Genomic DNA, 42,409 nt, shown 5'->3' on the forward strand with positions numbered 1-42,409 from the left:
GTGGCCACGTTGCCCAGGCTGTCAAACGCCTTAAATGTTAAATTAAAAGGAACCCCAGCCGTTTGAATCGGGATGCTATCGGCGACGATAGAACCCGAATTGGGTGTAACCAAAAATCGCGTCACATTTCCCGGGGTGACTTCAATGGTTTGGTTCACACTTTTCGGGGCGGGGCTCGTGTCCACCACCCGCAGGATATTCGCCCCCAGCGTCCCCAACCCTAATTGGTTGGAAAAAGTCCCGCTGGTCATGGGAAACGGGTTCGCGAAGGGAAAAGTGACCACTCCGCCAGAGGGGGAGGTCAAAGAAAAGGTTAAGGAAGGCCAAAGACTCCCAGCCAGGGGGGGGTTAATAATGGGATTGAAATAGGAGTCCGTGAGGTAAACCCCAACAGGGAAATTGACGTTGACCACCTGAGTGGTGGGCAAGCCCGTTTTTCCATCCGGTTCTATCCCGGTTTGAATGCCTGAAGCCAAGGTCTCCCCGGGGGAAACGAAAACGACTTGAGTGTAGGCCCCGGGGTTCACCGTCAGAAGGTTGCTCCGGCCTGTGAGACCCGACATGCGGGCCACCAAGCGACCATTCCCCGCGGGATACGCCGTACGAAGAAGGACGTTGGTCACATTGGCAAAGGCCCCCGAGGCCGGCATATTGGGTGTGCCACCGTTCAGATCCACGTAACCCGGCACCCCCGCATCACTTTCCAAACTGAGGACCACGGGGCCAACGGTCCATCCTCCCGTCACGTTGTCGATGACGTTCCACCCTTGATCCACCACAAAAACCTGGGCTGCAATAGAAGTCCCCGCCGGCTGGGTGGTGGGTACCGCGGGAGCGTTACCGGGGTACTGACCCGGGGTGAACGCTTGTCCCGGCAACACCACATGCAAACTAATCACACTTCCATAAATAATTTGGAAGGGAGCGGACTCGCCAAACCGACCGACCCCATCATCAAATTTAATACACACGGGATTAGCTCGGGGAAAGGCCACCACGGCCCCGTTGAAGAGCCCGGAAGCGAACGCCACCGTGGATTGGGCTCCCACCGTCACAGGATCCCCATCAAGAGTCCCGGGCAACAGATTGGTGCCAGAACAGTTGGTTAACGCAATGGAGACGGCACCGTTGTAGGACGTCACCGTGTTCGCCGCCGGGGTCCCATCCACCACCCGGGCAGACACCAAGAACGATTGTCCGGGAACCTGAGGGCTAGGCACGGCCGACACTTCAATCAAATTCGCGGCACCGCTATTCACCAACACACTGGTCACACTATTTTTCCCTGGATCCGCAAAATCATAGACACGAACCTGATGCGTTTGATTGGCAATGTAAAAAACAAATTCTCCATTTGCCACCACATTGTTTCCCGTGTTAATAATTTTGAGGCCTGGCACGGAATCGTTGGGCGGACGGGGTGCGTTTGGATAACTCAACGACTCGAAAGCCAGGGTCACGGCGGAGGGAGGGGTGATAATGGGGTTGTTGAATTGGTCAACTAAAAAAACCGTCACGTTGGGAACCGCCAAGTTTGCGGTGGCCGCGTTGGCAGATCCACTTTTCCCGCTGGGAATCAATATTTTCCCCGGTGTCAAGGTTTCTCCCGGGAAGAGCATGGTCACATGGTCATAGGCCCCGGGATTGATGTTGACATCAACAAAACCAGACGCCAACCCCAAACTGAAGTAATTTATTGTGGCGGTCACAAAAATCCGGTTGGTCCGCGTATTGGGATCGGTTCCACGCAACATCACGTTCACCACCGCTTCCCCGTTCACGAAATCACCACCACTCACGATGTTGCTTGCGCCGTTCACCACCACATCCCCAGTGGAAGCCGAAACGATAATATTGTCGTTGAACCCGGTAACCACGGCTCCCCCCCCGTTTAATCCGTCCTTGGCCCGGACCGTCATTTGGAACTGAACCCCCGCTGTCCCCGTAAAACCAGAGGGAGGTACGATTTCAAAACTTTTGACAGTGTTTTGGAGATTAAAATTCTTTTGGGATGTCACGGGCGAGGCCGCAAAAGATTCCGTGACAATGATGGGGGTATTTCCTGGGCTCACGGCGTTGCCCGCGAAAAGCCCCCAGGTGGCTACGGAGGACCAATCCACCCCCCCCGGAGGATCCGCCAAGGGACTTTCTGAAAGACCCGTGGGAAGCGTGATATACACATTGTGAGGAGTAAAATCGGGGGCGGCTCCGGAATAGGGGGTCACCGTGAACGTCACATCGGGATCCCCTTTCATAACATTGGTGGGGATATTAATTAGGTAGGAATCATAGGCTAAAACAGATGCCGCTATTCCAACAATTCCTACGGCGAGGGAAAAGCCTTTCCGGAACCTTTGGAAAATCATTGTGCCTTCGCTCCAACGGTCAATTCAACAATCCCCGTCGCCTTTTCCCGCTGGCCTGGGTAAAGCCGTGCGGCCGACACTTTCAATTGATTTAATCGACCGGGAGGATCCGCCTCGCTAAAGAGGACCTCGGCCAAGGCCACCCCATCGTTAAATAGGTCTCCCGACAGGAAAGGCTCCTGGACGGATCCAAAAAGCGCCACCAATTCCACCGGGCTTTTGTAAGACCGAACGATGGCCCCCGCCGAATCCATGGCCACAATCTGAAAAGGGAAGGGGACCCCCACCTGGGGGGCGGTCATTCCCGCGGGAGTCATCTGGAAGTGGTCCACCCTGTTTTCAATAATAAAAAACCCAGTCCCCCGAACGTCAGGGTCCCCAACCTTCTGAACACGACAAACAATACGTGTTGGGGAGAGAGTGGAATCCAGGGAAACTCGGAATCGCGTAGCCCCAGTGGCAAAGAGGGGGGAAGAGGCCCCTGACAGGGACTCAATTCGAACCCCGCTGGGCAACCCCAGGAAAGAAATGGCGTGAGGGGAAAGATCCACTTCCCCTTCTGACAACGGGGTCACGGTGACAAAGATTTCCGAGTCCCCCACCATAACAAACCGTGGAACATCCAAAACATACCGATCCACCGCTAAGCCTTTGCCCACCAGGCCAAGGAAAAGGGATAGACAGAGGATCCCATTCTGAAAAAAGGATTTATTCATGGGAAAGGTCACACCCACCTTCATGCACCACTATGGCCAAACCAAAGTTGATCGAGCGTCCAAGCTGTCGATAAGAATTCAATTACGCCCTCCACCGGCAAAGTGTGTGAAATTCCGCAACTGTAGCAAGCCTAACCCCTGAATCACTGTTTTGCAAGGTTTTTTTAGGAAATATTTTAGGGTTTAGGTTTAGGGGACGTAGTTTAGGGGATGTTGCTTATAGTGTGTACAGATGGATTCCCCTCTGATGGGGATCCTGTTCAAAAATTTAAAGTTTAATTTTCCTCAACCTCAGGGCATTGGTGATGACGGAGACGGAGCTAAAACTCATGGCCGCGGCCGCGATCATGGGGGACAACATCCAACCAAAGAATGGATAGAGAATCCCCGCCGCAAGGGGCACTCCCAAAACATTGTAAAAAAATGCGAAGAATAGATTCTGCCGTATGTTCCGCATCACCGACTGAGAAAGAGAGCGCGCCTTCGCCAATCCGCGTAAATCGCCTTTCACCAACGTCACCCCGGCCGATTCCATGGCCACGTCCGTTCCGGTCCCCATGGCCACTCCCACGTGGGCCAAAGCCAAGGCGGGGGCGTCATTCACACCGTCTCCCGCCATGGCCACGATCGCCCCTTCGCCTTTCAATTCTTTAATAATTTCCGCTTTCTCCTCGGGCAAAACACCCGCTCGGACGTCGTCGATCCCCAATTCCTTTGCCACGGCTTGGGCCGTGATCTCGTTATCGCCCGTGGCTAGAATGACCCTCACCCTCATCCCACGAAGAAGGACCAGGGCTTCGGCCGTTGATGCTTTGATCGGGTCGGCCACCCCGATCATTCCCACCAACGCCTTTCTTTCCGAGAGGAACATGACGGTTTGACCCTTTCCACGGAGAGGTTGAACCTGATCCCTCCACCTCTCAAGGGAAACACCCTGACTGTCCATCAAGGCCTCGTTTCCCAGGGATACCTCAATACCATCCACTTTTCCCCGCACCCCTTTCCCCGTGAGGGAAGAAAAATCTTTCACCCCCACAGGGGACAATCCCTTTCCCTTAGACGCTTTCAGAATCGCCGCCGCCAAGGGATGTTCACTCCCCACCTCCAGCCCCGCCGCCAAGGAAAGGAGTGAGTCCTCATTCCGTCCCTCCATCGGGAGGAGGGAGACCACGCGGGGTTTCCCTTCCGTTAACGTTCCTGTTTTGTCCACCACCACCACATTCACTTTCTCCAACAGTTCAAGGGCTTCCGCGCTCCGAATCAAAACCCCATCCAGGGCGCCCCGGCCGACACCCACCATGATGGACATGGGCGTGGCCAATCCCAAGGCACAGGGGCAAGCAATAATTAATACCGCCACCGCCGAGATCAACGCGTAAGCCAGCCGAGGTTCAGGTCCGAAAAGTGACCAAACTACAAAGGAAATCAAAGCCACCCCGACCACGCTGGGCACAAAGACAGCGGACACTTTATCCGCCAGCCCTTGAATGGGAGCGCGCGTCCGTTGGGCGTCGGACACCCTCTTGACAATGCGGGACAGTAACGTCTCCGCACCCACTTTTTCGGCGCGTACCACCAGCCCACCCGTTCCGTTCACGGTGCCCCCCGTAACCGGATCCCCCGGTCCCTTCTCGATGGGAATAGGCTCCCCTGAAATCATGGACTCATCCACAGAACTTCGTCCCTCTTCCACGACCCCATCCACCGGAACACTCTCCCCCGGCCTCACCCGAAGCCGGTCCCCTTTCTGCACCGACGCCAGGGACACATCTTCTTCCCGCCCGTCTGACCCAATTCGTCGGGCTGTTCGGGGAGACAGATTCATTAATTTCTTAATGGCATCGGACGTTCGATCTCGAGCCCTCAATTCCATGACCTGTCCCAGAAGCACCAAGGTCACGATCACCGCGGCGGCTTCGAAGTAGAGTCCCACACGCCCGGCCTCGTCCCGAAACACCGCTGGGAACACATTCGGGAATAATGTCGCCACCATACTGTAGAGGTAAGCCACCCCCGTTCCCAAGCCAATGAGCGTAAACATGTTGGGGCTCCGTCGAACGAGGGACGCCCATCCCCGGACAAAAAACGGACCGCCCCCCCAAAGGACAACCGGGGTGGCCAAAAGGAATTGAGCCCACCCCGTCAACCCACCGTGCCGCCCGACCACTGCACCCGACATTTCCAGGAGAAAGAGCGGCAAGGAAAGCCCTGCGCTCCACCAAAACCGGCGCGTCATGTCCTCCAATTCCCGGTTTGGTTTTTCCGCGACGGAAATGGTTTTGGGTTCCAGGGCCATCCCACATTTGGGACAGATCCCAGGCCCCACCTGGACAACCTCGGGGTCCATGGGACAGGTGTATTCCCCGTCCCGATGATCCTCCGGAACGATCGCCTTATTCCCCTTCCCTCCGCTGTAGGGCTCGGGATCGGAGAGGAATTTCTCCCGGCATTTCGGATTGCAAAAACCGAATTGTTTTCCGTTCCACTCCGTCGCAATCGTGGGCGGTTCAAGAACCGTCATTCCACAAACGGGATCGATCATGACGCTTTCCCCCTTATCGCCCAACAAGGTCCAATCCAAAATACCGCGACGGGAAACATCGCGTTCCTTATTTGGACCCTTTTTTAATTTTTTTTATGTCGGTCAATTTGTAATCGGCCCCCATCCCCATCTGATCGGCAGAAACCTTTAACGCCTCTTGCAGTTGGGCCACCTGAACTTCTTTGTTCACCAATACCGCAAAGCGAACCGTTCCCTCCTTCGGGTCCACCTGGGCCGCTCCGATCCCCGGAACCTGGCGCATTGTCTTTTCGATCGTCGGGCCACATCCGCCGCACGTGATCGCCCCGATTTTAGCCGTGTAATAACCCGGGGAGAGGGTTGGGACACCCGGCAAAACGGGGTCATTCCCATGGGCGGGGTGGGTTTGGGATGATCCCGCCCACAACGTACCCACCATCATTCCCACGGTCAGAACTATACTTACTTTTTTTGTCCACATAGGTTCAATCCTCCTCTTGTTTTTTAAAATCATGCCCCGTGCCCCCGTGTTTCTGAGCGGGCCAATTTCGACACATCCACCGTGCCGTGTTTCATTTCATAGCGCCACTTCCAAATGGAATAGAGCGGGGGATAAACCAAAAGTTCCAGGATGAAACTGGTCACGAGTCCACCAATCATAGGCGCGGCCACACGTTTCATCATATCCGCCCCTGTCCCCGCCGACCACATGATGGGGACCAATCCCATCATGGAAGCCATCACGGTCATGGCTTTGGGCCGGATCCGTTTCACCGCCCCATGAAGGATCGCCTCTTCCAAATCTTTATAGGTTTTCATGGCCCCCTTTTTCACCGCGTCCGCGTAGGACAGGTCCAGAAAGAGGAGCATGAAGACCCCCATTTCCGCGTCCAAACCCATCAACGCGATCATACCGACCCAAACGGCGATGGACACGTTGTATCCCAAAATCCAGAGATACCAGACGGCGCCCACCAGGGAAAAGGGGACCGCCAACATCACCAGACCGGCTTTCACCGTGGATTGGGTGTTGATGAACAGCAAAAGGAAAATCAAGAACACCGTGACGGGGATGACCACTTTCAACCGTTCCCGCACCCGCAACATGTTTTCATACTGCCCGCTCCAAACCAAGGAATACCCCGTGGGAAGGTTCAACTTTTCGCGCACCACTTTTTTGGCTTCCTCCACATACCCCCCCACATCCCGGCCCGCCAAGTCCACATAGACATAACCGGAAAGCATTCCATTTTCATCACGGATCATCCCCGGTCCCGAAACCAATTCGATATCCGCCAACTGGGCCAAGGGGACCTGGGCCCCGTCCATCAGGGGAACCAAAACACGTTTCAGATCGCTCAAACGATCTCGGAGTTCCCGGGCGTAACGCACGTTAACGGAATACCGCTCCCGCCCTTCCACCGTGGTGGTCACGTTCTCCCCACCAATGGCCGTCAAGATCACCTGATTGGCCTCGTCAATGGAAATCCCGTAACGGGCCAACTGTTCCCGTTTCAGCTTAAAATCCAGAAAATATCCACCCGCGGTCCTTTCCGCGAAAATGCTTCGCGTCCCCGGAAGATCCTTAAGAATCCCCTCAATGTGAACACCAATTTTCTCTATCTCTTTGACATCCCCGCCAAAGATTTTAATGCCGATAGGTGTCCGGACCCCGGTGGTTAACATGTCGATTCGTCCCTTAATCGGCATGGTCCACGCGTTGGTCACTCCCGGAAACCGCATGGCACGGTCCATATCATCGATCAATTCTTCTTTGCTCAGTCGGTCGGGCCAAACGTGCCGAAAGGGCGTCTTCAGAAATTCAGGGAAATCGGAATACCAGCGCTCTTTGGCGCGCCATTGATTCATTGGTTTCAGCATGACCGTTGTTTCCATCATGGAGAAGGGCGCGGGGTCCGTGGAGGTTTCCGCTCGACCCGCCTTGCCAAAAACACGTTCCACTTCAGGAAAACTTTTAAGGATTTTGTCCTGAGCCTGCAAAAGTTTTTGCGCTTCCGTCACAGAGATCCCAGGCAGGGTGGTGGGCATATAAAGGAGCGTTTCTTCAAAGAGAGGCGGCATAAACTCCGACCCTAATTTCAAATAGACCGGAACCGTGCTCAACATCAAAAGGGCCGCCCCCCCGATCGTCACGGCCCGATGCCGAAGAACCCACCGACACACAGGTTCGTAGATTTTAAAGAGGACCCGGCTGATGGGGTGCTTTTCTTCCCGATAATACCGTCCCACAGTGATGGCGTTCCATACGTTCGATATCCACCGGGGTTTGAAATGGGAATAATCCATTCGCGTGAACATCATCCGGAGGGCCGGGTCCAAAGTGATGGCCAATACAGCGGCAATTCCCATGGCCAGGTTCTTGGTATACGCCAACGGTTTAAAAAGTCTTCCCTCCTGATCCACCAAGGTGAAGACCGGCAAGAAGGCAATGGCAATCACCAACAGGGAAAAGAAAACAGAAGGCCCCACCTCTTTAAGAGCGTTTAAGCGCACCTCATGATAGTCGCCAATCCTTCCCCCGGAAATCCATTCTTCCAAACGTTTGTAGGCGTTTTCCACCTCCACAATGGCCCCGTCCACCAATACCCCAATCGAAATAGCGATCCCCGCCAAGGACATGATGTTCGTGGTCAGTCCCATGAAATACATGGGGATAAAAGCCAAGACAACAGAGATGGGGATGGTCAGGATGGGAATAATTGCCGAAGGAATATGCCACAGAAAGAGAAGGATCACCAAACTCACGATGATCATTTCAAGGGTTAATTCTTCTTTCAACGTTTGAATCGCCCGGAGGATGAGATCCGATCGATCGTAAGTGATCACCACCTCAACACCCTTCGGCAAAGAAGGGTTCACTTCTTCTAATTTGGCTTTCACGCGTTTAATAACGTTCAGAGCGTTCTCCCCATAACGCATGACCACGATCCCGCCCACCGTGTCCCCTTCCCCATCCAGGTCCGATACCCCGCGTCGCATTTCCGGCCCGACTTCAACCCGGGCAATCTGTTTGATCAAAACGGGTGTGCCATTCCGGTCACGACCCACCACAATTTGTTCAAGATCTTCCTTGTTTTTGGCGTATCCCCGTCCGCGCACCATATACTCGGTACCAGAAAACTCCACCACGCGCCCCCCCACGTCGTTGTTCCCCGAACGAACGGCATCCACCACTTTCATGAGCGGAACGTTGTAGGCCTGAAGCGCGTTCGGATCCACGTTCACTTGATACTGTTTCTGAAACCCGCCGATCGAAGCCACTTCCGCCACACCAGGGACCGCTTGCAGCCAATAGCGCAAATACCAATCCTGGAAACTTCGAAGTTCGGCCAGATCGTTTTGACCGGTCTTGTCCACCAACGCGTATTGAAACACCCACCCCACGCCCGTGGCGTCCGGCCCTAACTCGGTTTTGACTCCCTCGGGGAGACCTGACGTGATTTTGGAGAGATATTCCAAAACCCGACTTCGTGCCCAATAAACATCCGTCCCATCTTCAAAGATGACGTAAACATAAGAATAGCCGAAATCGGAGAACCCCCGTACCGACTTGACTTTCGGCGCTCCCAAGAGCGCGGTCACAATGGGGTAAGTCACCTGGTCTTCCAGGATATCAGGACTTCTGTCCCACCGAGAATAAACAATGACTTGGGTGTCCGACAGGTCTGGGATGGCATCCAGGGGAACATTCTTCATGGCATACGTGGCCCCAAGAACCCCCACCAAGGTGAAGATTAAAACCAAATATTTATTTCGTGCCGAAAATTCAATGATTTTTTCAATCATGGGAGGGCCTCAATGGGAAGGACCGCTGGACAAAGACAAGGCGGATTTTATTTTTGATTCCGAATCGATGAGGAAATTGGCCGAGGTCACCACCGCTTCCCCTTCCTCTATCCCCGATAGAATTTCCACGGCATCTTTCCCCTCTTGGCCTACCACGACTTCCCGCGGTTCAAATCGGCCGGGCCCGGTTTGCACAAAAACAATACTGCGGGTTCCCGTGCGCATCACCGCTTCTTCCGGGACCGTCAAACGTTGGCCTAAGGGTATCGGAATCTTGACGTCCACATACATTTCCGGTTTCAATAACCCGGCCGAGGGGACTTCGCCCCGAGCCCGCAAGGTTCGCGTTTCACGGTTTAGAATTGTGTCCACCGCCACGATCTTTCCGTGAAACGTTCGCCCCGGGAAAGCCACGCTCGTGATTTCCATTTCCTGGCCGCTTTTCACCAAACCCGATTCATATTCAAATACGTCCGCGTAAACCCAAACAGAGCCCCCCTCCGTGGCGAGCAGCAAGTTCGTTGGGTCCCGCTTGGCCCGGCCCAGACGATCGATCTGTGAATCCGACAAACCCATTTGACGCAGTCTCAAGACAGAAGCGGAAATCAATCCATCTGTCCTTTCCCGCACCTCCGCCCAGGGACTTTTTTGAACGTTCACCTTGGATTTCAAGGCTTCCCGGTATTCCACCACCGCGCTGTAGAGGTCCGGATCGTAAGCAATTCGACCACTGGCCCGAATCACTTTTGATATTTTCCGGCGCACCACTGCGGACGTTTTCACCCCAATCAACTGTTCCCGTTCCGCTGGAAACCGAATGGGGGCGAGGCCAGGGACAGTCGATTCCCGCATTTCCGCCGCATCCTCTTCATAAACAGGGACGTAATCCATCCCCATGCCGTCCTGCATGGGAACGGGTGAGGTGATACGGGGATCCATGGGGTTCCTGTAATAAAGAAGTCTTTTCTCTTGAACACCGGTCGGGTTCCCAGGAATCGAAGCCGCGTGATTTTCCTCCGATTCGATGGGGACCAAACGCATCCCGCAAATCGGACAGTCCCCGGCCCGTTCCGAAACATAGGTGGGATGCATCGGGCAATGGTATTTCGCGGCGTGGGAAGATCCCGCCGTGTTTGTTCCTTTTTCGGTACCTCGCCCACAGGCCGTAAAAAATACCGCCCCCCCCAACAAAAGGATTCCCGAAAGCGAAATCAAAATGTGCTTTTTCATCATCTTGCCTCCTTCGTCACCACACGAACGCCGACCACACGCTCCAGTTCGGCCTTAAACTGTTCGAATTGGGCTAAATGCTCGTAATGTTCTAAACGAAATTGAAGAAGCGACCGAACCGCGTCCAACAGTTCCAAGAAACCCATTCGATCGGCGCGGTAAGAGGCTTCCGTGATCTTTAAGGCATGCTCGGCCTGGGGCAGCACACTCGTTTGGTACAAATCCACCAGTCGTTGAGCGGTCTGAGCTTTCACCAAAAAAGATTTCACATCAAACAGTGTCTGGTTTTTGAGAGTCTGATATTCAGCCTGTGCCATGTCTCGTTCGGCGCGAGCCTCCCGCACCAGGGCCCCTTGCTTCCAAAACCATAGGGGAACCGTGACCCCCACCATGGCGTCGTGACTGTCGGTTCCGTTCACTCTATTTCGTTGCCGGTATTGGAGCATCAGGTCAGGCAGGTAATCCGATCGACTCAAAGTCACTTGGGTACGGCTTTTGTCGACGATAAAAGCCGCCTCCCGTAAGTCCGGCCGGGCTATTACCGCCTCAGCCTCCAGTTCGGACAGGGAAACCGCGAGGGGCCTCGGATCCGGATCAATGGGTCTTCCCAAAAGGGATCCGGGGGGGCGGTTCAGTAATGTATTCAATAGGGCTTCGTTGATTTCTTTTTCCTGTTGAAGTGTGACCAGTTCATTCAACATTTTGGATAGTTCGACCTGGGCTTTAAGCGCGTCAATCTGAGACGCTTTCCCCGCCGCGTATTTGGCTTCGGCCACCTTTGAAAACTGTCCCATTAAATTCACGTATTCTTTAAAGATCTCGATGGCGTGGTGAGAGAGAAACAGCCGAGCGTAGGCTTGCTTGGCCCGGGAAAGGACATCGTGTTCCTTCGAATGAAAGGCCGACTCCGCCGCCTTGGCCTCCTGGCGAGCCCGCTGGCCCATGAAGTAGAGTGTCGTGGGGAAGGGGAGTTCCTGGGAAATCACCAGATTTCTTTCGCCCGCGTCGGTCCACACATGGTCGCCCCGCGGCGCGTCCATCCGTTCAAAATCCACCCGGGGCTTCGTCGGCGTGGCCGCCTGGGAAACCCGGGCGGCAAAAGCCCGCCAGCGTTCGCGCGCGGCCTTAATCTCCGGATTGTCCCTTTGAACCACGACCAGAACATGCTCCAAACTCAAGGGGGAGGAAGAAAGCCCAACCTCCCCCTCGGTTCCCCTAACCGATGAAGGACCGACGACCGAAAAACTGAACAGGGCAAAAAGTGTGATTCGAACAGAATATTTCATGGATATCCCCTCTCATAAACAAACAAGTTCCGCCCTCGCTTGCGCGAGGCGGGTCGGAATGAGACGGGAAGGGAATGGTAAAAGAGTTCCCGCCCGCCTAAGCGAGGGGAGGACCGCGAGGAGAAGCGTTGAGAGAGAAACGACCCGGAGGCCCCGGCGGGGCCTGAGCTTCAAAAACAGTGCGATTGGAAAGAGGTGGGGAAACGTCAAGAGAAGAGCGAACCGGCAAACTCACAACACCCGAAAGTTCTGGTCCGGGCACGAGAACCGCGGACAGGGCCCCCCGGGTAAAGTCAGGGACAAGACAACAGACCATCGTTTCGCAAGGCGTCCCCTCGTCCGCGGTGTTCCCCGGCATGGCGCGGTGACAATCGGGTACACCCGCCGTCTCGACGGGATCGCGCACCACCCGATCGTGAGCGTTCGGGCAAACCTTTCCCGGCAACGCAAATACACCGAACAGGAAAAACCCGAGTAAAAACATTACACCCTTCTTCATATTTAGATTGTGACTCCGATTTGGATTTCCCGCAAGGGGAATATTTTTAGAAAAACCCATCCGCCCCACACTGGACGTTGACGACCCCGTCGATAAAGAGCCATAATGTCATCCCAAGCCGGGGTGGCGAAATGGCAGACGCGTGAGACTCAAAATCTCAAGTCGCTTAGGCGGCGTGGGGGTTCAAGTCCCCCCTCCGGCAAATTTGATCTTTTTTCCTTCCTGACAAAGGAGGGGTGACTTGAACGCCCGGTCACGCCGACCTAGATGGGAGGAAAAGGGCCCACCTTGTGGGCCCGTCAGTGATCGGGCAGGCCTGGAGGGTTCGCGGCGGGGGTAGGAAAGCCGCGAATCCGGAAGGCAAGTCCCCCCTCCGGCAAATTTGATTTTCTTTCCTTCCCCGCACACCGGCACGTCCCTCTACGCTTCCAAAGACAACCGCTCTTTCCCATCCTTTGAAAAAAGGTTTATTTTTTCCAGGTCAAAGATTAATTCCATGGGCTGGTTCATTTCCAAAGGATTGTCCGGACGAACGCGTGCGATAAACCGAGTTCCCCCGGCTTCCAAATGAACATGGGTTTCGGCGCCCACCGGTTCAATCAGTTGCACCATGGCGATGACGGTGTTCCCTTCCGTGACGGCGCCCGTTTGAAAAAGTCGGTCGTGAATATCTTCCGGGCGAACCCCCAGGAGCAACTCCACCCCATCCTTTAAAAACCCCACCCGTTGATAACGGGGCGGGAGTTTCAATTGAAAGTGCCCTTGGTCCAACCACACACTGTCCCCCCGATCCAACACCGTGACGTTGAAGAAATTCATGGGAGGACTGCCAATAAATTCCGCCACAAATCGATTTTTTGGTCGCCGGTAGAGATCGATGGGTTTGCCCACCTGTTGAACCGCCCCGTCTTTTAAAACAGCGATCCGGTCCCCCAAGGTCATGGCCTCCACTTGGTCGTGGGTCACATACACCATGGTGGTCTGGAGCCGTTGATGAAGACGAAGCAATTCCCCCCGGGTTTCTCCTCGCATTTTCGCGTCGAGATTCGAAAAAGGTTCATCGAAAAGAAACACCTTCGGTTTTCTTACGATGGCCCGCCCCACGGCCACCCGCTGACGTTGCCCCCCTGAGATTTCGTTGGGCTTCCGATGCAAGAGCGGGAGTAAATCCAATACTTCCGCCGCTTGACGCACCCGAGACTGGATTTCCTCATCCGAATAACCCCGAATGCGCAAACCGAACGACATGTTCTCCATCACCGTCATATGGGGGTAGAGCGCGTAGTTCTGAAACACCATGGAAATATTTCTTGATTTGGGGAGGTCGTGGTTCACAACCCTCTTGTCGATCAGAATTTTCCCATCGGACACATCTTCCAACCCCGCGATCAGACGAAGGAGACTCGTTTTTCCACATCCGGAGGGGCCCACCAGAACGAAAAGTTCCCGATCCTCCACGTCAAGCGAGACGTTTTGGACAGCGGGGATCAATCCATACCACTTCGAAACGTTTTGCAGAGACAATCGCGCCATGAATTATTTTTTCCCTTGGACAGCCGTCGTTCCTGGAGCCTGCCAAAACATCACACGGTCACGACCCGCACGTTTCGCCTGATACAAGGCATGATCTGCCTGGGCCATCAATTCCGAGACCGGCGGACGTTCGGGTAAATACGCGCTGACACCCACGCTTATTGTAAAAGGAAGGACAGTCTCTCGATCCCATGGGGGATTTTCAGAGAAAAACTGTCGCAGTCGTTCAAACCAGGCAACCACCTCTTGGGAGGAGTCCATTTCAAAGATTAAAGCAAACTCGTCGCCCCCAAAACGGCCCAAGGTAATCCCCGGATGTGCCAATTTTCGGACGCCGTTCGCCAAAGAGACCAAAATCTTGTCTCCCGTCAAATGACCCCATCGATCGTTCATTGATTTAAAACTGTCTATGTCCAGTAAAGCAAAAAAGAGGGGCGTGTTGTAGCGGTGCGACTTTCGCAACCCATCTTCCAAGCGCTCCATCAAACTCCGGCGCAGAAACGCCCCCGTCAGAGCGTCAAACCGGCTCCGTTCGGTCATCAGATCATAGAGATCGGCCCGGCGAAGGCCAATGGACACCAATTTTCTTTCGATATTGTAGCCGTCCAGACTTTCTTCCAGGTGAACGGGATCCACTTCCAGTAGGCCCAAAGCCAATATATCTTTATCCCACGTGAAAGGGATCAGAAGACAGGTCGATCCAAAAGGCTGACCCGGCAAACTCAATTGCCGGCTGGGGGCGGAATAGCGACGGATGTTCCGGGATCGAGCCAGGGAAGGGTGGGACGCCAAGACGCGAACCCAGTCTTGAACGTTAAAATGGCCATCGGTAAACGAAGTCCCCCAGTTCCCATTCAATTGACGTCGCAAAATCAAACATCCTTTCACACCGGGCCGCTTCTTCCACATATGACCCAACGTCTGAAGAATTTCCCCGGCCTCAAGTTTCGTCGCCATGACTTGGACGAGCGCAAACCGATTTTGTAATCGTTCCAATCGATCCTGACACTCTCCCTTTTCTTTTAATACCGTTTCATGAACACGCAACACCTTCGCTTTCTGCTCCAGGAGAGTTGATTGTCGACGGTTAAATTCTCGGGAAAGAGCCCTTTGCGCGCGGCGAAAGAAAACAGGGACCAGGATGGCTGCCCCGTAAACACCCCAGTGAAAAACCAAATCGACGCCGCCACGGGACTGCGTGGCGGCGTGCGCCAGGGCCAGGCCCGCTAACAGGACAGCGGTGAGATAGCATTTGCCATTCTGAATAAGGAGGCATCCCCACAAAACCGGGACCACTCCCCAGAACAATAAGGCGTGAGCCAGACTGATGTCAAACCGAATAGGCTCGAACACGATTGCGTCCACCCCTTTTGGCGGCGTAGAGGGCTTCGTCGGAGCGACGGATCATTTCTTCCTCGTTGGTCACGTCGTTGGATAAGGTGGCCACCCCCGCGGAGAGGGTGACTTTGATGCTTTTTTGTCCCCACCGGAACGGGGTCGCCGCAATGGTTTTGACCAATCGCTGCGTAAATCGAAGGGCATCGGCACCACGCGTGGAAGGCATGATCACCACAAATTCCTCTCCGCCGTAACGGGCCACAAAATCGGTTTCCCGTGCCTGGGCCATCACCAGCCGGGACAACCACCGCAACACCTCATCCCCGATGTGATGCCCGTGGGCGTCGTTCACTTTTTTAAAATGATCGATGTCCAGGATCACCAGGGAAAAAGGGCGTCCGTTGTGGCGTGCCTTTCGAAATTCCTCCAACAATCGCTCATTAAAATAACCGCGCGTAAAGACACCGGTTAACTCATCTGAAATGGCCAGAGCTTCTGTCTGACTGAATCGCTCTGTGTTCCCCAACGCCAATGAAATCAAGTCGGATCCAATGGAAGCCAGGCGAAGGTCATGAATATGAAAAGGGTGGCGGGGCTGCTTGGATTCCATAGAGATCCATCCCAGAAAACTTTCCCGCCCTTTCACAGGAAGGCAAATAAAAAGGCCGGGTTCCCAGGTGGGGACTGTTGACGTTCGGGAAGAGAGAAGGCGTGGTTGTCCCCATTGAAGCACCTTCATTCCCCATTCATCGGTGGGATCGGGGACATCCGGTTTAGGAAAAAGATGGAGCCCCACACGCGCTTTAGGAAACATGGCCCCCAAACCGGCCTGCACACGTTGAAGCAGCTCGTCCCGATGGTAAGGTCCCACCAAATCATCGGTAAAGAGCTGCAGGCGGTCAAACGCATTGATTCGGGCGTGACTGTCCTCAATAACCGTTTTCGCGTTTTCCACATTGGATTGGAGTCGTGACAAATCCAGTTCGAGTCCATCCCATTCTTCTTGGAATCGGTTCCAAGTGACTTCCCGCTGACGGTCAAACGCCCCGAGAACCCAGAAAACGACCCACACCAAGAGTCCATGCATGGGGTAAAGAACGCGGGCCCACGGAGTTAAAGAAAAAAAGAATCCCCCCAGAGCCACCGAACTGGCCAAGAGCGCTCCGCCAAAAGCCCAACCCAAGCCCCCCCCCAAATAGAGAAAAAACTCCAGCGCGAGGAATAGAGGAAACAATTCAGTGGCGGCGTAGGGACCTTTGATCATGGCCCAAAGAATGGCCCCGCCAAAAAGAGGAAGCCCCACCGGGCCCATCAGGAGGGAAACCAACTGAACCCGAGACGATCGTGCCCCCGGGAAAAAAAACAACAGGGGTTGTGGTTCCGTTAAGGACATGCGGCAGCCTCTGACTCCAAAAAAATTTCACACAAGGGGACTCTCCTCAACAACAAAAGAGCGCGGCCCTCCAGTGAATGCGGAGGGCTGGGGAACCCTGCTCTTAGGAATACACCGTTCCCCGGACAGCTTTCGTGCCGTATTAGTATAAGCCAATAGGAAAATAATTCAAGGGATTTTTTGAGCGAACTTAGAAAATAGGTATTACTTACAGCGGGACATAAAAAAGATGGGGCAATCTTCCCTCCTGACCAGCCCACAGGGCTGATCAGGAGGGAACGGTCGCATGGGCCCTCAGCGGCTAACGAGCACAAAAACTACGGTGTTCCGATTTTAGTACCCGCCCATTCCTGGGCCTTGCGGAGAAGTTGGGCGGTGGTCACCGGGTCCGGAGTCTCCGCGTAGGTCCGAAGCAGGGGTTCTGTCCCGCTGGGCCGCAGTAACAACCAGGACCCATCCTCAAGGATAATTTTCAAACCATCTCCGCTTTTCTTTTGGCGGACAACTTTCCCAGTCAGTTTTTCCGGGACCCGTTGGGCCACGGCTTTTTCCCAGGCGGCCCGATCGGGAATGGGGGTCCGAAGGGGAAGATCCACCCGCTGGTAATCCGAAACACCAAACTCCTTGTACATTTCTTGTCGTAGGACCGATAAGGGTTTCCCTTCAGCCAATACCAATTCCATCAGCAGTAGCCCCGAAAGAATTCCGTCCCGCTCTAACCCCCACACACCGACCCCATAGCCCCCGGATTCTTCCCCCCCCAACAATGTTTTACATCGAGCCATTTCATCCGCCACATGCTTATACCCCACGGGCACGTGGGTCACAGGAACCCCCCACGTTTTCGCCATCCGTTCCGAAAGATACCCCATTGAAGTGGCCTGAACCAGTGGTCCCTTCAGCCGACGGTTTTGAACCAAATGTCTAAAAAGAAGCGGAAAGACCGTGTGGGGAGGAAGATAGGCTCCCGTGTCATCGATCACACCCAATCGATCGGCGTCGCCATCCACACCCACCCCGATAACGGCTTTGGTGCGTCGAACAGCCTCCACCAAGGGCGCCAAATGGGGTTCAATCGGTTCCGGGGGAATCCCACCGAAAAGAGGGTCCCGTTGTCCACGAACGATTTCTCCCTTGAGTTTCAGATGGCGAAAGATTTCCTCCCAAACGGGTCCACCCGATCCATGCATGGCGTCCACGGCAAGAGGTGTCTTTTTTTCCCGCCACCACTTGAGTTCCAAGCGGGACAGAAGAGCTTTCACATACCCCTCGTTGGGCGAAAATGAATCCACTTTGGCCCCAAGGTTTGACGGAGGGATCTCCGCTTCAATCATCCCTTCCACCTGGGCCGTGAAGGTGGGATCGGCGGAACGACCCGGGGGAACTTTTATTTTAAATCCGTTATAGGAGGGCGGGTTGTGGCTCGCGGTGATCATAACCCCCGCCGCCGCGGAGAGGCGTTTAAGGGAAAAGGATAACGCCGGGCTCGTGGTGGCTTCTTTCACCACCCACACGCGATGGCCGTGGGCGGCCAAAACCCCGGCCGCTTCGCGAGCAAATTCTTCCGAAAGAAATCGGAAATCGAATCCTACCGCAACAGTCGAACGGGGCTTGAGAACCCGCGCCAACGCCAAAGACACTCGCCGAACATTCTGAAAGGTGAAATCATGAGCGATCTCCCCTCTCCACCCATCTGTTCCAAACACAAGCGGGTTCTCCATATGGATTACTCTCCTTTAAATCCTCGACCCGGCCGGATCACCAGGGTTTGCCCCGGGCGAAGACGGTTGGGATTAGGAATCTTGTTTTCACGCTGAATGGCCGACGCGGTGGTTCGATAACGTTTCGCGATCCGGCCCAAAAAATCTCCGCGCTGAACCTTGTAGCGCACAAACCCAGGGGAGGGGGTCCAATCTTTTACTTGAGCCAAGGCGGCCCTAAACTTCTTTTCCGTCCCCGCCGGAATTCGCAGTTTAAAGTTTGGTTCATTGTTCGGCGTCACCCATAAGCGAACCGAGGGGTTTAGTTCTCGTATCACACTTTCGGAAACACCTGCACAAGCCGCAGCCACTTTCAAATCCAGGGGACGTTCCAACAGAACCACATCGGGCGGGGGAAGGCGCGTGGGACGAGGCGGCCGAAGGCCATACTTCTCCGCGTTATCCCCGATAAGAACAAGGGCCATCAATTTGGGAACGTATTGTTCCGTTTCCCGGGGGATGCCTTGGCGTTTTGATAATAAAGAAAAATCTGTGGAGCGAGTAAATTCCAGATCCCGCTGAATTCCATACATTCCCCGGTTGTAGGCCGCCAACGCCAAATGCCAATCGTCAAACCAGTCGTACAAGCTTTTCAACGTCCGAAGCGCGGCCCGGGTGGATTTTTCTGGGTCACGCCGTTCGTCCACCCAATAGTTTATTTTAAGTCCCGCGTATTTCGCGGTCCCACTCATGAACTGCCACATGCCCACCGCCCCCGCCCGGGAAACAGCGAAAGGGAGGTATTCGCTTTCCACAACAGGAAGATAGATCAACGATCGGGGCATTTTTTCTTCCGTGATGGCCTGCGAAATAAAATCATGGTAAAGTCCCATCCGATCGAAAGCCGCCTGGGTCCGATCACGCAAGCGACCGGTGTAAAGCGCCACATACTTCTCCACCAAGGGATCTTCAGGGTCGATGGTCATGGCGTAGGTTCGCGTGGACACGATCGGAGACAATTCGACAGAAGAATCCGCTTCGGAAACCATCGATTGAACCTCCTCCCCATCGGAGAGGAAATCCCCAGAGGGGAGAAGGGAATCTCCCCCAGCGGGAAACAACAGACTGGCAATTTCAGGACGAAGAGAAACGAGCGTCTCATCGTCTACGCCACCCGAAATAAGTTTCAACACCTTGCCATATTTTTTACGGGCCAAGCGGGTCTTCCCGGCCGATTCGGCCTCAATCCCTTCTTCGAACAACCGCTCCGCCCGAACACGCCACACCGGTTTCTCCCCCGTGGTGGCCGGTCCAGGAGATACACCGACGTCTCCCTCACCGGATTCCGCAGAGAGGGACACCATCGGGGCGGAAAGCCCCTCGGCCGGATCTTGGGCACGAAGGGAAAACCCATTTCCCCAAGAAATCATTGAGACCAGAACGCCTCCCAAGAGGAGAGACCCTGTTTTGTATTTTTCCATTATTGAGGGACCCGCCGAATGTCCGCGCCTAAGGCGCGAAGTTTACATTCAAGTTTTTCGTATCCCCGATCCAAATGATACACCCGGAGAATCTTGGTCGTTCCTCGGGCCACCAGACCCGCCAAAACCAACGCCGCACCCGCCCGCAAATCCGACACCATCAAGGGACACCCGGAAAGGCGGGCCACGCCTTCCACCTGAGCGCGGTGGCCCCGGGTTTCGATTCGCGCGCTCATTCGCAAGAGTTCCTGCGCGTGAAGAAACCGGTTTTCAAAAATGTCTTCTTCAATCACGCTTCGCCCGGCCGTCACGGCCATGAGCGCCATCCATTGGGCCTGCATGTCGGTCGGGAACCCGGGGTAAACCCGGGTTTTAACCGAAACAGGTTTGAGCGGTCGCACCCAAACCGCCTCCACCGTTCCATCCCCCACGGTCAAACGGAGGCCCGTCCGGCGTAGGGCGTCCAGCACCGTCTTCAAATGGGCCGGCTCCACCTCCGTCAAGAGAATCTTCCCCCGCGTCATGGCGGCGGCCACAAGAAAAGTCCCCGCCTCGATCCGATCGGGAATCACCCGGTGGTGCGCCCCGTGAAGAACACGCACCCCCTCCACCACCACGCGGTTCGATCCCGCTCCTGTTATCTTCGCTCCCATGGAGGACAAGAGGTTCGCGAGGTCCACAATCTCGGGTTCACGCGCGGCGTTTTCAATCACCGTTCGCCCCGTGGCGAGGGACGCCGCCATGAGAACGTTCTCGGTGGCCCCCACACTGGCCATGGGAAATTTGATCCGTCCCCCTTTTAAGCGGCCCACCGCGGAAATGTATCCTTCGTGAACCGAAATACGAGCGCCCATTCGTTCAAAAGCTTTGAGATGAAAATTAATCGGACGGGCCCCAATGGCGCAACCGCCAGGAAGAGAGACATCGGCTTTCCCCAACCGAGCCAACAGAGGCCCCATCACCACGGCGCTGGCCCTCATCCGCCGGACCAAATCGTAAGGCGCTTGGGCACGAAGCGCGCCACGCTTGTGAACCGTCACCCGCCCGGATCGAAAGACCACTTTTTTCCCCAACCGTTCCAACAATCGCACCGCGGTCTGAATATCCTGGAGATCGGGCACGTTGTCCAACACACATTCTTCGTCCGTCAAAAGGGTTGCGAATAAACAGGGAAGGGCCGCGTTTTTTGACCCCGAGATACGGACGCTCCCGGCGAGCCGCCGCCCCCCTTTGATGACAAAGGCATCCAATCGAATCATCGCTCGCCCCTCACAAAACGGTCTTTCCCGGCAAAATCTTGAAAGATGGCCACATTTGAAAAACCTGTCCCGCTCAGAAGGCGGGCCACCACAGCCGCTTGGCCGATGCCCACTTCCAGATAAAGACGCCCCCCAGGCCGTAACGCCCGAACCGATTGTGGAACCAACCGCCGAATTAATGTCAAACCGTCGGGGCCTCCGTCCAAGGCCAACCGAGGTTCTTTTCGAACTTCAGGAGATAAATCCTCCAAATCCGGCGTCGGGATATAGGGCAAATTGGCAACGATCCGGTCCACGGGTGTATCAGCGATGCCCTCCAAGAGATCGGATCGTCGGAATTCAATCTTCGCTTCCAACCCATACCGACGGGCGTTCCAACGCGCCACCGCTAACGCCGCCGGGGAAAGATCGAGGGCGGTCACACGAACCTCGGGCCAATACCGGGCCATGGCCAAAGCCAACCCGCCGGAACCGGTTCCCACATCGACAACGGAACGGGGAGCCTCCCCGGTTTCCCGGACAAGGTCAAAAAGCTCCTCCGTTTCCGGCCGAGGAATCAACACATCCCTTGTGAGCGTTAACGTAAAATCAAGGAAATCCCACTCCCCCAAGAGATAGGCAAGAGGGAAACCCGAACACCGGCGGAGGAGAAGGGAACTCAATAAGAGTTGAGCCGAGGGTTCCCACCTCCGGTCTCTTTCCCACTCAATGCTTTTTGGGGAAAGACCCAAGGCACGGGCCACCATTTCTTTTCCTTCCATCGCGGCGTTGGAAACCCCCGCTTGTTCCAGCGTTTCTTGGGCGACCGCCAAAGCCTCGGCCACACCAACAGGGAGAGTCCGAGTCCCCGTGATCACGCCTGGGCCTGGGCGAGCCGATCCGATTTTTCAGCGGCCGCGAGAGCCGCGTGAATCGCGTTCATGTTCCCTTCCAAAATCCCGGGCAAGTTGTGAAAGTTTTGGTTGATTCGATGATCCGTCACACGGTCTTGGGGAAAATTGTACGTGCGGATTTTCTCGGTACGTTCCCCGGTCCCCACTTGACTCCGACGAAGATCCCGACGTTCGTTGTCCAATCGATCTTGAGCCGCTTGTTGAATTTTAGCCCGCAACATGGAAAACGCCCGGGCCCGGTTTTTGACTTGGCTCCGCTCTTCTTGGCACGCCACCACGATCCCGGTCGGAAGATGAGTCAATCGAATCGCCGATTCGGTTTTGTTCACGTGCTGGCCCCCGGCGCCGGACGCCCGGTACGTGTCAATGCGAAGGTCCGCGGGATTGATGGACACTTCCACTTCGTCGGCTTCCGGCAAAACCGCCACAGTGGCCGTTGAGGTGTGGATGCGGCCGGAAGCTTCCGTCGCCGGAACCCGCTGGACACGGTGCACCCCGCTCTCATGTTTAAAACGAAAGTAAGCGCCCAAGCCCTTCACGCTGAAAACAATTTCCTTAAACCCGCCCAAACCCGAGGGAGATGAGGTGTAGGGTTCCACCGTAAACCCGAGTTCAACACCGTAACGGGAGTACATTCGGAACAAATCCCCGGCAAAAAGAGCCGCCTCATCCCCACCTGTCCCTGCCCGAATTTCGATGATCACGTCCCGGTCGTCTCGCGGATCCTTGGGGATTAAAAACTCCTCCAGTTCCTGGGACAAACCATCCGACTGTTCCCGAAGAACTCGAACTTCTTCCTCCGCCAGGGCACGAAGATCTGGTTCTGATGAAACCAAGAGCCCTTCCGCTTGGAGAAGTTCGGCACGGGTTTGCCGAAGTTTTTGAACTTTGAGAACCGCGGGAGCCAACCGCTTGTATTCCCGCGCAAGCTCATGAAACTCCGACGTCCCTTGAAGAGACGGGTCCGCCAACCGATTCTGAACGAATTGGTGACGTGTTTCGATTTCTTCGAATTTAGGATTCATGGGAGCCTATAAAACGAACGCCCCCGTTGCCGGGGGCGTTCGAGAGGAAAGCGAAGCGCTAAGCTTTCGCGGGCGCTTTTTCAGTTTTGGCACCTCGGGCGGGTTTGTCCGTTTTGAGTTTGGTGCCAGGCTTAGGAGTGCTGGTCAACACCTTCGCGGCTTTTTTGGCCGCGGACTTGACCGGGGGTGCCGCTTTTCGAATAACGGGTTTGCGGGCTACCGTTTTTCCACCGGTCTCCGCAAAACGTTTTTCAAATCGTTCCACACGACCCGCGGTGTCCATCAGTTTTTGACGACCCGTGTAAAAGGGGTGACAATTTGAACAAATTTCCAGGCGGATTTCTTTCGCCGTTGATCCCGTCACCCAGGTGCTCCCGCAGGCGCAGGTCACTGGAACCTGTTGATACGTGGGGTGTATGCCTTCTTTCATATGAACCTCGCTTGAGCAATAAAAAACCGGATTGGGCGAGACGCCCATCCGGGGCCTCAGATTTTGATGACCATTCTACCTTAAAATAAGAACTTTTTGGGGTTCAACGCGTTCCCAAACCGATCTCGAACTTCAAAATGGAGGTGGGGCCCGGTCGCCAAACCGGAACTTCCCACGCGTCCGATGAAAGCCCCTTTGGCCACGCGCTGCCCGGGTTCCACATGGATAGAGGACAAATGGCCGTACCACGTCCGCAGGCCTCCTTCATGCTTAATAATGACCAGCCGCCCGAACGCTCCACGCCACCCCGCAAAAATCACGGTTCCATCCCGCGCGGCGCGAACGGGAGACCCCGCGGGGCGAGGCATATCGAGCCCCTGGTGAAACCGTCGAACCCGCAACACGGGATGGCGCCGATACCCATACCCCGATGAAATCATCCGTTGTCCCCGGGCCCAGGCCACCGGCATCAAGTAATCGGTGAAACGCAACCGGACCGTTGGCAAAAACAGGACGCGGCCCGCCTCCAACCATTCGGGGGAAGACAACGCGACGCCAGGAAGTCGATTGGCTTGGGCCAAACCGACAGGGGAAAGATTGTATTTCTTTGCGATTTCTTGGATGGATTCCGACCGGCCGCTCCGTTCACGAACCTGATAAAGCATCCCGCGCCCGTTGTGAACAACAAGCGTTTTACCGGGGACCAATTGGACAGAACTTAACCGATTGGTGCTTCGGATGTAATCCGGAGCCGAACCAAAAGTGGATGAAACAGAAAGCAAGGTGTCTTTGGGGCGAATGGCGTAACGCCCCACCACCACCCGATTAATTTTCCCTAACTCGTGAAACAGTTCCGGCGATGGTCCTGGGGCATCGCCCCCAACCGTCAGGAGGAGCGACTCCGAAAAACGTGGCATCCCCCCCCCGACACCGAATTGAAATGAGGCCCCCCCGACCGGGGCCAGCGTCCCCACCAGCACCGTCGCCAAGAGGATCACCAGGAACAAGAGATCTGTCGGCCTTTTCACACGATCCAGGATAAGCGGGATGGGACGAAATTTCAATGGGATTATTTTTTGCTGATACTGGAAACTTCCATGGCGCGCAGGAAATCCTTGTTGGACTTCGTGGCCGAAACCTTTTCGATCAACAGTTCCATGGCGTCCACAGGGGTCATGGTCGAAAGAACTTTGCGAAGGATCCACACTTTATTCAGTTCGTCCTGAGTCAACAACAATTCCTCTTTCCGCGTCCCCGACCGGTGCATATCGATCGCGGGGAATACCCGCCGGTCCGCCAGTTTCCGGTCCAAATAAACTTCCATATTTCCGGTCCCTTTGAACTCTTCAAAAATCACGTCGTCCATCCGGCTTCCCGTCTCCACCAGCGCCGTGGCCACGATGGTCAAACTGCCTCCCTCTTCGATGTTGCGGGCGGCACCGAAAAACCGTTTGGGCCGTTGAAGGGCGTTGGAATCCAAGCCGCCCGATAAAACACGCCCCGAAGAAGGCGTCACCGTGTTGTAGGCGCGCGCCAAGCGAGTGATCGAGTCCAGCAAGATAACCACGTCTTTCCCGCATTCGGTTTGGCGTTTGGCCTTTTCGATCACCATTTCGGCCACCTGCACATGCCGGTCCGCGGGCTCATCGAACGTGGAACTAATGACTTCTCCCTTCACCGATCGTTGCATATCGGTCACTTCTTCGGGCCGCTCATCGATCAACAACACGATGAGGTCGGCTTCCGGATGATTTTCAGAAATAGCGTTCGCTATTTTTTGAAGGAAGATTGTTTTCCCGGTTCGGGGGGCCGCCACGATCAAGCCGCGCTGCCCTTTACCGATCGGGGCCACCAAGTTCAAAACACGCGTGTTGATTTCATCTTTCTTCGTTTCCAGGTTCAATCGACTTTGAGGATAGAGCGGGGTTAAATTATCAAACAGATCCCGACGCATGGCTTTGTCCACCGGATCCCCGTTGATGGTGTGCACTTGGAGCAAAGCAAAGAAGCGTTCTTGATCTTTCGGTGGGCGGACTTGCCCCGCCACCGTGTCGCCCTTCCTCAGCGCGAACCGTTTGATTTGCGACGGACTGATGTAGATGTCATCCGGGCCTGACAGATAATTGTAATCGGGGCTTCGTAGAAAACCGAATCCGTCTTGCAAAATCTCCAACACCCCTTGCCGCACCAGTTCCCCGGATTCGCGAGCCTGCGCTTCCAACACCCGCGCAATAATTTCCTGGCGTCGCATTCCCGCAACGGAAACCTTCAGGTCCGAGGCCAACTTCATCAACTCCCCCATGGGAGCGCGGGACAACAGAGCCGCCTTTGAAATTTTCGCGTGCGTCGATGTTGCGCCATTCGCTACCGGAGGGGCGGGCGGCGTGGGTTGGGGTGCGGGGTTTGGAATGTGAGGCGGGTGGGGATGCTGGTCCATGGAGGACTCCTTCAGGGGATTAAACGCTTCTGAACGGAACAGGATTTCGCCCGGCGTTCCCGTTCAGGGATCGTTTGCCGATTTCGAAACAAATCAGAATGGGTCTTGAATGGACTCAAAGGGTTTTAGGCCGGCGTTCCGGAACGGTGATCCCAGCGCGTTCTTGAAAAAAAAGCACCGGGAAGTCCCCCCTCCATCCTCTTTTTAAACATCACATGGGGAGACGAACAAACACAAGAGCCCCGGAACGGAGCGGACGTCATTATACATGCACAACGCGCTCTGTCAAGAGAAAAATTTATTTTGTGCCACCTCAATCCATGTCAGGAGCGGATCATCATCAGAAGCATTTTAAACGGACGAACCGCCTTGACCGCGTGGGGAACGTTCGCGGGAAGAAGAATTATTTCTCCAGTTTTCACAGAAAGAGGCTTCCGGGAAATCGAAATTTCCGCGTCTCCATCAACGACATAAATCAGCGCGTTGAAGGGAGACGTGTGTTCGGTCAGTTCTTGCCCCTGGTCAAAAGCAAACAACGTGATGTTCCCTGTTTCCCGATGAATCACCCGGCGGCTCACGATTGAGCCCGACTGATACGCCACCAAACCACTCAACAGTTCCGGCTTCCCAACCAAATCTTCCAACACGCCCGACTCGGATTCGCTCATGACACCCTCCTTTATTGTGAAGCGGAACACCTGTGATGACGCCCCCCCGCCAGGAACATGGACGGCCGGGTTCCCCATTGGTATAATGAAGACTGATTTTCAAGGAGGAACCCATGGTTAAAGTGATCGAAGTTCAAGGCACACCCAATCCGGACGCCGTAAAGTTTATTACCGATGGAAGACTGGTCGAACGGGGCGCGAAATCCTTTGAAAACGCCACAGACGCCACGAACGACGATCTCGGCAAAGCCCTTTTCGCTTCCGGCCCCGTCGCCTCGGTGTTCGTTTTGGACCGTTTCGTCACCGTCACGAAGTTTCCCAACGTCGGATGGACCGAATTAGAACCCAAACTCCGAGCCGCCATCGAACTCCACGGAAAAGCCGTTGAAGTGGTCGCCCCTCCTCCGGTCAACGATCCCACCAACAATGACGAAATGCTTTCCAAAATAGAACAAATTATTGATGAAAACGTTCGTCCCGCGCTCGCGGGCGATGGGGGTGGCCTTGAAGTCTTGGCGTACCAAGATGGGGTCCTCTCGGTTCACTACCAGGGGGCCTGTGGCAGTTGCCCCAGCGCCTCGGCGGGGACTCTCCACGCCATCCAAAACCTTTTGCAACGAATGCTTGACCCAAAAATTCAAGTGGTTTCCGTCTGATCCTCAACCCCATCGACCCGAGCCTCCCGGTTAAGTCGGAACGGGAGGAGCGTATTCCGAGCCGGACCACCGGTTGGGATCGTAGGGCGCTAGTTCTTCAGGCGTAAAGAAGAAGGCAGTTTCCCGTTCCCCCGACGCTGGGGAATCCGAAGCGTGAACAAGGTTCCGACGGTTGTCTGTGCCCCATTGGGCACGAAACGTTCCTAAAGCGGCGTCTTTCGGGTTGGTGGAACCGATCAGCGCGCGAACCCGTGGAATCACGGCGTCCCCTTCCCACGCGGTCACCACCACTGGCCCCGACGTCATAAACTGAAGGAGGCCTGAGTAAAACGGTTTCCCTTTATGTTCCGCGTAAAATTCCCCCATTTTTTCAGCCGAGGGGCGAATCAGGCGGGCCGCCAACAGACGAAACCCCTCCCCTTCCAACCGATCCAAAATCTTCCCGACCACCGACTTGCCCACCCCATCCGGCTTAACGATCACACAGGACAATTCTCTTTTCACCGGGCACTCCTCATTTTTTTGATAATGGCGTCGCCCATCTCTTTCGTCCCCACCGCTGAGGGGTCATCGGGGCGTGGTTTCAAGTCGTAGGTCACATCCTTCCCTTCCGCAATCACAGAAGAAATCGCCGCTTCTAACTTTTCAGAGGCCTCTTTTTCCCCGATGTATTCCAACATCAGGACGGACGAAAGGAGCACCGCGGTCGGGTTCACTTTATTCAACCCTTTATACTTCGGGGCGGACCCATGCACCGCTTCAAAAAGAGCAATGCCTTTCCCCATATTCGCCCCCGGAGCAATCCCCAACCCACCGATGAGCCCCGCGCATAAATCCGAAAGGATATCCCCATACAGGTTGGGCAAAGCGATCACATCGTATAACTCCGGCTTTTGAACCAACTGCATGCACATGTTATCGATCAAGCGTTCCTCATAAACAATTTTTCCCTCATACCGTTTGGCCACTTCCCGGGCCACGTCAAAGAAAAGACCGTCCGTGAACTTCATGATATTCGCCTTTGTAACGGCGGTCACTTTTCGGCGCTTGTTTTTGACCGCGTAATCAAAAGCGTATTCCATGATTCGTTCGGATCCGGTACGGGAAATGGGTTTGATCGAAATCGCGGCGTCTGGAAAAATTTTTCCCTTAGCCCACCCGATAATTTCCAGGGCTTCTTTGGATTGGGCCGCGTATTCCACCCCCGCGTAGAGATCCTCGGTGTTCTCCCGAACCACCACCAGGTCAATGTTCTGAAATCGTGAGCGCACCCCCGCATACGACTTGCACGGCCGCAAACAGGCAAAGAGGTCCAACTCTTTGCGAAGGGCCACGTTGACAGACCGAAACCCCGTTCCAATCGGCGTCGTCAGGGGCCCTTTCAGGGCGATCTTGTTTTTGCGGATGGACGTCAACACGTTTTCCGGCAGGGGCGTCCCGTATTTTTCCACCACATCAGCGCCCGCCTCCACCACGTCCCAGGCGATTTTAACCCCTGTGGCTTCCAAAACCTTTTGAACCGTAGTGGAAATTTCAGGTCCCGTTCCATCCCCCGGGATCAAACTAATAGTGTATGTGGTCATGGGGCTCCTTCCTTCAAAGTTTTATCTATTGTAGCGAATTAGGCGTTCCGCTGGATAAACTCTTGGATTCGACGTTTGGCTATTTCAGCTTCCATCCACTGGGAAACCAGAACGCTGTTTTCGTAAAGAGCCCAGGCAAGAGATTCTTCCCCATCCAGACGAAAATCGTTCGCGTTTTGGGTAAAAACATCCACCCAGCCCGTTGAGGTCCATTGGGTCTTGACCCATTGGAGAACTCCGTTCAGACTGATGACACCCTCCGACCGGAATTTCCGAGCCTCCACCACTTCAAGAAACCCAGGGGCTTGAATGGCCCGAAAGGCGACGTCTTTTCCCGCAGCGTCCGGAAAATCCTTCTGAAGACGAGCCGCAAGGGAATCCGCAAAAGCCATCTCCGACTGCCCTTCATCGTCTCGAAGAACGAGGACAGAAAAAGGCACTGGATTTTCTCGGCTCACCCGTTCCAAAATGTTCTCCAAAAGAGCTCGCACGGCCGGCGAGGTCGAACTGTCCTCGGACAAGTGGACCACCAAAACCGCCGGCGCATCCGCTTTCTTCTGCGCAGCATCAATCCCTTGGGTTCTGGCGGCAAGAGAACCGCCCATCCGACGAACCCCGTGGTAGAAGTGGGTGACGTAAATCCTGAACATATCGTTGACCAACTTCTCCACCGCAGGGTCCCCAGCGGATCCCACGCGAACTCCGGTGGAAGAAAGAAAACTAAGGAGGGTTTTGGCCAGGGGGAAAAAACCATTTAACAGGTGTTTGTTGAAATCGGCTGGGGACAGATTCGCCGGATCCAAAGCCGCCCGTTCTCCTTGTTCAGCGGCCACAAACGTCAACCGATTTAAAACAAGTTTTTCCAAAGAAGTCACTCTCCCTTTCCGGCTCTCATCCCAAGGGAAAAAGTTACGCTTATCCTGAGAAGCCTTCACGAAATCTTCCAACAGAGTTAATCCCGCCACCTTCGCTCTTAAATGGTCCTCACACCTTCCTTCAGCCAATCGCGTGGCCTCCACGGGGGAATACCCACGTTTACGAAATGAAGCGGCCAAGAGATCGGGGTTCTCCAAAAGATCCGTTTGAGGGTCAGCCCCGGAAAGAAGAGGAGACAGTCCCACCTCACTGTTGACATTGGAGCCAAACCACGGTTCCCCTCCTTGCGTGAAGGCCCATTGTTTTTCAGGATCCCCATTCAGGAGATCGCCCGGGTTAATCCCGGTCGGAACCATCAATGGCACCACAGAATCCATGGCTAAAATCAAACGATTATCAATGTCCGCCATCTGGGATCGAAGATTGTATAGCAACAGATCCCGCCTATTCATCAGTTCATCCAAAGGACGAATGGCCCGTCTTTCCGCCAAAGAGGCGTCCATGCCGGTCATCCGAAATCCAATTTCCCTCATCATTCGTCCAAGAACCCGGTCAGGGATAGCCTCCGCCCGAGACAGGGCCGCCATTTGCAAGGACACGATAAAGGAGTTGGGGTCAGCGGTCTGAACCATTTGAAAAAGTGAATAAGTATCGGGGTTCTCAATCAACGCACGAGAATCGGAAACCCGAAACTGAACGGTCACGGGATTTTGACTTGAATTCGAAGACAGGGTTAATACGGATCCGGTGTTGGAAACCGTTAACCCGGTATAGGTCAGGTTCGAGATACCGCCAATCATTCGTTTTACCGAACCATCAATAATTTCTTCCCATGGATTCAGAAACGGGCGCAAATGCTGTTCCGCCAACCGGGAGAGCATGACCGCGCGCAACCCGGGGGCAGCGCCCAGGGCCAAATCCCGGGTCGCGCGATCTTCCCGTAAACGAACATAAAGGGTCCACTCTTTCCCCATTCGCGCCAACCAGGAGAAACCAGGAACAAGGGCCATCCAGCGGAGGGGCGTCATCAGGGCGACCGCCGTGCTCCGGGTGGCACGACCCAAATCGAAGGCCACCCGCGAACCTGTCGTGGCCATGGAGTCCCAAAGACGTGGGCCCCATTGGGACAGGGCCAACCATCCTTCCACCACCCGAACCCCAGCCACCCAATCGCGCACGATTCCCGAAGGACGAACGTCGACCACCAAAGACGGAGCTCGCAACGGTCCCTTCAGCGTGACGGCAACGGAAGCCACGAAATTTTTTGGAGATCCTGAATGTGGAACTCGCAAATCCTGCACATAAAAAGAAAGGTTCACCCGCTGTTGTCCTTCCCCATCCGGACTTAAGGGTTCGGCTTTCTCAAACCGCATCCCCAACCCCAAGGATCTGGCGGCCGTAGCGATTCGTTGAATTTCACGGCTCAACTGTCGAAAAAGAGGCCCCTCCTGGGGTAATCCGCTTTCAAGGACTGTCGCCGCTTGATCTCCCGCCACCGCCGTGACGAAAGCCGTGGCGTCCCGCGTTGCCCTTTGGCTCGCCACGGAGACAGGATCCGTTGCCGTCATGAGCTGGGCATGAAGTCCCGATTGATCCCCTTTGAAAATCCACTCAGCCGGGCCCTCCTGGGAACGAAAGGACCCGAGCGAGGAAGGAAAATCTTTCGTTGAAGAAATCCGTGGCGTGAGGGAAATATAGCCCAACCCTTTCGCCCGGGCGGCCAGGCGAATCCCTTCCGCGTGGTATCCCCCAGCCACCAACACCGCGGGAGCCTCCTCGGTCCAGGGACGAAGCAGGTTTTCAACGAGAGGAATGTTTCGTTTCTCCGCCCATTGATAAAAAGGTTCATGCCTTTCCAAGACAGACATCGGACTGGGCCAAAGCCCCGAGGGGTGCCCGAGAGAGCGATGGAGTGCCGCCATCCGTTGGGGCCACGACACCATAGCCTCTCGGCGGGAAACAAGTTTCTTGTAATCCTCCGAGGTCAAAACAAAACGGTTGAGTTTGTCCAGCAAACGGGCGTCCTCATCCAACCTGGCCAACGCCGCGAGCCGAGGGATCGAAAGATGCAATTCCATTTGCTGATCGAAAACAGCGTCCATTTCTTTCAGTAAATCCGATGGGTTGATTCCCTCCACCTCCGCCGCGTAATCCGCGTAGGCGTTTAACCCTGGGAAGTCCATCAGGTTCAATCCATGGGTGGCGCACATCTTTTTTAATAATTGGTGGAAGTGTGAATAGGGAACCCGACCGACCCGAGACGCCAATCCCACATCCATTAAATCGTCGACCTCACCCCGAGTCATTTCGGGAGCGAGTTGAGCCAAAAGACGTTTTTGGTCTTCCGCAACACGCGAAAGAACAAGGCCACCCTCTAACGATACGGCTTTCAAAAAAAGTCGGAGGTTCGGGCCCAATCGTTCCAATGGAATTCCTTCGGTCAGGTGGCCGGCGTAAAGAGCGAAACTTATTTTTCCCCCATCGTATTCCCCACGAAATCGGTCCAGTTTTCGGGGGATCGGCGGGTAGAACTTTTCTTTCAGATTCGCAATGTTCAACAAAATCTTTTGCATCACCGCGTCATCCCGAGACTGGCCCGAGAAGGTGCTCGTTAACGCCCGGATGTTTGATTCGTAGGGGAGGGGGTCCTCGGTCCCCCACAGGCGAACCGGATTTTCCGTGGTTAAACTGAAAAATTCGGAACCAGAAAGTGTTCCCGCTTTCAAAAAACGGTTGGCGGTCCGGCGAAGAACGGCAGGCGGGGCCAGCGACCTAAAATCGTTGGTTCGAAACGCGCCCGCGGCCCCTTCCAATCCCACCAAAAGCCCGTTCCGGTCTCCCAGGCCTGCGGCCAACTGTTCCAAAACAGCGGCGATGTTCCGCTGGGCTTCCTCCACTTCGTGGAGATCTTGGATATGAATCAGTACCCGTTGTTCCCCGGAAGAAGGGGGGTAAAACTCCCCCACGTCGGCGTAGAGGCCCACCGCCGAGCTCAACCAGGAAGGAAGTGCGTCGTGGGAATGAAGGGCTGAAGGCGGAAGGGAGGACACTTTTTCCATGGAGGGAAAGGCGGCGGCCAGCGGATCCCATCCCGTGGATGTCCTTGAGGCGTAAGGGGGGCCGGATCGGGTGGAACGGATCGCCTGCCGCCGCTCGGACCAAAGATCCCGTGCGGCGCGAAGGCTCGTGCCGTCTGAGACAAACAACGCCGCGGCTAAAAAAACGCGCGCAAACCGGTTACCCCAATAAAGAGGCCTTCTTCGTCTTTTCATACCCTCCCATTATAGCCAGAGGGGACAGAAGAAACGCCTAAGAAATTGTAACGTTATTGTAAACGTCCGGCAGGGTCTCGGCCCGACGTCGAGGTCCAAAAAGACGGGTTAACCCTTGCACCAAGTCCGCCCGGGTCCCTCTATTGTCCAATAGGAAATCGGCCCGGCGACGTTTATCTTTTAAGGACATTTGAGCCGCCATGCGTTGCAGCGCCTGGGCGCGCGTAAAGCGGCCGCGGGCCATAATTCGGGCCAAAGAAATTTTTTTTGGGGCCCAAACTAAAACGGTTCGGTCCACCAATCGATCCATCCCCGTCTCAAACAACAGCGGGACATCCAAAACCAAAAGCCCCCGATCATGGGCAGCGATACGGCGTTTAAGCTCCCGTTCAACCAAGGGATGAAGAAGCCCTTCCCATTTTTTCTTCAAAGCCTTCTTTCGAAAAATTCGGTCGGCCACGCGCGCCCGATCCAAACGGCCGTCCGGACCAAGAACCGAAGGGCCCATCAAGGCTAACGCGGGAGAAAACCCCTCCCCCTCCGGACGCAAAAGTCTGTGGACGATTTGGTCCGCGTCGACCACCGGAATTCCACGCTTTTTGAGAAGCGCCACCACCGTCGATTTTCCCGCGCCCATTCCCCCCGTGAGTCCCACCAGAAGCCGAGGCCAATTCCGATTTCTTTTTGATTTTTTCATTTTTGACACTGCGGACAGAACACCGCTCCCCTTCCGCTCACTTTAGTCCCCCGCAAAATCGTTCGACAACAGGGGCAGGATTTCCCGGCTTTCCCATACACCCGCAACCGTTCCCCCGCTTGACCGCGCTCACCCCGAGCGTCCCGGTAATCCCGAAACGAAACCCCCCGATGGGCCAGCCCCTCCCCTAAGACATCCCGAACATGACCCAGGAGCGCGGGAATTTCCGAGGGATGAACCGCGCTGGCCCGCCGCGTGGGCCGAATTCCCGAACGGAAAAGGGCCTCCGTCACGTAAATCGTGCCCAGACCCGCGATTCGCTTTTGATCCAAGAGCACCGCCTGGATTTTGGCGGACGACCGACGAACCTGGCGTCCCCAAGGCCCCGGATCGATGCCCTCCCCTAAAGGTTCCGGCCCAAGGGCCGCGATGGCGGGATCTTTATGCCAAGTGTCGGCCAACCAGAGTTCCCCAAACCGCCGGGTATCGATAAAATTGAGAACAGGGGCCCCCTCCGTAAAGATCACCCGGGCGCGCGCCCGAGGATCCGGCGGTCCCAAAACCAAACGGCCGGTCATCCGCAAGTGGGCCAACAGGGAGGGCCCCGACCCCAAATCAAAGATAAGATATTTTCCCCGTCGATGAAGGTCCTTCACCGTTCGCCCCACCAACGTCCGGACGAAATCCGCCACCCGCACCCGCCGCCGCGGCCGCCCGCCCGGACCAAACCCTTCCACCACGCGGCGGTCGATCACCTGAACATCCGAAATCATCTTCCCCACAAGAAAAGCAACCAAATCCCGCCGAATCGTCTCCACTTCTGGAAGTTCAGGCATACGGTTTCATTTCCGCCCAATTTCGGCCCGTCTTCAGATCCACCCGAACCGGCACATCCAAGGCCAAAGCCCCTTCCATGGTCTTTTGAATGGGGACCGCCACCTGGGCCAGTTCCCCCTCGGGAACCTCAAAAAGGAGATCATCGTGAACCTGCAAAAGCACCCGAGTTTTCCACCGCTTTTCCTCCACGAGTCGCGCCACGTCCCGCATGGCGACCTTGATGATATCGGCGCTCGTCCCTTGAATAGGCGTGTTCATGGCCGTCCGTTCCGCGAACCCCCGCACGGCGGCGTTCGCGGCCGTGATCTCCGGTAAATAGCGACGGCGGTTCAGGAGCGTGGTGACAAACCCTGCCTGACGGGCCTCATCGATGATCCGCCCGATCCAGTCTTTTACTCCCGCGTATTTCTCGAGATAAGCGTTGATGTACGCCTGCGCTTGCCCCAACGGAAGGCCCAACTGTTGAGCCAGCCCAAACCCGGTCTGTCCGTAAACGATTCCAAAGTTGACGGATTTCGCCACACGCCGTTGATCTTCGGTCACCGCATCGCTAGAACCCAAATGAAAAATATCCCGGGCGGTCGCCGCGTGAATATCCTCCCCCCGCTGAAAAGCCGCGACGAGGGCGGGATCCCGGGAAACATGGGCCAGAACACGGAGGTCTATCTGGGAATAATCCGCGGAGAGAAAAACACACCCCTCCGCCGGCACAAACGCCCGTCGGATTTGCCGTCCGTACTCCGTGCGGATGGGAATGTTCTGGAGGTTGGGATCGGAAGACGACAATCGTCCCGTGGCCGCCACCGCCTGATTGAACCGCGTGTGCACCCGGCCCGAGTCCCGTACTTGAGCCAAAAGACCGTCGATGTAGGTGCTCTTGAGTTTGGCCAGTTCACGGTAAGCCAACATTTTGGCGGGAAGGGGGTGTTGGTTTGATAATTTCTGAAGTACCTCTTCATCCGTTGAGAAACCCGTTTTTGTTTTCCGCACCACGGGAAGTTTAAGTTTTTCAAAAAGGATCACGGCCAATTGTTTGGGCGAATTCACGTTGATCGGTTCACCCGCCAACCCATGAATCTCTTTTTCCAGTCCCGCGATGTCCCGCTCAAAAGATTCTGACAACGCGGTTAAATAGGGTACGTCCAGCCCGATCCCCACCTTTTCCATGGCGCCCAAGATCGGAACAAGGGGCATCTCCACTTCATAAAAAAGACGCTCCATTCCTTTCGACTTGAGTTGCTCTTCCATGACCGCCTTCAGCCGAAGAGGGACCTCGGCGTCTGCCCCCGCGTAGGCGGCCACGTCCTCAATTTTCACCTGGTCCATGGTAATCCTTTTGGCGCCCGACCCGATCAAAACATCGATGTTCGTCATGCTTTCGCCAAGGAAATCCAACGCCAGGGATTTTAATCCATGGGTTTGACGGCCTGGGTTTAAACAGTAAGAGGCCACCAGCGTATCAAAGGAAATAGGGGAAACGGGCATCCCCATCCGGGTGAGGACATGGTTGTCGAATTTCAAATTCTGACCGATTTTGGGAAGGAGAGCAGAGGAAAAAAATGGCGCCAAGACCGTTCGGATTTTTTCCAAAGGAAGTTGAACCGGCATTCCCAAATACGAATGGCCCACGGGAAGATACCAGGCTTCGCCTGGTTTGACCGCTAAGGAAAGACCCACCAACGTGCAATCAAAAACCTCCAACCCCGTGGTCTCCACATCCACGGACAACACGTCCGCCTGGGCGAGCGCGTTTTTCAGAAGAGCAAGATCCTCCTCCGTTAAAACGGTGTGAACCACGCGAACCCCCGGGCGTCCGACTGGGGGGAGGGCCGCTGGGGCTTCGTTCGAAACAGGACGCGCTGGGCTCTTGCGGCCCTTAGCGGGGGGAGATTCCTCTCGTTCCGGATTCCGGGTCGGTTGAGATTCCAATTCAGGAAGGAGACTGTTAAATTCAACCCGGCTCAAAAACGCCACCAACTGTGCTGAAGGTTTTTCCGGCACGGTGCAATCGGCCAAATTCAGCGGGAGGGAAACATGTCGGTCAAGAACCACCAGGTCCCGGCTCAACCGAGCCTCTTTTTCCTGGGCGCGAAGTTTTTCTTGCACCGGTCCTTTCACTTCGTCCAAATGGGCGTAGAGACCATCTAAGGATCCGAAATCTTTCAGTAACCCCGTGGCCGTCTTTTCCCCCACACCACGGACGCCGGGAACATTATCGGAACTGTCCCCCAGCAACGCAAAATAATCCACCAGCTGGTCGGGGCGGAGACCATATTTTTTCTCCACCGCCGCCGCGTCATAGAGGACACCCCTTTGCTCGTTGAGAACCGTCGTCGTCTCCCCCACCAGCTGAAGGGCGTCCTTGTCAGCGGTAACCACCACGACCGAATAGCCTTCCCGCCCGCCCGTTTCCGCCAACGTGGCCAGAAGATCGTCGGCCTCAAACCCCGGCTGAACCGCCAGAGGCAACCCCCAATCTTCCACCATTTTGCGAGCCAGAGGTAACTGAAATTTCAATTCGCTGTCGATTTCTTTACGGTGAGCTTTATAGGCGGTATACGTTTTGTGTCGAAAAGTAGGGGCGGGGTCATCGAAACAGACCACCAAACGATCCGGCCGGTTTTGACGAATGATTTTGCTCAACATGCGGGCGAAGCCGAAAAGCGCGCCCACGGGTTCCCCTTTTGAATTCGTCAAGGGAGGAAGAGCGTGATAAGCCCGGTGCAAATACCCGTGGGCATCGATCAGATAAAGAGATTTTTTTATGTCTGTCACGGGGCACCCCAGAGGGGGAAGGAAAAACCTTAGGCCCCTAAGAGTTGGTTAATCAGGGCGCGCCAATTCCCGGCGAATTCCGGGGCGTAACCGGACCAATCGTTCACAAGACGTCCGTCCTGGTCGATTAACACAAAATGCGGAATTCCGCCCACCCCGTAAGAACGAGCCACATCGGAATCCCCCGCTAAGAGAACCGGGTAGGGGATTTTTTTCTGTTCGACAAACCGTTTTACCTTTTCAGGGTTTTCGTCCAGATTCAACCCCAAAACTTGAACCGGTTTCCCTTGGAAATGGCGGTGGAGCTTTTCCACATCCGGCATGGAAATCCGACAGGGAGGGCACCAGGTGGCCCAAAAATCCAAGAAGACCACCTTCCCCTTAAAATCCGCCAGGGACACCGTTTTTCCATTCGTGTCCTGAAGGGAAAACCCTGGCGCCGGGTTTTTCCCAAAATCGCCCGCAACAGGTGCCGCGGTCTGGGAAAAAGAGTCCGACGATTGGCCCCCCGAATTCGAACCGCAGGCCGTCCACACAACAGCCCCGAGCGCTAAGGGGAATACCCAAAGGGAACGCCGGGCGGACGGAGGAATCACAAACCGCCTTATTTCAGCAACCCGTCAATTTTGGCGATGATGTCTTTCTTTGAATGCACACCCACCATTTGTTCAACCACCTTGCCGTCTTTGAAGAACAGCATGGAGGGGATCGCGGAGATATTGAATTTAGACGCCACGTTCGGGTTATCGTCCGTGTTCATTTTTCCAACAACGACCTTCCCGGCGTATTCCTTGGCAATTTCTTCAACGATCGGACCCAACATGCGGCAGGGACCGCACCAGGGTGCCCAAAAATCCACGAGCACGGGCTGGGTGGCTTTTAACACATCTTTTTCAAAAGTCGCATCGGTTAATTGCAGTTCCATGGAAGGCTCCTTTCTGTTGCGGCAGGTTCATTAACGAAACGTCCAAATCCGCGAAAAGTTCCACGGACCAGAAGGCAACGCGAGGAGATTCTAACACACCCGGGGGCCCCCGTCAAAACCGCGAGGGGGTTACCTACGGCGAGAGTGAATAAAAAAAAGCGGTAAGACCAGGAACCCCAGGGCATTGTGGGTGGTGCTCAATGTTCGGCGCAACACTTCTCCGCCCGCGTAATAGAGCCCCCACCCGGTGAGAACCAAAATCACCGTCACCAACGCTAAGGACAAACTGGACAGCCGTTTGGTCCCGGTCTCCCAGCCCGTTCGAAAATGAAAAGGGACCAGGGATCCCACCGCCACAAGGAACAAGAGGGCCGTGAACCCGTGGGCCGCCCGGGCCGAAAATTCGCCCCAATGGCTCTCTAACCCAAAAGGTCCTTCCCGCCTCCCAAAATACCGGGCCCAAAACCACAGGACACCCGTCACCCATACCCCCCCCACCGCACTGAGAAGGCCCACCCGTTGCCACAAAGGCAATCGAGCGTTGGGTTGAGCCGAGTGACCCTTCAGGTGTCGAAGGGGGATAGGATTATTGACCATTGGATTTCTCCTTTGATGAAAAAACGAATGCCTCGGCCCGAAATCGACGCAACAGGGGTCCCGCTTGATCCGGGGCCAAGAGGACCACTTTCGTAAGAGCATCTGCCCACAGGGCCCGCCGCGCGACCACCGTTACACTTTTTTGAGACGTGACCGATTGCCCGCGAAACACATAGGGGGAAGAAACCCGACCGCCCCCGACACCCCGTGCAGAATACGTGGGAGCGGAACTGGCCACGGCCCCCGCCCGGCCCTGCCCCAGGGAAATCATTTTACTGATTTGGCACGGGTGACGAACCCAAAATTTTTCCGGTCGATCCGAAAAAAAAGCCAAATCTCCTCCCGCGTTGACGCCCCCCCTTTTGACCCCGGATCGACGAAGGGCCGACAGTGCCTGATCCACCGCAAACCCCTTGGCGATGCCTCCTAAATCGATCCAAAGGGGCCGTCGAAACCGAACGCGGAACCCCGGCCCCATCCGGACATCCCCAAAGGAATGTCTCCCCCTAGGAATCGCGCCGACAAGAGGTGGAAGGAACCCCTCCCGTGCCAAAACCTGTCCGACCGTCACATCAAAAACGCCCTGGGACAAACGGAACAACCGTTGCGCCTCACGGAGGACCTTAAACGTTTGGGGGTGAACCAGAACGGAACACCGATGGGCCTCCCGATTGAGACGGGACACATCGCTCTCCGGGTCAAAATAACTCATCCGCTTCTCCACCCGTTCCACCGCCGCTAACGCGCGCGAAATCCCTGCCGTCACCGCTGAAGTCTCCCCTTCCGCCCACACCGCCACCAAGGTCCCCATCAGAGGTCGCGCGCGGGACCTTTTAACTTGCACGGTTCTCCATCAAGGCCAGAACGCGGCGAACCCCGTCCGTCACATGCCGACAGGAGAGGGTGGCTCCCGAGATATTTTTTATGTCCAAGGGAAACCGCAGGGCGTCCCCCGTTTTCTTCCCGACGAATTGACGACGCCAGCGCGGGGTGCGCACTTCGCCTCCATAGACTTCTCGGTAACTCAATATTTCCACGCCGAGAACCTCGCCCCCGGAAGAAATTCCCACCCCAAAAGTAATGAAGTCGTGTTTCCCGATCACCTGGTCGATCACCACATGACCCACCAGCTCTTCACCTTTTTTTACGGTCCAAATTTTTGGAGCAACAGCCCACGATCCTCCCCCCGCGGCGGCCGATGCCGCCGCCAGGGAAGAAACCGCAGGGGAGGGAAGACGATCAAAGGATTCTCCTTCGGGGAAAAGGGCCTTTTGAGCGTCACTCTCTGTTAGGAAATCCGCCGCAACAACAGGGGAAAACGACGCCACCAAAGCCGGCACCGCCGCCCAAAAACTCTTGTTGCTGAAGGACCTCATAGAACCTCCACCCCTCTCTTGAATTCCAGAACAAATTCCGGTTTAGAACATATACCCCAACCCGAGGTTCCACTGATCAACGGCTGAGTCGGCTCGGTTGCGATTGTTTTGATATTCCCCTTTCAAAACGACGGTCGCAATGGGCTTAAAGGTCAACCCGTAAACCATTTCCGTTCGATCGTTGGCGGGATCCGAAACAAACCCGTCCGGCACACGGGCCTGGGTGTTGTAACGTTCGTATCGGAAGAAAGGGGCAAGATAGAGACCCTTTTCCCCGCGGGACAATACATTATACGCCACTTGGCCGTATCCGCCCCACATCCGTTCCCCCACCGATTTATTGCCGGTGAACCCCTGGGCCGTATTGATCAACGAAACTTGCCCCACGGTTACCCGAGAATAGAGACCCCTCAGCTCGACTCCTTCCCACTGGTAATCCCCGTGAGCTTCCCATAACGCGGTCCGAGCGGACAACTTCTCAGAGGAAACGGTCACGCTTTGTCCCGATTCTCCTGAATAATACGATCCACCCACAAGCAGTCCGGGAACCCCCGAATAGTCCACACGTCCCACAACCCCAAAATCTTCGGCGTAGGTGTTGGACCCTTTTTGACGGCCATCCCGCAATCCGCCAGACGCGGAATACCCTTTGACATTTCCTGACGAACCACCGACAAGAAAATCATTTACCGCTTGAAATCCATTGATTATGTAGGCCCGATAAGAAACGGATCCCGTTTGACCAAAGACGCCCACCCCGTTTTCCCGCCAGGTGCTCGGAATGATGTTCCGTTCAACGTTGGGCCGGTTGACCCCATGATACACCGCGGGCTCGTGAAGTTCGTTCAAAAAACCCATGGGGACAAGCAACAATCCACCCCGGGCATTGAAGGAAGGGGTCATAAGGTAATCCAAGGAAACCATTTCAACAGAGATCTCCCCCCTTTTGTCTTCCGCCGCGTGTTCAAACTCTATTTCCGAGTTCAGCACAAATTTTTCAGAAAACCGGAACCCCGCATACAAAACGAACCGGAGATAATCCAGGCGGTTCTTCTTGTCGGAGCCCGCACCCGAATCTTTTTGGGCATCAAAATCCTGGTAAACCATCTCCCCATACCCTCCCAGAGAAACACCTTCTTTGAGGTGATACACTTTGGACGCCGCGGGCGCCAATCCGAACACCGGTTGGTAAACGGCGTTAGGTTTGTTCGCGGCCTTGAGCGTTGAGACTTCTTCGCTCAACGAAGTCACCCGCCGTTCCAAGTCGGCCAAATCCACCGACTCTCCCGCCCACATCATCCCTCCCGACAACACGAGAACACCCGAAACCATCCATTTCCTAAACCGCATTGCGACACCTCCGTTTGATATGAAATTTCATTTCAATATAAAATGAAAAAAATGCGCTGTGTCTCTTGATTAAGTCGGTATCACTACCCCTCCGAAGCGGGACGGTCCCGGGTCCGGCTAAGCCCGCCTAGCGGAAGGGGGCCCCTGCGACGAAGTCGCAGGGGGGAACCGACGGGACTGGTTCCCCAGCGGGCGTGCCGGATCCGGGACCGTCCCGCGTAACTTCCGTCAAATATTTCAGGGAGCGAAAGAGACAAAAAAAATCAGCCTTCCCTTTTCTTGACACATTTTTCGCACCGACCAAAAACCTCATGACGGTGATAGACCGGCTCAAACTTCCGTTCACGGCAGGCCTTTTCTTGGAATCGTTCAATCTCGGGCCATTGAACTTCCTGAATGCGGCCACAGGAAAGACAAACCAAATGGTCGTGATGGGGCCGATCCAACTTGACTTCGTACCAAACCCCTCCCTGGGGTCCATACACCTTTTCCGTAAGCCCCGCTTCTTCCAACAATTTGAGAGTGCGAAAAACCGTCACTTTCCCAATCCCCCGCCCCCGCACCGCGGCGTAAATTTCGTCCTGGGTCAAATGCCGATCAGTGCCCAAGAGGTGGTTGAGGATGTCCTCTCTCTGATGGGTATACACCAGCCCTTTCTTCTGAACATGCTCGCGAAACACTTCCAAGATCCGGACAGCATACCCCGCCCGCCCCGCCGCCCAAGATGGGAAAAACACCAGTTCATCACTCATACAAGTTGAAATCATATTTCATTTGATAATTCATGTCAACTTTTTTGAAACTCCCGTGAGTTCAAAGTGCCATTGCACCAAGCAGATATGAAGACCTGCGCTAAAATAGGCAGGTATGAAACCCTACAAAC

At 55.2% G+C, this 42,409-nt stretch carries 34 protein-coding genes and 1 tRNA gene (1 of these 35 running past the window's edge); 2 read left to right on the top strand and 33 right to left on the bottom strand.

Features of this window, described 5'->3' with window-relative positions:
• The 8 genes from JNK54_05850 to JNK54_05885 all read right to left on the bottom strand — a co-directional run.
• Nucleotides 1–2,366: the beginning of an Ig-like domain-containing protein gene (locus JNK54_05850; protein MBL8023790.1), read on the bottom strand. Its footprint begins 3,568 nt before the window's first position; 2,366 of the gene's 5,934 nt are visible here — the first part of the coding sequence; the start codon lies at nucleotides 2,364–2,366; its stop codon lies off the left edge, out of view.
• Complete coding sequence (locus tag JNK54_05855) at nucleotides 2,363–3,082, bottom strand: hypothetical protein (GenBank protein ID MBL8023791.1); 720 nt, start codon at nucleotides 3,080–3,082, stop codon at nucleotides 2,363–2,365. The genes JNK54_05850 and JNK54_05855 overlap by 4 nt, the downstream gene beginning before the upstream one ends.
• A gap of 268 nt (nucleotides 3,083–3,350) precedes the next feature.
• Nucleotides 3,351–5,624 (bottom strand): heavy metal translocating P-type ATPase, encoded by a 2,274-nt coding sequence (locus JNK54_05860; protein ID MBL8023792.1) that lies wholly within the window; start codon nucleotides 5,622–5,624, stop codon nucleotides 3,351–3,353.
• A 67-nt stretch (nucleotides 5,625–5,691) separates the two neighbouring features.
• The gene (locus JNK54_05865; GenBank protein ID MBL8023793.1) at nucleotides 5,692–6,084 is read right to left on the bottom strand and encodes a heavy-metal-associated domain-containing protein; all 393 of its coding nucleotides are present in this window, start codon (nucleotides 6,082–6,084) and stop codon (nucleotides 5,692–5,694) included.
• A 29-nt stretch (nucleotides 6,085–6,113) separates the two neighbouring features.
• Nucleotides 6,114–9,410 carry an efflux RND transporter permease subunit gene (locus JNK54_05870; protein ID MBL8023794.1) on the bottom strand — a complete coding sequence of 1,099 codons (3,297 nt, stop codon included), beginning with the start codon at nucleotides 9,408–9,410 and terminating at the stop codon, nucleotides 6,114–6,116.
• 9 nt (nucleotides 9,411–9,419) lie between these two features.
• On the bottom strand, nucleotides 9,420–10,640 hold the full coding sequence (locus JNK54_05875; GenBank protein ID MBL8023795.1) for an efflux RND transporter periplasmic adaptor subunit: 1,221 nt from the start codon (nucleotides 10,638–10,640) through the stop codon (nucleotides 9,420–9,422).
• Complete coding sequence (locus tag JNK54_05880) at nucleotides 10,640–11,926, bottom strand: TolC family protein (GenBank protein MBL8023796.1); 1,287 nt, start codon at nucleotides 11,924–11,926, stop codon at nucleotides 10,640–10,642. The genes JNK54_05875 and JNK54_05880 overlap by 1 nt, the downstream gene beginning before the upstream one ends.
• A 97-nt stretch (nucleotides 11,927–12,023) precedes the next feature.
• Nucleotides 12,024–12,425 carry a hypothetical protein gene (locus JNK54_05885; protein ID MBL8023797.1) on the bottom strand — a complete coding sequence of 134 codons (402 nt, stop codon included), beginning with the start codon at nucleotides 12,423–12,425 and terminating at the stop codon, nucleotides 12,024–12,026.
• Nucleotides 12,426–12,542: 117 nt separating this feature from the next.
• Between JNK54_05885 and JNK54_05890 the strand changes: the two genes are divergently transcribed.
• A tRNA-Leu gene (locus JNK54_05890) sits at nucleotides 12,543–12,627 on the top strand.
• A gap of 218 nt (nucleotides 12,628–12,845) precedes the next feature.
• Here the strand turns inward: JNK54_05890 and ugpC are convergent.
• The 12 genes from ugpC to JNK54_05950 form a co-directional block, all read right to left on the bottom strand.
• The gene (gene ugpC / locus JNK54_05895) at nucleotides 12,846–13,958 is read right to left on the bottom strand and encodes a sn-glycerol-3-phosphate ABC transporter ATP-binding protein UgpC (protein MBL8023798.1); all 1,113 of its coding nucleotides are present in this window, start codon (nucleotides 13,956–13,958) and stop codon (nucleotides 12,846–12,848) included.
• Between the two features lie 3 nt (nucleotides 13,959–13,961).
• The gene (locus JNK54_05900) at nucleotides 13,962–15,311 is read right to left on the bottom strand and encodes a GGDEF domain-containing protein (protein ID MBL8023799.1); all 1,350 of its coding nucleotides are present in this window, start codon (nucleotides 15,309–15,311) and stop codon (nucleotides 13,962–13,964) included.
• Nucleotides 15,289–16,689 carry a GGDEF domain-containing protein gene (locus JNK54_05905; protein MBL8023800.1) on the bottom strand — a complete coding sequence of 467 codons (1,401 nt, stop codon included), beginning with the start codon at nucleotides 16,687–16,689 and terminating at the stop codon, nucleotides 15,289–15,291. Before JNK54_05905 ends, JNK54_05900 begins: the two co-directional genes overlap by 23 nt.
• Before the next feature lie 317 nt (nucleotides 16,690–17,006).
• Entirely contained in the window at nucleotides 17,007–18,410 is a 1,404-nt protein-coding gene (locus tag JNK54_05910; protein ID MBL8023801.1) for a phosphoglucomutase/phosphomannomutase family protein, read from the bottom strand.
• 5 nt (nucleotides 18,411–18,415) lie between these two features.
• On the bottom strand, nucleotides 18,416–19,870 hold the full coding sequence (locus tag JNK54_05915) for a transglycosylase SLT domain-containing protein (GenBank protein ID MBL8023802.1): 1,455 nt from the start codon (nucleotides 19,868–19,870) through the stop codon (nucleotides 18,416–18,418).
• The gene (gene murA, locus JNK54_05920) at nucleotides 19,870–21,120 is read right to left on the bottom strand and encodes a UDP-N-acetylglucosamine 1-carboxyvinyltransferase (protein MBL8023803.1); all 1,251 of its coding nucleotides are present in this window, start codon (nucleotides 21,118–21,120) and stop codon (nucleotides 19,870–19,872) included. Before murA ends, JNK54_05915 begins: the two co-directional genes overlap by 1 nt.
• A gap of 5 nt (nucleotides 21,121–21,125) precedes the next feature.
• Complete coding sequence (gene prmC, locus JNK54_05925) at nucleotides 21,126–21,986, bottom strand: peptide chain release factor N(5)-glutamine methyltransferase (protein ID MBL8023804.1); 861 nt, start codon at nucleotides 21,984–21,986, stop codon at nucleotides 21,126–21,128.
• On the bottom strand, nucleotides 21,983–23,047 hold the full coding sequence (gene prfA, locus JNK54_05930; GenBank protein ID MBL8023805.1) for a peptide chain release factor 1: 1,065 nt from the start codon (nucleotides 23,045–23,047) through the stop codon (nucleotides 21,983–21,985). The genes prmC and prfA overlap by 4 nt, the downstream gene beginning before the upstream one ends.
• Before the next feature lie 58 nt (nucleotides 23,048–23,105).
• A complete protein-coding gene (gene rpmE, locus JNK54_05935) occupies nucleotides 23,106–23,477 on the bottom strand; it encodes a 50S ribosomal protein L31 (protein ID MBL8023806.1) in 372 nt (123 codons plus the stop codon).
• 80 nt (nucleotides 23,478–23,557) lie between these two features.
• Complete coding sequence (locus JNK54_05940; protein ID MBL8023807.1) at nucleotides 23,558–24,505, bottom strand: M23 family metallopeptidase; 948 nt, start codon at nucleotides 24,503–24,505, stop codon at nucleotides 23,558–23,560.
• 41 nt (nucleotides 24,506–24,546) lie between these two features.
• Nucleotides 24,547–25,914, bottom strand: a complete 1,368-nt coding sequence (gene rho, locus JNK54_05945) for a transcription termination factor Rho (GenBank protein ID MBL8023808.1) — start codon at nucleotides 25,912–25,914, stop codon at nucleotides 24,547–24,549.
• A gap of 323 nt (nucleotides 25,915–26,237) precedes the next feature.
• Nucleotides 26,238–26,582 (bottom strand): cupin domain-containing protein, encoded by a 345-nt coding sequence (locus JNK54_05950; protein MBL8023809.1) that lies wholly within the window; start codon nucleotides 26,580–26,582, stop codon nucleotides 26,238–26,240.
• A 113-nt stretch (nucleotides 26,583–26,695) separates the two neighbouring features.
• Here JNK54_05950 and JNK54_05955 point away from each other — a divergent pair, with 113 nt between their 5' ends.
• On the top strand, nucleotides 26,696–27,238 hold the full coding sequence (locus tag JNK54_05955; GenBank protein ID MBL8023810.1) for a NifU family protein: 543 nt from the start codon (nucleotides 26,696–26,698) through the stop codon (nucleotides 27,236–27,238).
• Nucleotides 27,239–27,268: 30 nt separating this feature from the next.
• Here JNK54_05955 and ndk read toward each other — a convergent pair whose 3' ends face one another.
• From ndk to JNK54_06020, 13 genes are all read right to left on the bottom strand, one after another.
• Complete coding sequence (gene ndk, locus JNK54_05960) at nucleotides 27,269–27,742, bottom strand: nucleoside-diphosphate kinase (protein ID MBL8023811.1); 474 nt, start codon at nucleotides 27,740–27,742, stop codon at nucleotides 27,269–27,271.
• Nucleotides 27,739–28,821 carry an isocitrate/isopropylmalate dehydrogenase family protein gene (locus tag JNK54_05965; GenBank protein MBL8023812.1) on the bottom strand — a complete coding sequence of 361 codons (1,083 nt, stop codon included), beginning with the start codon at nucleotides 28,819–28,821 and terminating at the stop codon, nucleotides 27,739–27,741. Before JNK54_05965 ends, ndk begins: the two co-directional genes overlap by 4 nt.
• A 38-nt stretch (nucleotides 28,822–28,859) precedes the next feature.
• Nucleotides 28,860–32,969: a hypothetical protein gene (locus tag JNK54_05970; GenBank protein ID MBL8023813.1), complete on the bottom strand. Its 4,110-nt coding sequence runs from the start codon at nucleotides 32,967–32,969 to the stop codon at nucleotides 28,860–28,862.
• Between the two features lie 37 nt (nucleotides 32,970–33,006).
• Complete coding sequence (locus tag JNK54_05975; protein MBL8023814.1) at nucleotides 33,007–33,666, bottom strand: dephospho-CoA kinase; 660 nt, start codon at nucleotides 33,664–33,666, stop codon at nucleotides 33,007–33,009.
• Nucleotides 33,663–34,502 (bottom strand): bifunctional DNA-formamidopyrimidine glycosylase/DNA-(apurinic or apyrimidinic site) lyase, encoded by an 840-nt coding sequence (gene mutM / locus JNK54_05980; protein ID MBL8023815.1) that lies wholly within the window; start codon nucleotides 34,500–34,502, stop codon nucleotides 33,663–33,665. Before mutM ends, JNK54_05975 begins: the two co-directional genes overlap by 4 nt.
• On the bottom strand, nucleotides 34,495–37,278 hold the full coding sequence (polA, locus tag JNK54_05985; GenBank protein ID MBL8023816.1) for a DNA polymerase I: 2,784 nt from the start codon (nucleotides 37,276–37,278) through the stop codon (nucleotides 34,495–34,497). The genes mutM and polA overlap by 8 nt, the downstream gene beginning before the upstream one ends.
• 29 nt (nucleotides 37,279–37,307) lie before the next feature.
• Nucleotides 37,308–37,874, bottom strand: coding sequence for a redoxin domain-containing protein (locus JNK54_05990; protein MBL8023817.1), 567 nt, complete (start codon nucleotides 37,872–37,874; stop codon nucleotides 37,308–37,310).
• A gap of 8 nt (nucleotides 37,875–37,882) precedes the next feature.
• Nucleotides 37,883–38,203, bottom strand: coding sequence for a thioredoxin (trxA, locus tag JNK54_05995; GenBank protein MBL8023818.1), 321 nt, complete (start codon nucleotides 38,201–38,203; stop codon nucleotides 37,883–37,885).
• Nucleotides 38,204–38,332: 129 nt separating this feature from the next.
• Nucleotides 38,333–38,800, bottom strand: a complete 468-nt coding sequence (locus JNK54_06000) for a hypothetical protein (GenBank protein MBL8023819.1) — start codon at nucleotides 38,798–38,800, stop codon at nucleotides 38,333–38,335.
• The gene (locus tag JNK54_06005; protein ID MBL8023820.1) at nucleotides 38,790–39,644 is read right to left on the bottom strand and encodes an FAD:protein FMN transferase; all 855 of its coding nucleotides are present in this window, start codon (nucleotides 39,642–39,644) and stop codon (nucleotides 38,790–38,792) included. Before JNK54_06005 ends, JNK54_06000 begins: the two co-directional genes overlap by 11 nt.
• The gene (locus JNK54_06010; protein ID MBL8023821.1) at nucleotides 39,634–40,176 is read right to left on the bottom strand and encodes an FMN-binding protein; all 543 of its coding nucleotides are present in this window, start codon (nucleotides 40,174–40,176) and stop codon (nucleotides 39,634–39,636) included. Before JNK54_06010 ends, JNK54_06005 begins: the two co-directional genes overlap by 11 nt.
• Before the next feature lie 42 nt (nucleotides 40,177–40,218).
• A complete protein-coding gene (locus JNK54_06015) occupies nucleotides 40,219–41,526 on the bottom strand; it encodes a hypothetical protein (GenBank protein ID MBL8023822.1) in 1,308 nt (435 codons plus the stop codon).
• A gap of 263 nt (nucleotides 41,527–41,789) precedes the next feature.
• A complete protein-coding gene (locus JNK54_06020) occupies nucleotides 41,790–42,278 on the bottom strand; it encodes a transcriptional repressor (GenBank protein ID MBL8023823.1) in 489 nt (162 codons plus the stop codon).
• Nucleotides 42,279–42,409: the final 131 nt, after the last annotated feature.

Source organism: Elusimicrobiota bacterium (genome assembly GCA_016788905.1).
Lineage (GTDB): Bacteria > Elusimicrobiota > Elusimicrobia > FEN-1173 > FEN-1173 > JADKHR01.

Excerpts from the sequence above, each read along its gene's own strand:
- JNK54_06010 (MBL8023821.1), bottom strand. The coding sequence starts at position 40,176 with ATGAGGTCCTTCAGCAACAAGAGTTTTTGGGCGGCGGTGCCGGCTTTG.
- JNK54_05870 (MBL8023794.1), bottom strand. The coding sequence starts at position 9,410 with ATGATTGAAAAAATCATTGAATTTTCGGCACGAAATAAATATTTGGTT.
- JNK54_05905 (MBL8023800.1), bottom strand. The coding sequence starts at position 16,689 with ATGTCCTTAACGGAACCACAACCCCTGTTGTTTTTTTTCCCGGGGGCA.
- JNK54_05970 (MBL8023813.1), bottom strand. The coding sequence starts at position 32,969 with ATGAAAAGACGAAGAAGGCCTCTTTATTGGGGTAACCGGTTTGCGCGC.
- mutM (MBL8023815.1), bottom strand. The coding sequence starts at position 34,502 with ATGCCTGAACTTCCAGAAGTGGAGACGATTCGGCGGGATTTGGTTGCT.
- JNK54_05955 (MBL8023810.1), top strand. The coding sequence starts at position 26,696 with ATGGTTAAAGTGATCGAAGTTCAAGGCACACCCAATCCGGACGCCGTA.
- JNK54_06000 (MBL8023819.1), bottom strand. The coding sequence starts at position 38,800 with ATGGTCAATAATCCTATCCCCCTTCGACACCTGAAGGGTCACTCGGCT.
- JNK54_05915 (MBL8023802.1), bottom strand. The coding sequence starts at position 19,870 with ATGGAAAAATACAAAACAGGGTCTCTCCTCTTGGGAGGCGTTCTGGTC.
- prfA (MBL8023805.1), bottom strand. The coding sequence starts at position 23,047 with ATGAATCCTAAATTCGAAGAAATCGAAACACGTCACCAATTCGTTCAG.
- JNK54_05880 (MBL8023796.1), bottom strand. The coding sequence starts at position 11,926 with ATGAAATATTCTGTTCGAATCACACTTTTTGCCCTGTTCAGTTTTTCG.
- JNK54_05875 (MBL8023795.1), bottom strand. The coding sequence starts at position 10,640 with ATGAAAAAGCACATTTTGATTTCGCTTTCGGGAATCCTTTTGTTGGGG.
- rho (MBL8023808.1), bottom strand. The coding sequence starts at position 25,914 with ATGGACCAGCATCCCCACCCGCCTCACATTCCAAACCCCGCACCCCAA.
- JNK54_05910 (MBL8023801.1), bottom strand. The coding sequence starts at position 18,410 with ATGGAGAACCCGCTTGTGTTTGGAACAGATGGGTGGAGAGGGGAGATC.
- JNK54_05860 (MBL8023792.1), bottom strand. The coding sequence starts at position 5,624 with ATGATCGATCCCGTTTGTGGAATGACGGTTCTTGAACCGCCCACGATT.
- JNK54_06015 (MBL8023822.1), bottom strand. The coding sequence starts at position 41,526 with ATGCGGTTTAGGAAATGGATGGTTTCGGGTGTTCTCGTGTTGTCGGGA.
- JNK54_05950 (MBL8023809.1), bottom strand. The coding sequence starts at position 26,582 with ATGAGCGAATCCGAGTCGGGCGTGTTGGAAGATTTGGTTGGGAAGCCG.
- JNK54_05975 (MBL8023814.1), bottom strand. The coding sequence starts at position 33,666 with ATGAAAAAATCAAAAAGAAATCGGAATTGGCCTCGGCTTCTGGTGGGA.
- trxA (MBL8023818.1), bottom strand. The coding sequence starts at position 38,203 with ATGGAACTGCAATTAACCGATGCGACTTTTGAAAAAGATGTGTTAAAA.
- JNK54_05865 (MBL8023793.1), bottom strand. The coding sequence starts at position 6,084 with ATGTGGACAAAAAAAGTAAGTATAGTTCTGACCGTGGGAATGATGGTG.
- rpmE (MBL8023806.1), bottom strand. The coding sequence starts at position 23,477 with ATGAAAGAAGGCATACACCCCACGTATCAACAGGTTCCAGTGACCTGC.
- ugpC (MBL8023798.1), bottom strand. The coding sequence starts at position 13,958 with ATGGCGCGATTGTCTCTGCAAAACGTTTCGAAGTGGTATGGATTGATC.
- JNK54_05965 (MBL8023812.1), bottom strand. The coding sequence starts at position 28,821 with ATGACCACATACACTATTAGTTTGATCCCGGGGGATGGAACGGGACCT.
- JNK54_06020 (MBL8023823.1), bottom strand. The coding sequence starts at position 42,278 with ATGAGTGATGAACTGGTGTTTTTCCCATCTTGGGCGGCGGGGCGGGCG.
- JNK54_05855 (MBL8023791.1), bottom strand. The coding sequence starts at position 3,082 with ATGAATAAATCCTTTTTTCAGAATGGGATCCTCTGTCTATCCCTTTTC.
- JNK54_05885 (MBL8023797.1), bottom strand. The coding sequence starts at position 12,425 with ATGAAGAAGGGTGTAATGTTTTTACTCGGGTTTTTCCTGTTCGGTGTA.